Genomic DNA, 46,632 nt, shown 5'->3' with positions numbered 1-46,632 from the left:
CTGAACGACATCAGAAAGCGGGTGCGTTTGAGAAAATTTGTTCACAACGCTCTGAACTGACAAAACATCACGAAGGGGATGGCTTAGGATTTCTTTTATTTCCAACAGGGTGGCAGGGTTCTTTTCTAGGGAGGCGCTGATTTATTCGATTTTTCGTCCCTGCAACGCTCTGGAGGCTTGATTTATCTGGGGCAACAGCTGGGTTTTAGAATAAATCAGCGTCTCCCTAGGTCTTCCCTGATGGCAGAGTCCATCCCTCGAAATACGCTAATACCTTGCCCTCATAAAGAGCCGGTAAGCAAGTACGTTGACCGTTTCACAAAATCCTTCTTCCGTGGTCGGCCACTGAATACCGAACACCACTCCAGCATTTCCATTGCCTCGTTGTATTTCAATACACCTTGAAGAATCAGATTCTTTCTAACATCTTCACTTAGGGAGACGCTGATTTATTCTAAAACCCAGCTGTTGCCCCAGATAAATCAAGGCCTCCAGAGCGTTGCGGGGACGAAAAATCGAATAAATCAGCGCCTCCCTAAGTAGCTTTTCTTACAGGCCGAATTTTTAATCTCGCTAACTCCGGAGCGTAAATTTTTACCGAGAAGCTTCCAAAAGCCTGGATACATGCTGTATTCCAAAACATCGCGAGCATTGAACGCATGTTTTTTGTAACCCTCGCGAGAAAAACCAAGCACAGCATTGGGTCCAACCGTAACCCCTCCGTCAATCATACGAGTTAGGGAGGCGCTGATTTATTCGATTTTTCGTCCCTGCAACGCTCTGGAGGCCTTGATTTATCTGGGGGCAACAGCTGGGTTTTAGAATAAATCAGCGTCTCCTTAGATGAATGCGAGAAATGGAAGCCCAGCTTCTGGCACTGGGTAGATCAGGTGATTTATACTGTTGTTTTTTTCTGACGGTAAGCGAAAATATTCACCACGAAAAGGTATAATCTGAAAATCGACATCCAGTCCGGCCATTCCAGCTAAGTAGCCGCTGATTTATTCTAAAATCCAGCTGTTGCCCCAGATAAATCAAGGCCTCCAGAGCGTTGCCGGGACGAAAAATCGAATAAATCAGCGGCTCCCTAAGGAGACGCTGAACAATTAACCCGTTCGCACCGTCCCCATTTCCAAGCCGGTTTTTTTCAACCTGCCGGCCTTATTTTACGTTTCTCGAGCAGATTTCTGCCCTCATTTTGCTGAAAGGCGGGCCAGTCCCGCCTTTCAGACGGATTTATCCTGCCGTCTGTTGTAAATACCGCTTGGCCAGCATCAGATTGGCCAACCCAAACAAACTGAACAACTGCGCTGTATTCTTTTCCAGCCCACGGTAGCGAACCTTGCGATGATTGAAGCGCACCTTGATTACCTGGAAGGGGTGCTCGACCTTGGCACGCAGTTGCGCCTTGGCATATTCAATTTTGCGCTTGACCCGATACAGCACGCTGCCTTCGCCGTGCTGCTTGTAACTGCTTGGCCGTTCTGCAATCGACCAGATAACGTCCCGTTCAGCATGCTCCGGTCGCTTGGCCGCACCGGTGTATCCAGCGTCACCCGAAACATAGGTTTCGTCACCGTGAAGCAACTGGCCAACCTGGGTGACATCCGCCACGTTAGCGGCCGTCCCTACTACGCTGTGCACCAGCCCCGACGTGGCGTCTACACCAATGTGGGCCTTCATCCCAAAGTGCCATTGATTGCCTTTCCTGGCCTGATGCATCTCAGGATCACGCTTGCCTTCTCGGTTCTTGACCGAGGGCGGCGCGGCGATCAGAGTAGCGTCGACGATAGTGCCTTCCTTGAGCAGCAGCCCCCGGCTGGCCAGATGCTGGTTAATCGTTTCAAACAGCAGCCGGGTTAGCTGATGGACTTCCAGCAAGCGGCGAAAACGCAGCAAGGTGGTGGCATCCGGTGCAGACTCGCGACCCAGGTCGATACCCATAAAACCGCGGATGGCCTGGCTGTCGTAGACGGCATCTTCGCAACCTTCATCGGAGAAACCGAAACACTGCTGCACGACGTACATGCGCAACATGCGCGACACCCCTATCGCAGGGCGTCCGCGCTTGCCTGCGGTGTTGCTATAAAACGGCGCCACTTGCGCCTCCAGCAGGGCCCAGGGCACCAACTGTTCAAGGTCAGCCAGGAAGCGATCTCGGCGAGTCTGCTTTTTCTTGCCGGTATATTCGAGTTCGGAGAAGGTCTTCTGCACGCGCGTAACGCTCACGGAGAGGGAGGCTGTTGAAGGAACATAGTGTGCCAAGGGTGGGGACAGTTGGCTATTTTTGCAGCGCCTCCCTAAGGAGACGCTGATTTATTCTAAAACCCAGCTGTTGCCCCCAGATAAATCAAGGCCTCCAGAGCGTTGCAGGGACGAAAAATCGAATAAATCAGCGCCTCCCTAAGTATCCTCTGAAAAAGCCCATTTTTTTGGAGAGGAACCGGGCTGGAGCGCCTGTATTTACTGGCTTCGACTTTTGAAGAAAAGGCTTTTTCAGACCTTCCCTAAACGATCAGACTGTAAACCTGCGCAAACCACTAATTTATTAGCCTTCCAGGATAGCGCTTCTGATGACACCGATACATGGCTCTCATGCTCCTGAATTGCGACTATAGTTTGACCTAAGGAGGCGCTGATTTATTCGATTTTTCGTCCCGGCAACGCTCTGGAGGCCTTGATTTATCTGGGGGCAACAGCTGGGTTTTAGAATAAATCAGCGTCTCCTTAGCTTCAAGTCGTTCAACGTTGAGCCCATTCTGTCTGGCTCGCGCTTCAAGGTTGCTGAGCGAGGCAAGCTGTCGAGGATTAGATGCCACAAGCATTTTCCCGCAAATCTCAAACGGGATCTTGTGTTCTGTACAGAAGGCTTTTGTCAGCTCTGCCCCACGCTTGCACAGTACGGCCTTCAAACTGCCAGGATCGTAGTAGACCCCAGCATGGATGACCCCGCTGTTATGGCCAGTTTGGTGCTTAGGGAGGCGCTGATTTATTCGATTTTTCGTCCCTGCAACGCTCTGGAGGCCTTGATTTATCTGGGGGCAACAGCTGGGTTTTAGAATAAATCAGCGTCTCCTTAGCTATCGCTGCCTCTTTTTCCACGAGTACCAACGAAGCGCCTGGATGCGCCCTAAGCAGTTGCATTGCTGTGGCCAGCCCTACTATCCCACCCCCAATCACACAGAAATCGTAGATCATAGAAATCCTTTTAAATGTCAGGTTGTCTGACAACGTGATGAGCGATATTTATACTCTTGGATGCCCACTAATCCGCCAGATCGATATTGAGCCGTAGCGCGGCAGCCTTGAGATGCATGCGGGCACAGTGAGCGGCTTCAGAGGGATTTCGTTTTGCTATTGCGTCGTAGATTTCACGGTGTTCACGGATGGCACCACTTGGACCTATTTCAAGTTTTGAGGAGTTTTCCCAAGCCATGAAACGAGCCTGGATTAACTGGCTGCCTAAAAAGTCATGGAAGGCAGACAGATATTCGTTTTTGCACGCAGCTACGATGGCGCAATGAAATTCACAATCTGCCTTTGAGGAGATTTCGAAATTTCCCGCGTTACTCTCCATCAACAACATGGCGTCAGACAGCCGCTTCAAATCGGCATCTGTGTGCCGCTGCGCAGCAACAGACGCCACTTGTATTTCAATCCATGAGCGCAATTCAAACAATTTAGCTAAGCCAGCCGAATGGTCCTCGTTGCCTGGCAGCCGGAAAACCGTGCCACCAGGAGTCTGAGAAACAAAGGAACCACTGCCACGACGAATAACTAGAACACCGTCAGCTTTCAGCTGCGAAATGGCTTCCCTTACCACAGACCGGCTGACACTGAACTGATCAGCCAACTCATGCTCTGTAGGCATCTTCGAATCCGCGGGGAGCCGTCCGCTCATAATTTCTCTACGAATTGCAGAGACGACACCTTCAACGAGGGAGTGAGGTCGTGGAAAGCTTTGCATAACATATTAGTCCTATTGTCTGACAATCAGACTAATAAAAAAGGGATCCAATTACGATTTTTGCCGACGAATGGTTGTTCGGCCTCTTATCTTGACGCGCCCGGCTGTTCAGAGATAAATGCGCTCTACCTCATCCAGGCTGATTTCGTCCCGACGCCGGTCATACAGCTGGGTAGTCCGCGTCGAGGCATGGTTAGCCATCGCTGCCGCATTTTCCAGGGTACCGCCGTTTTTTAAATAGGCCGTAATTCCGGTTGCCCGAAACGTGTGGTTGCCGATCTGCGTCTTGATCCCTGCTGCCAGGGCCCTGCGGCGCACCATGGCATGCGCATTGGCCTGCGGCAGCGCCGTGGTGCTCAACTGACTGGTGCCGCGCCCAACTGTACGAAACAATGGGCCCTTCAGATCAGTATCTATCCCTGTTTCTGACAGGTACGCGTGTAGGTACGCTTCCAATGAGTGATGGCAAGGCATGGCATGCTGCTTGCCGCCTTTCTCTTTCAGGAGTACCCACAGCCGTCGATTTTGTGTGTATACATCCTCTACCCTCATCGCCAGTGCCGCGCCGATCCGAGCAAACGAAAACACCATCAAGGCGATCAGCGCTCGATCACGAAGACCTGCAGGTGTGCTGACATCAATGCTGTCTAGAAGCTGCCGTGCTTCGGATGGATCAAGCACCGGCGTCTTGCCGGTGCGGGCCGTATGACTGGGCCCTCGCACCGAGGCAGCCGGATTATGTGGAACAACCTGGCCCACCACCAACCAGTCGAACAAGTGTCTGATGGCTGCCAGGCGCTGCTTCACCGAAGGCGCAGCCAAGCGCTGCATCTGCAACTCGATCCAAGTAGAGACATGCAGCGGGGCCACCGTCGCCAGATCGGGCACCCCGACATCGGCGCACCAGGTCAAGAACTCGTTTGTTGCGCGCGCATAAGCGCGTCGTGTATTCGGGTTACGAATGTTGGCCGTGAAAAACTCCAAAAAACGCATACCCGCTCGCTCGCCGGCCTGACTGACCAACGCTGGAATGGTGGTGCCTAACACAAGAGTGGCAGGGATCATGGCGACATGTCCTATTTGGATAGCTGCGCTTTGAACCGCTTAACTGAGTTGGCTGTTCCATTGCTCCCCGGACCCCAAAATCGATGCCTACTTCAGACCCTCCCTATACATTTACTTTCTATCCGGAATAACTTTTTTCCAGTGCATCAGCAGGTCCTCCCGTAGCATGCCAAGTGCCAGTCTCTGGGTCTTCAGGTCAGGTGAAAAAAACGCTGTATCGAACACAATTCCCATCCGCTTTTGACTTTTTTCCGCTTGCGCCTGTATTTTTTTCGCGTGACCAGGGCTTATATCTGAATAGCTAAATACAGGTAGCAGATAATTCGTAAAACTGTCAGGCAGTTTCTGACCGTTTTTGAGCAAAGCACCTACGTAACACTCGGCCAGCTGTTGTCCTCCACGCATGCTGCCCGCTTGATACAACTCCCTCTCGGTAATATGTGAGGCAATCTTGGGGTAGATCTGAGCAGCGGCTTTAGCTACTTCACTAATAGCCTGGTCATCGCCGCCAAAGAACGCTTTCAACAACACATTTTCGCCAACTTCGTCTTCGATTCGCCTGGCCGCATCCGGCCAGGAGTCCCCGGTGGACAGCTTGAAACCATGATAGGGATCCTTTGCCAAGGGAATGGGCAAGAGACGCTTAGGGTCTGGCAGTTTCTCTGTCAAACGAGTCGTCAACCCTTCATTCAGGGCTTTCCAGTGCGGATGTTTTATATGGCGTTCGACAAACTCAGGATGCGTGTAACAGTGTATGAACTCATGTCCGGCGACCTGTGCCGGATGGCTCTCGAAATGAATGTTAGGGTTCAGTTTTACCCGTTGGGTTTTGTGGTTCCACTGCCCTGCCACGCCTGAGGGAACATCGTGTGTGACGTCAGCGCGAGCTTTGAAACACGCACTGTCTTTTGGAATATGTGCACCGAAACGCTCAAGAACCGTCTGATTGCCTTGTTCGAGATGTGTGACGCTCGAGCGATGCTGCAGATTGATTGCTGCCCATACACTGCCTCCCGGATCCTTCGCGAAATCACTTGGGTATCTTGCAAAACGGACTCCTGTCGACAGCGCCAGAGTTCCTACCATCAGTTTAACGAAGAGTCTCACAGGATCTACACCCATTTCTGGACGAACATCAGCAGGTGGAGGCTGATTCACGTCAGCAGGTGCAGTCGTTCCTGCTTCTTCACTGGGCATGCCACCCGCTATCGCTCGCAAACGTAATGATGACGGTGCATCCATAGGGGCTTTGGGCTTCTGGCCTCGCGCAGCATCAAGCCGCATAGGCTCCGGCCCTGCAGGCGCTTCGACATGCGGGGCATTATCTACACGAGCACTGTTCCCCACTTTATCCAACATACTCTTTCCTCAGTTAAAACGAAAATGTGTCGCTGTGTCTCGAAGCTCCTGCGCCGTTTCAGCAAAGTTGGCCAGCAGGCTCTCAAAACGGGCTTTGTCCAGAAGGTGAAAATCGTGTTCATAAGAGAAAACCAGGGCACTTTCATCAGGGTTGATGGTAAGCGCGCCACGGCGCAGACGCAGGCCCGGAAACGTATGGGTAAGCAGCTTGCGCAATAAAATGTCGTCTTTAGGGTCTGTACGCAGTTCTATGATGTTAGCTAGTAAGGTAAGGCTGTCGCCGCTGACATGCAGCGTTATATCCATGCCTTCCTGCCACTGGATAGCCTCTGTGACAGGTTTGGCAATTTTTGTCGGGCCCAATATATTAGTTAGCTTTTGCAGCGTCGGCGATAAGCTCATGATTACATCCGTAGATAGCAATATCTGTACTAAGTGGCCGTAACAGCGGACACGTTCCCTGGGTACATAGGAATTTCAAATGCCTATGCATCAAGCTGACGCTATGAAAGGAGCTTCATGCCTTCATAGCGATGCGTAGGAAGACGCTGAGGCGTTACTTATGCAGTGAAAACTGAACCGCCCCGGGTTTCTCGGAGACTGGGGTTGTAAGCCGGAATCCCAGAAATTTCCGTCATGGGCGGGAAGCCACTACTGGTGCGGATTGACGCCAAACAGTTGTATTCCGGCAGCGACGCCGCCAAGCCGAAAACGGCTTGATTGAGCGGCCAAGTATGTACGGAAAACCGTGTCGGATAGCAAAAGCAGCCGGGAACCACTCAGGTGACGTTTTTCGACGGAATTTTCGGCGGTTCCTACTTAGCCCCCTTCACCCCAATTCCTTTTTCTGCTAGATATGATGATAGCAAAATGATACTTTTTTGGGTATTCATAAGTGTGCGTAGTACTACGCCAAGGAGAAGGCTGGTGACGATTATTCAGGAAATCCACGCGTGGTCTAAGAGACTTTCTGCCTGGCAGCAAGATGCGGTAGCTCGACTCTACCAAAACCGTACACTGAGTATTTCTGATCTGGACGACCTTTATGCTTTGGCTAAGGCTGAGGCGGGGATTCCAGATACTGATGGTAGGAAACCTAAGGAGACGCTGATTTATTCTAAAACCCAGCTGTTGCCCCCAGATAAATCAAGGCCTCCAGAGCGTTGCAGGGACGAAAAATCGAATAAATCAGCGCCTCCCTAAGAAGCTAGGGAGACGCTGAACAATTAACCCGTTCGCACCGTCCCCATTTCCAAGCCGGTTTTTTTCAACCTGCCGGCCTTATTTTACGTTTCTCGAGCAGATTTCTGCCCTCATTTTGCTGAAAGGCGGGCCAGTCCCGCCTTTCAGACGGATTTATCCTGCCGTCTGTTGTAAATACCGCTTGGCCAGCATCAGATTGGCCAACCCAAACAAACTGAACAACTGCGCTGTATTCTTTTCCAGCCCACGGTAGCGAACCTTGCGATGATTGAAGCGCACCTTGATTACCTGGAAGGGGTGCTCGACCTTGGCACGCAGTTGCGCCTTGGCATATTCAATTTTGCGCTTGACCCGATACAGCACGCTGCCTTCGCCGTGCTGCTTGTAACTGCTTGGCCGTTCTGCAATCGACCAGATAACGTCCCGTTCAGCATGCTCCGGTCGCTTGGCCGCACCGGTGTATCCAGCGTCACCCGAAACATAGGTTTCGTCACCGTGAAGCAACTGGCCAACCTGGGTGACATCCGCCACGTTAGCGGCCGTCCCTACTACGCTGTGCACCAGCCCCGACGTGGCGTCTACACCAATGTGGGCCTTCATCCCAAAGTGCCATTGATTGCCTTTCCTGGCCTGATGCATCTCAGGATCACGCTTGCCTTCTCGGTTCTTGACCGAGGGCGGCGCGGCGATCAGAGTAGCGTCGACGATAGTGCCTTCCTTGAGCAGCAGCCCCCGGCTGGCCAGATGCTGGTTAATCGTTTCAAACAGCAGCCGGGTTAGCTGATGGACTTCCAGCAAGCGGCGAAAACGCAGCAAGGTGGTGGCATCCGGTGCAGACTCGCGACCCAGGTCGATACCCATAAAACCGCGGATGGCCTGGCTGTCGTAGACGGCATCTTCGCAACCTTCATCGGAGAAACCGAAACACTGCTGCACGACGTACATGCGCAACATGCGCGACACCCCTATCGCAGGGCGTCCGCGCTTGCCTGCGGTGTTGCTATAAAACGGCGCCACTTGCGCCTCCAGCAGGGCCCAGGGCACCAACTGTTCAAGGTCAGCCAGGAAGCGATCTCGGCGAGTCTGCTTTTTCTTGCCGGTATATTCGAGTTCGGAGAAGGTCTTCTGCACGCGCGTAACGCTCACGGAGAGGGAGGCTGTTGAAGGAACTTAGTGTGCCAAGGGTGGGGACAGTTGGCTATTTTTGCAGCGCCTCCCTAGACATCGCAGATCCGGGGTAGCCGCCCCGTGTAAATCAATTATATACGTACGTACGTACATATGTATATTAATTTTGCGCCTTTAGCTTTTCACCAAAAAAAATGTCGATCAGAAGCCTGGTCCCTAAGGAGGCGCTGATTTATTCGATTTTTCGTCCCTGCAACGCTCTGGAGGCCTTGATTTATCAGGGGGCAACAGCTGGGTTTTAGAATAAATCAGCGTCTCCCTAAGGCTACAAAAGCGCAATTCAGGCTCAACTCAAGCATTCCGCGCTCAAGTTCTCTGCCACTGAATTGCAACACCATTCCGTAGAGAATGACCCCAAAGATAACAACGGTGGCCACGGCCATGCTGAGGCGGCGAATAGAGCGGATCAGGTTCAGCACAAATGGGTTCATGGCGATTTCGCTCGTTTAAAAGTGAATTTGGCGGAAATTTGCGATCTGTCCTTTTTCAAGCATGCGTACCGCACCGCTTGTTTGTGGACGTAGGTATTTCAAGTCTTTGATATCGATCTTCAGCTTACGAGCAGCCTCGTCCCAATCAGCAGTCGCGAGGTTGAGCAGTAACAGAGTGCCGGCGTTCTTGATGAAGTCGGAGCTGAAATGCGCTGGGGACTGACCGGCCAGAAGTATTGCCAGGCCAAACTTACGCATTTCTGTAACGACCACGTTGATCGGGTTTGAGGCGTCTTCGTCATTAAATTTCTTTGACTCATCTAGGACGATCAACCTGCGCAGTTTTCCGTGGGATTCACCACGCTGCATCATCTCCCGGATTATTGCGCGCATCCGGAACCTGACAAACATCTTCAACTCATCCTCAGACTGGGCAAGGGGTTTGATGTTGTGCCGGCGAATCCGCGCGTTGCCGAAAGGGGGCGGATTGGGATTGAAAATTCCGGTCGCGATCAGGTTTTCCAGTCGAGTAATGACGCTTAGCATCACATCCTTGCTGTGGTACTTCATCGCGTCATCGAATTCTCGCCCTGTTTGCAGGTTGTTCAAGAACGTTTGGTGTGCCTCCGTAGCCTTGATTTTCGACGTGTCGAGACGCTTCTCCAGGGCTTCAATATCCCCATCGCCATTACGACCTTGCGACTTGGCCAAATCCGCCCGACGCTTGTTCATTGCAGCCATTGTTCTGCAGTAGTCCTCAAAGCAGCTCAAGGCCTGTTTGCCGTCGTCCTGGTCGTCTATCCCCATCCAGAGGGCACGCAACTTGCGTTTGGCCAGCCGCACAACATCGGAGAGGGTAGGATAGACGGCTTTCAGATCTGCCCAGCGCTTGTGTTTGATGATGTCTTTGATTTCGTCATCGGAGGCTTCTCGACGCTGCCAAGTATGTGGCTTATCCACATAGATGCCGCGGGCTGCGTAAGCGTCGGTGAGCAGGTGGCGCAAAACCCCTTCTTGGTTGCCACCAAGCTTTCGCGATGTGCTGTTCATAGCTTCAATCACATCATTCACAGCCCTGCGCACGCCCCCGTAGTGAGGGTCTGTGTTCAACACCAGTGGGTTAAACCCATAGCGTGTCGCTTCGCTGAAAAGGACAGTTTCTGCACCTGGTATCTCGATGTCACCGTGATAGTCGAAGATGTCGATTTCCACCTGCTCATCCATGTTGGTGACGAACTCCCGGATCCAGTGCGTCTTGCCTGCTCCGGAGGTTCCTGCAACACCGACGTGATGGTTCGACACTGCATCAGGACGCCAATAAATAGGAAGTTCCACCTGGTCCTTCGTGTATTTCCAAAAGTCGTTGCCCAGCTTGATTGCTGTCATCGTGCCCCCTTATTAATCATATGCATCTTCTGGGATTTCAAAATCCTCCCCGTCGTCGCCGAGCATTTCCTCGGGTTCAAGATCGGGTTTCGGTTGGTGAAAATATCCAGTAAGGCCTTGAGCTTCCGCTGCATGAAGCGCTTTTCTAGCCGCTTGGAATAACGCGATGCCACGCTGCTCAGCAGGCACGTCGAAACGCTGAATGCTGTCCAGGTGCCGCGCAGTTGCCACAACCTGATCGAGGATCGGGTCATCGAGGGCTGGGTAGTAGGGTTTCTCGACCCGGCGAAGCTGGGCCGCGATGTAGTCGACAGAGTGGGTATCCTGCTTACTGATGCGCTCAGCACTTTGTGGCAATCGGCTAAATTCCGGCCGCTCGACCTGCAGGAACCGGTTGATGCGGGCGGAAAGTTTGCTGGTTTTCTTGTGATCGTCGGGGATGTAGAAGCTTGATGCTGGGATTACAGCTTCCTTAAAAATTAGCATTCCCTCACCGGCCTGCAGTTTTTTCAGCTCGCCAAGCTCGATCTTGTTTCGTCGCTCGATGTTCGCTGCACCCTGCGCTTGGTAGGCACCACCGGTGTTCTGGTCGTAACCTGAGAGCACGCTGTAGTAAGCCTCCCCACCAGCTTTGCGAATGTAATCGTACGTGTCCTCTGGGTCTTCCAAGGCCAGCACCCATTTCACTTTGGTGTTGGCAAGCATGGATGGTGCCTCGTCGGCAGCCTCGCCTCGTTTAAGGCCCTGAATATCCTGCACGGCGGCCACCATCATGAAGCCAAGGCTTCGCGCTTGAGCGAACATTACAGCGATGCCTGCGGCGAAGTAGTAGGCCAACTCATCACTGATGATCAGGTATGGATTAGGGGCATTTGTTGCCTTGGTGTCCAGGACGTCTGCCCGAGTACCTTCTAAGCGGTAGCCAAGGTTCTGGGCCATCATCAGCCGGATTGAAGAAATGTAAAGCTTGCCCAGCGATGCTGCCTCGGACGCAGATTTTTCAAGAGTCGGGATCATTACAGCGATCAGCCGGTCGTTGAGGAGGACATCGAGCATGTCAATTTCGGGGAATTTGTCTGCAAAAATATGACCGTACGTGTCCATCATCATCGACAGAGTGCGAGCAAACTGGCCGGTCAAATAACCATGCTGGTTGAACACCTCTGCATCCCACTTCGACGGATCACCAGCGAGTTGTGGGTTAAAACCTGGTAGGCCGGTTTCAAAGTAGGCTTTGATCGGCAGGTAGGCCAGCTCGGGGATCAGGCCTTGCTGACCCTCGATATAAAATTGGACAAGGTTTTGAAGTGCCAGATAATGGCGGATCACCCCTATGGAGATTTCAAGTTCACCTTTGGCGCGCTTGTAGCAGAGCGTACGCAGCAGCGCATCGATCATGTTGAGCGCTTTTTGCTGCCATTGAGCACCGTCACCGCTGGCTACAGGCAGCAAGGAAGCCATCAGCTGCAGGAGGAAGTCAGCAGCAGCGTCCCCGAAAGGGTTCATGGAGTTCGATTGAGGCTGATTCATTGCATGGAGACCAGACTCCCTGGCAACCATGTGTTCGAAGGGATCCATACCCCCTGTTAGGTAGTTGAGGATGAGAAAATCGTCCTCGCGGCCATGCCTGCGAGCTAGCGACCAGAGACAGAAGGCCAGATTAGAGTCAGCCTTCCCGTCCCCGTACGAGGCTCCAGTCCCCCAGCAGATGGCGTTGTAGTACATGCCCATCAGGGTTTCACTTTTGCCCGAGCCCGTGGTGCCTGGCAAAAACAGATGAGTACGACAATCAGAGTTGTTGAGCCAAAGCTCCCGGCCTTCGTCTGGGCTCGCTGCAATTCCGTCCATATTCGGCGTACGGAGAAAGCCGAGGTACATGATGCCCCCAGCAGCCAAGAGCCTGCGAAAAAGCCTCGACTTTGTGAACAAGCCCCAAAGGTAGTTTTCCTCTACCAACTCCTCGTAATAATCCGTTCGATCCAATCCGCCAATGTCTTTTGGCATGCGGAGAGGCATGCGAAATTTCTGGTCCTTGAAAGCCATGATTAGCATGGACAAGAAGAGGATCCAGACCGGCCACAAGACTGGCTGATAGAACAGCAGGCCAGCTATGGCTAAAAGTGCAAGCTTGAAGTTGTTCGGGCGAAACAGTGCGACATTGAACCTGGTCCAAGAGCTGCGCACGTCCCTTGATATGCGACCAGGCTTGATCTCGTGCTGTGAGTCGAGAGACATTTAGTGATCTCCTAAGCGGGCAACGCCATACCGATGGTTCTTTCGAACTGAGCGGTAAGAGCTTGTTTGTAGAGGGTTGCCTCACGTACGCGGGTGAGTATTTTGCGTGCCTTTTCAGCAGCGCGGACCTGCGATTCTGGTACGTCCATATCCAAGCCGTGCTTCACGTAGTCGGTCAAAAACCTGCTCAATGGATATGCGGTAGCTAGTGCATCGTTCCATGCATCAAGCCCATGCGAAGCGATCAGCTGATCAGGGTCGCTGCCCTCGGGTAGAAAAAGGAACTGGGCAGTTTTACCGTCGCGGATTTCCTCTAAAACAACGGCAGAGGCTCGTAACGCAGCAGATCGGCCGGGCTTATCCCCATCGAAGGCAAATGTCACGGTGTCGGCATGGCTGAATAGCCGTCTTGCCTGAGTGTTTGTAAGGGCGGTCCCCATGGGGGCGACCACTCTGCAGTCACCGGCCTGGTGAGCCGTGAGCACATCGAAATAACCTTCAACGACGATAGCGTGCCGATCGCTACGAATTGCCGCCTTGGCGACGTTGATCGCATACAACTCGTTGCCTTTATGAAAAAGCTCAGTTTCAGGCGAATTCAGATACTTGGGTGTTCGGTCGGGCTTTTCGATCATAGAACGTCCTGCAAACCCGATCAAAGCACCGCTTTCGTTGTAGATCGGTATCATTATCCGGTTGCGAAAGCGGTCAAATAGACGACCGTCCTCCGCACGAATGGCCAGCCCGCACTCAATGAGTGTTTCTGGATCGTGACGCTTAGCCAACAGTTCAACGACGCCGGTCGCGACGGTACCCAACTGGTAGGAAGAAATTGTTTCTTGCGAAAGCCTGCGGGTGGTTGTGAGGTACTGGAGACCTGTGGGACTGCGTTCGATCCCACCCGCGTATAAGTGTCACCGCCACTGTAAAAATGACCCCCTAACGCCAACCTAGAATTGACCCCCCTGGGTAAAACTGGCGGCTTTGAGCTGCCAATATGTTGACCCAGGAGCAGTCTGTGGAAATTAAAGTGTTGGCCCGTCAGGGCCATGGCATCAAATTCATCGCCCGTGAGCTGGGTATTTCGCGTAACACCGTGCGCAAGTACCTGCGAAAGGCCCGGTCGCTACCCAATGACAAGGTGAGACCCGCACGTCCGTGCAAAATCGACCCCTTCAAGGACTACCTGCACGAGCGTATTGAGGCGGCGCGCCCGCACTGGATTCCGGCGACCGTCCTGCTGCGTGAGATCACGGCATTGGGGTACAGCGGCGGCGTCAGTCGTCTGAAGGCTTATATTCGCCCCTTCAAACGTAAGGCAGAAGAGCCGGTGGTACGTTTCGAGACTCTGCCCGGTAAGCAGATGCAGGTGGACTTCACCACCATTCGACGAGGCCGTCAGCCGCTTAAGGCGTTCGTGGCGACACTTGGTTTTAGTCGAGCAAGCTTTGTCCGTTTCTCCGAGCGAGAGGACAGCGAAGCCTGGCTGACAGGGCTTCGGGAGGCGTTCGCTTACTTTGGCGGCGTGCCCGAGCAGGCATTGTTTGATAACGCCGGAACCATCATCACCGAGCGAGATGCTTTTGGGGAGGGCCAGCATCGTTGGCATCCCCGATTGGCTGCGCTGGCCGATGAGTTTGGTTTTATTCCCAAGGTCTGCCGCCCTTACCGTGCCCAGACCAAGGGTAAGGTTGAGCGCTTCAACGGGTATCTGAAGGGCAGTTTCATTACCCCGTTGGCCGCTACGCTCAAGAGTGCGGGTCTGACGCTGGATGTGGTGACGGCCAACGCACATATCGGCCAATGGCTCGACGAAGTCGCTCATCAGCGGATTCACGGCACGACGGGTGTTCAACCGGCGGTACGTCTGGCCCAAGAGCAGCAGGTACTATTACCACTGCCAACACAGAGCCTGCGCCCACAACCCGCCCCAGGCCTACGCCTGGGGCGGGTCCTGCCGTACGAGAGCTTGCAGCATCCGCTGTCGGTTTATGAGCAACTGCTGGAGGTGAGAGCATGAACCTTCAACATGCTCGCCTGACAGAACTATGCAAGGGGCTAAAGCTTGAGCGCGTCGGGGTGGACTGGCCGCACCTGGCCCAACAAGCAGCAAGCGGCGAAGACAGCTTTGCCGACTTCCTCGAAAAGCTGCTGGTTGCCGAGACCGATGCCCGAAGTGAACGCTCTCGACAGGCCCTGCTGAAAACTGCCGCGCTGCCCGCCGTGAAAACGCTGGAGCAATACGACTTCGCGTTTGCCACCGGCGTCCCTCGGGCACAGCTCCAGGAGCTGGCAGCACTGAGTTTTGTTGGACGTGCCGAGAACATCGTGTTCCTGGGGCCTAGTGGTGTAGGCAAGAGCCACCTGGCCATCGCGCTGGCCTACCGGGCGGTGATGGCCGGTATCAAAACCCGCTTCGTCACTGCGGCTGACTTGATGCTGCAACTGACCGCTGCGCACCGCCAGGAACGGCTCAAGGAATACTTCAGTCGTGTGGTGATGGCCCCCGGGTTGTTGGTCATCGATGAAATCGGTTACCTGCCGTTTGGTCGTGATGAAGCCAACCTGTTCTTCAATGTTGTCGCCAAGCGCTACGAGCAAGGCAGCCTGATCCTCACGAGTAACTTGCCGTTTACCCAGTGGGCCGGAACCTTTGCGGATGATCAAACACTGACAGCGGCCATGCTGGACAGGCTGTTACATCATGCCCATATCGTGCAGATGACAGGTGAAAGCTATCGACTCAAGGACAAGCGCAAAGCAGGAACCAACTCTTCTCGGGCCGAACCGGCTCGAAAATATGAACCCGAGGGTGGTCAAAACTAAGTTGGCGATTTAGCACGGAAGGGGGTCACTTTTTAGTTGGCGTTGACATATAAGCGCGACGCGTCTTGCAGGGCTTTGCTTAAAGACGCTAAGCGACTTCGGCGCTTTTGCGATTCGGCTGAGTCGTCAACCTGTGATTCAGGAACCGAAATTCCTGAATCCGACGCCACAGCTGCAACTGCTTCTGGAAAGGGCAGTTTGTGAAACTCCATCATCCACTTGATCGCATCGCCTTGTGCGGGGCACCCATAACACTTGTATGTGTTCCGCTCAGGTGATACCTCAAAAGAGGGTGTTTTCTCTGCGTGAAAAGGGCAGCACGCCTTAAATGCCTTGCCTGCCTTTTTGAGGGTGATGTCTCTTCCTATGATCCCCACCAGGTCTGCGTCCTCACGCACACGGGCAAGGAATTCATCGGTGTACCGGATGTACTTACCCATGAATATCCTCACTGCGCCTTTGTTTGATCCAGCCACTGCGAAATGGCGCGGGCGGTATTCGGAAGGGTCAGCGGGGTTTGTTCGCCGCTGGTGTTCACCACTGTGGGAGTGCCCAAGAAATTCAGCTTGCGGAATATCTGGTCATTGGCCGATACGGCCGCTTCGCCTTCGGGGCAAGTTGGTGCGTCGAGGCGATCACCCTTGACGATTTTTTTCCAGTAGTTGGCACGGTCTTCAGGTTTAGCGCAAAGCATTTGGGAAATCGCAGTGCTGGACTCAGGCCCGCCGATCACTGATACCGGAAAAAGCTGGATGGTGTAGTCAGCAGCGAGCTTTTCAAGTTCAGGTTCAAAATTTCGGCAATGTGGGCAAGACGGGTCAGAGAACACATAGACAGTCCCTTTACCCCCCTGAGAGAGCTGTACAGCGTACTTACCAGCCCTGGTGCCTGCATTGATGGCTTGCTTGACGATTGATGGGTCAGCAGCTGGTGGAAGCCCGGGGATGTTACCTAGGGAGACGCTGATTTATTCTAAAACCCAGCTGTTGCCCCCAGATAAATCAAGGCCTCCAGAGCGTTGCAGGGACGAAAAATCGAATAAATCAGCGCCTCCCTAGCTGCAGATTCTGAGGCTGTTGCGGCGGTGCAAAGCCAGGCTGAATTGCAACTGGGTTGAAAGCAGGCTGCTCATTCACCTGGCCCGATGGTCCAGGTGCAGCTTGCGAGGTAATGCCGGTCATTCGGGCCGCGTACATGTTCAAACCAAGGGCAAAGATCAGGCCGAACGCTGGTAGTAAGCCCCACTTAACGGCACCTTTCACACGGCTGAATATCACACGGCGCCGTGAGAAGCGGTCCAGCGCATGTTGCATTGCTTCAAAAGCATTACCAGCCAGAGCTTCGGATCCGAACTCTTCAAGCAAGCACTCATGATTTTCCCCCTGTGCAGAGTTGGACCAGAGCAGACGTTTTCCATCTTGGCGAACCTGGAGACTGTCGTTCAACGAAAGTGCCGTAACAGCACGCCGCTCGCCGGTAGATCCAAAGTGGACATGGAGAGACGAATCGTACTGGCGAATTCTGTCGCGATTTTTCATAGTGTTTCTCCTTGTCGGGTGACCAAACCTAGTTTGGCGAGATATTTTTCGACGCCATCAATCGCGTCTTCAACGAATGGCTCAGTAAGGCGATAACCCACGTTTTCCGCGAACTCTTCCCACTGCATCTGAGTGAAAACTGCACCTTGTTCGAGATATGGGGCTTTGCGCAGACCGATGTTCAAGGCATAGAAAAGGTTACGATCCATCCCTTTCAACCAGCGAAACTGGGAAGAAGGCAACTTGCCGCTTTTGGATGCAGCCTTGTGCATGGCGAACAGCATCGTTCGGGGGTAGGGGTGTTTGAGGAGCCAAGCCTGAGCGTCAGGATGGGCTGAGTATTTTTTGAATGCTGCGTCAGTTAAACCGAGTTCCGGGTACCCTTTTTTCCCTTCAAACGTACCTGTGTGACAAGAGCGGTTGAGGTCGTCCAGGAGCTGCTGGGCTACGCGGATGTCTTTTCCGTCCGAGAGGAGGCGAGCGCCGAACACTGCGAACATTGCACGCTCGGTCGGACTCAATTCGTTGAGTGTCGCGACAGGCTTGCCTAGGAACTCGATCAGGAGTTGTCCGCAGCGTTCACGATCTAACTTGTGATTTACAATCAGTCCTTGCTCAAGCGTCCATTCCTCGGGATGCACAGCGCTGCGATGCTCGACCGGATCATCGTTTAGCAGCAGAGTTTGAGGGTTGCCGTAGTACAGGGAAGGAATGATGGCGGGGGAGTGCTTGGACATGATCCAAGGCAGGGTTTCAACCGTGACCTTCCTGCGCGTTTTGTTCATCGGGTGCCGGTGAGCTGCAAGAAAGCCCCTCGCGATGAACATAAGCGGTATGGGAATGTAAAAATAACCAGCTTTATTGAGAATGCTCAAAAGCTCGGGGAAAGTAACCCTTGATGGATACATTGCCATACCCGCAGCTTGAGCGCGCCACTCGCGAATCACCTCAGGCATAAATGGCCAATCGAATACAGCAAGCTGGTACCAAACCCACTTGAGCGACCAGTAGCTAATGGTGCCGTGCCAGCGATGCCAAAACATCCATCCGAAAAATGCGATCAAGCCAATCAGGACTAGCCATACCATTCCCATTCCGTCTGATTGATTTTGTCCGTGTCTAGCCATGAGCCCTCCTAGAACTTGAGCAAATTGTTGTAAACACGCTGGATGTACGGGTATTTGTACTTCGGAGTCCTGGAGTGGTAATGCCCAACCCCATCCCAAAAGCTGCCATTCGCCTGGTTGATCTCGTAGCGCAAAATGTATGCAGCGGCGCGAGCGGACCAGCAGAAGTTCGTCGTAATCATTTGGGGCGATACGCCAAATTCTCGCTCTAATTTCTGAGCCCACACGGTGTTGATCTGGAAAGGACCGTGGTCGACTGTGCCATTTTTGTTCGGGCTCAAAGTCCCTGTACTGCCGCCCTCGGTTATCCAAAGCGCGATCATTCCCCTGAGGGGCAAACTGTAATCTCGCGCCGCTTCGACCAAACAAACCGGTACAGGCGGCTCAGCCACTGGTAATGGAATCATCGTTTCGTCCTTTCTCGATCCCTAGCAATGGGTTATAATTTTCCGTATGGTAGCCATTCTACGGAATCAAGGCAAGTTGAATCAGCCTTATGCAGATCCGCAAAAACGCTGATTTCAGCCTCGTACAGGAAGGAGTTTTTAATGGAAAAGGTTTTGTGGATTGCCGAGAAGGAATCCCAGCTTTCTCAGGGTATTTATTCGGCCATTCCGGGCCGCACCGAAGATCAGGGGCCAGGCTGGGCACGCAGAGGTGAGCAGTGGTTTATCTGGCTCGATGGCCACGCCTTTCAACAAGCTCCACCCGACCACTACCTTCCTGACGACCTGCCTTTGACAGCCAGCAAGAAAAAGGTTTGGCGGATGGCTGATCTACCTATTATCCCTGGAGCTCGGGCATGGAAGCTTTTGCCAGATCCACGAAAGAAGGCTCGTATCGCAAAGCTTAAAGAATTGTTGCAGTGGTGTGACGTTGTTCACCACCTTGGCGATTCCGACGAGGAGGGTCAGTGCCTTGTTGATGAAGCCCTCGAGTACTTCCAATTCAAGAAGCCTGTAAGGCGGGTGCTGATCAACGACTACAACTCTACAAAAATTAAAGAGTCACTTGCCAACATTCGCGATAACACAGAACCCCAGTTCACCGGGTGGCGGCGCTGGGGCCTTGCTCGCAGTCGCTACGACTGGTTGCTGGGTATGAATGGCACGAGAGCGATGACCTTGCGCGGCCGTGAGGTAGGACAGCAGGGTTTGCTACCCGTTGGGAGTGTACAAACGCCTCTACTCTATATAGCCAGGGAGCGCGACAGGCTGATCGAGGAATTCAAGCCTCACGCCTATCAAGCAGTCACCGTACAACTAAAACCAACCGAAGGTCCGGACTTTCAGGCTCGGTGGAAACCGCGGGCCGATCAACCCGGCCTGGATGATAATGGGCGTGTGGTCGACACTCAAGTCGCCAAGGCCATTGCAGAAAAGGTCAAAGGCCGGACAGGTTCTGTTACAGAAAGCGCTGTAGTCGATAAGAGCAAGAAACCTCCATTACCTCTTTCCATGAACGAGCTGCAGATGGAAGGTTTCAGCCGGTATGACTATTCCGCTCAGGAAGTCATGGAAGCGGCTCAGAAGCTGTACGACACGTACAAAGTCATGACCTATCCAAGAACAGATGTCAGGCACCTTTCAGGAGCCCATCACGATGAAGCGCCTGCAGTGATAGCGGCAGTGCTGCAAATTCGTCCTGACCTGACACAGATTGCTGACCTACTAAACCACTCACACAAATCAGCTGCATTCGATGACGCGAAAGTTCGCACACCGACCGGGGAGCCAACTCCGCACCACGGCATAGTGCCTTCCATTCCCGAAAAAACGGTGAACCTGTCCGAGTGGACGGAACGAGAAAGAAACGTTTACGACCTGGTTGTTCGGGCATACCTGGCTCAGTTTGCCAGCGATTACAAATATCAGGCCGCAACGCTGCAAGTAGATATTGATGGTGAGGCTTTTACGGCCAGTGGTACCACGCCCGTACACATGGGTTGGAAAACGATCTATCAAGAACCACCGCCATTGGATGGTATAGAGCTGGAAGAGGACAACCTTCCTTCGCTGACTCTGCCAGCGCTGAGTGAGGGGGATAGCGTCTCGTGCCTGTCCTGCAGCATGGTCGACCAAATGACTACGCCACCACCGCGATTTGACGACAACATGCTGCTTGATGCGATGAAGAACCTGCACAGGTATGTAGTCGATCCGGAGCTTCGTAAACTCCTCAAAGAAGGTGAGGGCATCGGGACAACCTCCACCCGTGCTGGGATTATTGCGGATATGAAAAAGCGAGAGCTTTTCGTACCTGCACCGAAAGGCAAGAAAAAACTCATGACGAGTGCGCAGGCCAGAAACCTGATCGATGCTCTTCCTATGAAGGTGAAAGACCCCGCACAGGCCGGTTATTTCAAACAGTCACTGGATAAGGTCGCCAGTGGCACACTCACCCATTCCGAGTTCATGGAATATGCAGAACGATTCGTTAGGGAGGCGCTGCAAAAATAGCCAACTGTCCCCACCCTTGGCACACTAAGTTCCTTCAACAGCCTCCCTCTCCGTGAGCGTTACGCGCGTGCAGAAGACCTTCTCCGAACTCGAATATACCGGCAAGAAAAAGCAGACTCGCCGAGATCGCTTCCTGGCTGACCTTGAACAGTTGGTGCCCTGGGCCCTGCTGGAGGCGCAAGTGGCGCCGTTTTATAGCAACACCGCAGGCAAGCGCGGACGCCCTGCGATAGGGGTGTCGCGCATGTTGCGCATGTACGTCGTGCAGCAGTGTTTCGGTTTCTCCGATGAAGGTTGCGAAGATGCCGTCTACGACAGCCAGGCCATCCGCGGTTTTATGGGTATCGACCTGGGTCGCGAGTCTGCACCGGATGCCACCACCTTGCTGCGTTTTCGCCGCTTGCTGGAAGTCCATCAGCTAACCCGGCTGCTGTTTGAAACGATTAACCAGCATCTGGCCAGCCGGGGGCTGCTGCTCAAGGAAGGCACTATCGTCGACGCTACTCTGATCGCCGCGCCGCCCTCGGTCAAGAACCGAGAAGGCAAGCGTGATCCTGAGATGCATCAGGCCAGGAAAGGCAATCAATGGCACTTTGGGATGAAGGCCCACATTGGTGTAGACGCCACGTCGGGGCTGGTGCACAGCGTAGTAGGGACGGCCGCTAACGTGGCGGATGTCACCCAGGTTGGCCAGTTGCTTCACGGTGACGAAACCTATGTTTCGGGTGACGCTGGATACACCGGTGCGGCCAAGCGACCGGAGCATGCTGAACGGGACGTTATCTGGTCGATTGCAGAACGGCCAAGCAGTTACAAGCAGCACGGCGAAGGCAGCGTGCTGTATCGGGTCAAGCGCAAAATTGAATATGCGAACTGGGCAGCCTGCGGCTGCAAATTGTGGGATTTTGAAATCGGTTATCATAGCCGAAATCGAGTCGATCCCTCCTCAGCACAGGCTTACACATGGCGTCAGAGACCAAAAAACGTAAACGGGCGAGCCGGGCAAAAGCCAAGGCAAAGCAGACCCGTCTCCAACGCGCCGGGCATACCACCTTCGTTCCCGATACCGACTTTTTCTTCGATATCGATCCTTTGGGTGATGTCGATCTTTGTAGTTGCTGCCAGACAACGTATCTGAACGACATGTTTCCCGACGCTTCTTGCGTAAGCGTTTCGATGAGAGAAGGGCCAGGCGGATTCGCCATCACCGCCGTCATTCACCACGATGAGGAGCCGCCCTGCTGACGTGGCCTCTGCACCGCCTGCTTACAAACCTCGACCGCTCAAAAACCTCTTCACGGCCAACGGCTGCTGGGCAGATTTGCTGGAGGCCGGCGGTCTGCGCCAAATCGAAGTGGAGTCGATCAGCAAAATGCTCGCCTGCGGCACCTCGATACTGGGCGTCAAACACTACACCTGCGGCAACGACAGCTGCCCGCACGTCAAATACCTGTGCAACACCTGCCATTGCCGGGCCTGTCCTTCCTGCGGCAAAAAGGCCACCGACCAGTGGATCGCCGTGCAAAACAACCGTCTGCCCGACTGCCCCTGGCAGCATCTGGTGTTCACGCTGCCCGACACGCTGTGGTCCCTGTTCTTCTACAACCGCTGGCTGCTTGATGCGCTGTTTCGTCTGGCGGCCGATAACCTGATCTACACCGCCAAGCGGCGCGGTTTGCGCGTCGGGATTTTCGGGGCGCTGCACACCTATGGACGGCGGCTCAACTGGCATCCCCACGTCCACCTGTCGGTGACCGCGGGCGGCCTGGATGAGCAGGGCGTCTGGAAAAATCTGTCGTTCCACAAAGAGGCCCTGCGGCGGCGCTGGATGTGGCTGGTGCGCGATTACCTGCTGGGACAGCCGCTTTCGCAACTGACGATGCCGCCGCCGCTGGCCCACATCCACTGTGAAAACGACTGGCACCGTCTGATACTGACCGCTGGCGGCCAGCACTGGCACATCCACTTGTCGAAGAAGACGGAAAACGGCCGAAAGACCGTCAATTACCTGGGCCGCTACCTGAAAAAACCGCCGATCTCGGGCAGTCGTCTGGCGCATTACACCAACGGGGCCACGTTGAGCTTCACCTACCTGGATCACCGCACACAGACCTATCAGCAGGAAACGCTGAGCCAGGCCGACATGCTGCGCCGGGTGGTGCAGCACATCCCGGAAAAGCATTTCCGGATGATCCGGTATTTTGGTTTTCTGGCCAATCGGGTGTGTGGGAAATACCTGCCGAAGGTGTATGAAGCATTGAAGATGGCGACGCCAGGACCGACACCGAAGCTGTATTTTGTGCAGATGGCCAAAGCCTTTCTAAACGTCGATCCGTTCCGTTGCGTGCTGTGTGGCGCGCGGATGGTATACACGGCGGCAATCAGCGGGCTGACGGTACAGGGACTGGTCCTCAACGCTCAGGCGATCGCGCAGATGAGGTACGTGAAGCCCTGACAGGGGGAAGGTGCGTCCGCACCTAGGCTTCGCGGTGAAATAACCTGCATTAACGCTGATTTATAGGGATTTTCACTGCATAAGTAACGCATCAGCGTCTTCCTACACATCGCTATGAAGGCATGACGCCTCCTTCCAAGCGTCAGCTTGATGCATAGGCATTTTGAAATTCCTATGCATCAAGGCGCAACTGCGTGCCAAGGTCGAGCACCCCTTCCAGGTAATCAAGGTGCGCTTCAATCATCGCAAGGTTCGCTACCGTGGGCTGGAAAAGAATACAGCGCAGTTGTTCAGTTTGTTTGGGTTGGCCAATCTGATGCTGGCCAAGCGGTATTTACAACAGACGGCAGGATAAATCCGTCTGAAAGGCGGGACTGGCCCGCCTTTCAGCAAAATGAGGGCAGAAATCTGCTCGAGAAACGTAAAATAAGGCCGGCAGGTTGAAAAAAACCGGCTTGGAAATGGGGACGGTGCGAACGGGTTAATTGTTCAGCGTCTCCTTAGAGGGTGTAGACAAAATAAATTAAACTTTCACTCCCTTGTCTGAATAGCCCTCAAGCCATGCCTAAAACCGGACGTCCTCGCTCGATTGCCGCCGAGCACTATCCCGTGCTGGTGAAACTCGCTCATGCACAGCCCTATTCCAGCCAGGCCGAATTGGCGCTCGTATTCTTCGCCGAAACCGGTATCACTGCGCATCCCGACACCTTTGCAAAAGCGTTGAAAATGGCAGGGATTACGCGTGTAAAGCAGCGGGCCAAGGGAAGTTTTCAGTCACCTGAACCTAATAAAGCCTATGGCTACAATGAAACCCACCGCCGCCAACTGCCGGAGCAGCTATATCCGAGTTGCTTGACAGATACCGAGTGGGCACTGGTCGCCGACCTGTTTGAAAGCCAGGGCGGACGAGGAGTGCCACCGCTTCACTCTCGGCGCACGTTGCTGGAAGCCTGTTGCTATGTCGTACGCACGGGGTGCTCATGGCGAATGCTACCCCGCGATTTTCCTCATTGGGACAATGTCTACAAAACGTTCCGCCGGTGGAGCGCTCAAGGCAAGTTCGAGCAAATGCATGATCGCTTGCGAGCTCAATGGCGTGAGCGGGAAGAACGCGCTGACAGCCCGTCAGCAGCGATCCTGGATTCACAGTCGACCCGCAGTTCTCCTCAAGGCGGTGACAGCGGCTACGACGCAGGCAAAAAAGTGAAGGGGCGTAAACGAAGTCTGATTGTCGATACATTGGGCCTGCTGCTGGCTGTCAGTATCAGTGCTGCAAGCGTGCAGGATCGTGACGCGGCGGATGATGCGGTGGCGTACTCGAAGGAAAAATATCCGTCACTGAGCACGCTTTTTGTTGATAGTGCGTACGCAGGAAAATGGGCACAGCGCACCCATCAACTGCACGCTATCGATGTTCAAGTGATCCGTGGCCCGAATAACAGAAGAACAGGGCAATGGCACTCTGAACAAGGCGATCTATTTTCCGTGGAGCCTGTTCAGACTGGATTTGTGGTCATGCCCAAGCGATGGGTAGTGGAGCGAACTCATGCCTGGAATGAGAGAGCTCGGCGACTGATCATGCATCATGATCGCCTTTTTGCGGTAAGCGAGGCATGGGTTTGGTTGGCCGAGGCTCGAATACTCGCGCGCCGACTCACTACATGATTTTGTCTACACCCTCTTAGGGAGACGCTGATTTATTCTAAAACCCAGCTGTTGCCCCCAGATAAATCAAGGCCTCCAGAGCGTTGCAGGGACGAAAAATCGAATAAATCAGCGCCTCCTTAGGGAAGTTGTTGAGGTGGCTAAAGTCGCTGAAATGGCAGATCTTCCACCTTCACCAGGGGAGCAAATTCCTTGCCCGAATTGCTCTGGCGAGCTACAGAATAAAGGGAAACGAACTACTTGCAGCCAATGCAAATTTGTCCTCTGGCATGAAGCGTTCGGCAAGCTGCTTGGAGCAAAAGATATTGAAGCATTACTTAAGTATCCTCTGAAAAAGCCCATTTTTTTGGAGAGGAACCGGGCTGGAGCGCCTGTATTTACTGGCTTCGACTTTTGAAGAAAAGGCTTTTTCAGACCTTCCTTAAGAAGGGTGAGACACGATTACTTCAGAACTTAATTGGCCGTGAGAAAAAAACGAAATTTTCTGCACGCCTTTCATTAGATCGTACCACGGGCAAGACCAAGCCTCTCTTTGAAAATTCTGGTACTAGTACATCCAAGAGCGAGACATCCTCCAAGGAGCAAATCTTACTCGCCCCGCTTAGCTGCCCTCGATGCCCGGGCATTCTTGAAGCCACAGGGAAGACACTTGAATGTCCATCGTGCAAATTCAAAATGTTTTCTGAGTTGTTAGGCAGGGCTTTGAATGATGCTGAACTCAAAGCACTCCTCACAGATGGAATTACTGAAAAACTCAGCGGTTTTGTCAGTCCCAAAAACAAAAGTGCTTTTTCCGCAAAACTCAAGCTCAACCGTGAAGCTTGGAAGGTTGAGTTTGAGTTTGAAAAGAGGGGGAGCTGACCGTGCCTCAGATTGAGAATGCTATTGCGCACGACCTCAGCTTGGCACCTTTTCTGGATGAGTTCAGAGCATTTGTCCTTGGCCATATGAAACGAATGCCCAGTCTGGAATGGACACGGCTGCGGGTCTTGTCAGTTATGGGTGGAACGGCAGGATCTGGACTCACAGCAAGCCCTGAAGAGGTTTTGCGCACGTCATTCGGCAGTCCCGATCTCCGAATGTCGGACGTCATGAATGCTTTTGAAGACTACGCAGAGGTTATTGGAACTATCAATAATACTCCCGTTTACTATTTCTCTGGGCTTGGATATTACGCCTGGGGATTGAGCCCTGAGTCATCGCCGATACTTGATGCCTCGATCACGCACCCAAACTCACCGCCTGGTTGGTGAGAAAGAAAGGAGCAATACATGTTTATACGTTTGTTACCTCTGTTGCTTGCAATCCTTGTTGCTGGGTGCGATCAGTCGAAAAATCAGCATGAGCAGGAAGGCGTGCAACGGCTGCTGATTCAGGGAATGCACGCTGAATTTTTCAAAGTCGCTGATGGCCAAAACACCTGGTTTGAGGTTGCAATTTCGGTCGACAACAGCAAAACATTCAGGATGCCGGTTTTCTTCTCTAAAAATGGAAAGCTCGTAAAGGTTACTGACTCACAAGCCCAATCAATATTTGATAGCTGGCTTAAAGAGCGCGCCAAGAACATTGCGGCATTCGGTTCGCTTGATGAACAAAGCGGCATGAAAGATCCATTCCTCGCGCTTGATGTGAACCGTTGGGAGAAAAAATAATGTTCAACGAAGATCAGATGAAGTTTGTCCCTGCGTATTACGCCGCGAATGGTAAAGGTCAAAGAGTACCCTTCATTGTGTCGTTGATGATGGTCGATGATGAGAACAAAGCTTCATTACCACCCGCTGTCTCGGCGTCCATTGACAGAACGCTAAGGAGACGCTGATTTATTCTAAAACCCAGCTGTTGCCCCCAGATAAATCAAGGCCTCCAGAGCGTTGCAGGGACGAAAAATCGAATAAATCAGCGCCTCCCTAAGCATCACAGGAACGGAAGGGGTGGCCTTTGCGAACATTTACAACATCGAACCACTCGACCTTGTTGTTCCGGCTCACATCGACCGGGCTATGAAGATTCTCGGCGCTCTTGTGCTGTTCCGTTGCCAGAGTCCTGAAACTGCCGAAAATCTGATGGCGGTGATGAATGAAGCCTATACCCTAACCTTGGTCAAAGATAAGCAGGGCGATGCTGATGCTTAAGCAGCGGATTTGGCGTACCTGCGTGGCGATTGGCAGCTCGATCATTGGGCTTTCTTACGCAGTGCTTGCAGTTCACCACGGGTTCGACGTCCCGGGCGAGCTGGTTCATGCAGCACTGTTTCTTGCAGCAGGGATTGCTCTGCTTTACCAAACTTTCAAACGACAGCATGAGGGCTCTCTGATGCCAGGTCCATTGACCAGCCAGCAGGTTGCAGAATACGAATGCGCGATGGAAACCATCGGGAACGCACTCGCGGCACGATCACAAGCAATCCACGAGGAGAGGTCTAAGGCTGAGCCTGACCTTGTGGTTCTCTCAAAATTGCGTCAGGAGCAGGCTGAGCTCGTGCTGGAGCGTAGCAAAATATCCATAGATGACGTCGACACCATACGTCGTGTAATCGCGAACTACGGCGCCCAGGTACGGGCTAAGATTTAAGGGACTGACCATGGACGATCAGAGCAGGGGTTTAAGCGTTGAACTGGTGCAACACGTGGTTGATCGCTTTTTGGACAACTACAATGGAAATATTCAACTGAGAGCTATCGTCGTTGCGAAGCAGGAGGACATTTATGGACCAGAATTATCCCGAGAAAAAACCGGAGTCCGAATCGACGGTGCCTACCACCCAAAAAACGCCATCTTCACCATTGTCGCTTCCAATATGGGTGACGAAGGGGCCGTCCTCAGAACCTTGCGCCACGAGCTCCTCGGGCATTATGGGCTCAACACCTTCAATCCCGAAGAAAAGAGGGCGCTCCTGGATCGCGTTCTTGAAACGCGCAATGAACCAACGCTGAGCCATATTTGGGCAGAGGTTGATAATAACTACCACGATAGAAGCGAGCTGCACCGTGCAGAAGAAGTCTTCGCGTTCGTGGCGGAAGAAGAGCGGACGTTTTTAGGAAAGGCCTGGGACAGGACCCGTGCAGCGTTGCAGCAGGTACTCAAGGCCACGGGCCTTGTTGACGACAAGTCCCTTTCCATTCATGAGCTTCGTGTCGAGGCTCTCGCCGTGGCTAATGGCATCAGATCCGGCGAAAGGCATCAGCAGACTTTCCCTAAAGACGATCAATCACAGTTCAGGCTTGAGGCCGAAGAGCATCAGCTTATTTTTGAAGACATTGCCCAGCACGCTTTGATGCTCAGCAAACCGGTGCAGCAACCAGTTGCAATCATCCTCGGGGGGCAACCCGGGGCGGGGAAAGCGGCCCTCAGCAGTTATGCAACGACTGAACTGGGTGGCAATTCAATCAAGATTGACGCTGACGAGCTGCGCAAGTATCACCCCCACCTACTCAAGCTGATGCGTGAAAACGACCGTGACGCAGCGGATCTTACTCATCGTGATGCTGCAGGCTGGGCTGTGAAACTCACAAACCTGGCCATTAAAGAGCGCAGGAACCTGGTCATAGATGGAACGATGCGCGATCCAGACAGCCTGGCCAAGCTCTGCAGCAAGCTGCAATCAGCAGGGTACCGGATCGATGCTCGTGTGTTGGCCGTTAATGACCTGGTGAGCCGTCTAAGCATTCACCATCGGTACGAGTTGCAGCACGAGGCCAATGGCTTTGGGCGTTGGTCCAATCGAATCAACCACGACCTGGCCTTTGTAGGGCTGCCCCTCACTGTTGATCGTCTGGAAACCGCCAATTTGGTCGACCGAATGCACGTGACGAACCGAAGCGGCACAGACATCTACGACAACACACGTACAGCGAGTGGTTGGCAGCAAACCCCAGTCCAAGGCCGAGTACATGTGGACACTGAGCGGTCGAGAGCCTGGACGCAGGCCGAGCGATCCTCCTTCGAACTGACCCTTGATCTTGTGCAATCCAAAATGAATCGCCGGCAAGCCGGTGAGGGGGATCTCGCGGAGCTTGCGGCTATCCGGGCGGATTACAACCGCACGCTCGCACCCATCATTCGTACCAATCTCCCAAACCAAATCAAACCGCGGTAAATCCATCAGGAGCCAAGCCATGAAACCAGCCGAATTTGCTGCAAAATTAACGAAAGCTACTCCGTTTCAGCTTAAAGCTTTGGATGATGCTCACTGGAGGTATATCAGTCTCATTGGGCTTGTCTCGGATGCGGTTCCCGCAGACGTTGTGGAGGCAGACCAAAAGGCATATCCGGGTTTCATCAAGCTCAACGGCACAAAGATCGTCTTCAACGATGCTGATTGCGAAGTCTTTATGGCGTCGGTCACCGGGCTTCCCGTAGAAATGTGCGCAGCCTGGCGGGATAAAGATTTCTACACGCTGCACGGGGAAACAGCTGACGAGATGGCAGGTCGTCAGAAAAACAATCCTAAACTCTCAGGAGGATACTGAATGTCGATCCAAACTCTACCCAACCAATCAGTCACCTGGGCAGAACTCAGCGGTGTTGTTGAGGAGTTCACTGAATGGCAGCAACGCGCTGATCGAAAATTTGCTGATGAACACACGGAGCTTTTGGCTTACCTGATGGACCAGTTGCAAGCGGAAAGCGAATCACTGGTTGGCAATCCGCTCAACCATCCAGTACTCGGGTTGATCAGCCATATGAGCAGCAAAAATAATCGGATGCGTGAGCTCTTGTTTGCCTACCTTGCGATTGTGCTCTCTCAAGATCTAGAACCTGCTCGAAAGGTCATTGCTGGACAGCGACTGCAGCTACATCTTCACCCGGAATATGTGGCTGCGACCTGCTGCTACGGCGCCTCTTACAACTCCTAGAATCTCAATGAATTCGCGGACGGTCATCCTCAAATGCCGGTAAAAATTGTACTCTGTTACGCATTTCGTATAATGACTATGATACGAACTAGACGGAGTGCTATACGATGCGTAGGAAAAGGCCGTCCCACGATCAAGCCCAATTGGGCTTTGATTTCGCCTTTCAAGAAACCGTAGACGCCATAGAGACCCTCGAAGCCGGTCTCGACATCGATGACGACCAAGGAGCACAGCATGATCACAAATCAAACCCAACCGTTGGAAATCGCAAGCCGGGAACTGAGCTCGGAGACAATAAAGGCAATTCGTCAGTCTCCGTCGTTCGGCCCACAGTCTTGGAAAATTCTGGATCGTTGGGCCTTGAACAGCCCCGCGCAGTTGAGGCAACTGGAGAGCGAGGGGGAACTGACTCTGCTGGGGAAAGTGTTGGAGCAACAACGCTTGGAACTGGAAGCACTGCACAGCCTCCCAGCGGAGCACAAAACCGGCCTGACGGAGCACGAAGTGCTGGCCCTGCAGGAAGTGAACACAGAGCTTTAACACCAACCGATTACGCGATCACTGCGGCGGACTCGCTGGGTATTGGTGGGGCAAAAGCCAAGTTTCGGAACAACGTAGAGGCGATTCAGCTACTGCAGAGACTACGTGAGCAGAAGCGGGCAGCTGTACCAGCAGAACAGGCAATACTGGTCAAATATGTTGGATGGGGTGGGTTGCCTCAGGCGTTCGACCATCGTAATCCGGCTTGGCAGCAGGAGTACCAGGAACTGGGCGCGCTTCTCAGCCAAGATGAATTTGAGAAAGCCCGTCGCTCGACTCAAGATGCCCATTACACCTCTGCTGCTGTCATTGGAGGGATTTATGAGGGCATTCAGCGGCTTGGATTCCCTGGCGGTAAAATCTTCGAACCAGCTGCCGGCACTGGCAACTTCATTGGCTTGATGCCCGAAGCGCTTAGGAAGGAAAGCCAGTTTACTGCAGTGGAACTCGATCCTCTGACAGCCGAGATAGGCAAGCACCTTTACCCTACAGCTTCCTATCTCAACCGGGGCCTGCAGGATGTTGTAGTTCCCAGCGGTTATTTTGACGCGTGCGTGGCCAACCCTCCTTTCGGCTCGCAATCACTCTACGATCCCCATCACCGCGAGCTGAGCGGGTACTCCATCCACAACTACTTTCTCGCCAAATCCCTCGACAAGCTCAAGCCAGGTGGAGTGATGGGGGTAGTCGTCAGTCGCTACTTTTTGGATGCAGCGAACGGCAGAGCTCGTGAGCACATCGCTGAACAATCCCACTTCCTTGGCGCAATTCGGTTGCCAAACACTGCTTTCAAAGAGAATGCGCTGACGGAAGTCACGACCGACATTGTGTTTTTCCAGAAAGCAATGCCTGGTGAGGAAACTGACAAGCGATGGGTAAATGTCGGCGATATACGAGATCGTGAGACAGGTGCCCCCATCACCATCAACCAGTATTTCATTGAAAACCCGGGGCAGATGGTCGGTCGCATGGTCATTTCACGGAACATGCACCGAGACACAGCAGATTTGATCGGGGAGCCTGGTCGGGATCTGGCCGCTGAGATCTCCGCTCGGTTGGTAGCATTACCACGTGACGTTTACAAAGCTAATCCGTCTTCAGAAACGGTTGACGCTGCCGAGGCTAAGTCTGAACTGGTACTGCCTGAGAATCTGAAAGTCGGCTCCTACTTCATCACCGAGGCTGGCCTAATCGCTCGACGCCTTCCTGATCAGTTGGCCAAGACTGATTATCAACTGATCACACCCAAAAACGAGCGTGCAGGCGACCGAATCAAAGGCATGATCGAGGTCAGGAATGCCCTACGGACTTTGATGGCTGCAGAACAATCCGAGGGCATTGATAGCGACCTCGATCTGCACCGGACTCGACTCAACACGCTTTACGATCGGTTCATTCGAAAACATGGCCATATCAGCAGCCAGGCTAACCGTTTGGCCATGTGCGACGATCCTGAATATCCATTGTTGAATGCGCTGGAAAGCAACTACGACCGGGGCATATCAGCAGATATGGCTCGCAAGCATGAGGTGGCCGCTCGTCCTCCAAAAGCCGATAAGGCATCAATTTTCAGCCGTCGCGTGATGACGCCTCGTCAGGAAGTTCGGCACGTCGATTCAGCGACAGATGCCTTAGTCGTGTCCATGAACCAAGTCGGCCGTGTTGACCTGGAACGCATGGTTCGCCTTTGCGGACGTTCCGAAGAAGACATCATTGCTGATCTTCGGGGTTTGATTTATTTCAATCCTGGGAAGGACCGTTGGGAGACAGCGGACCAGTATTTAACAGGGAATGTGAAGGCTAAGCTTCGTGGTGCTATCAAGGCAGCAGAGCAAGACCCGCGCTTTTCGCATAACGTAGACGCCTTGCGCCCGGTCCAACCTGCAGACATCGATCCTGTCGACATCTCTGTCCAGCTGGGCTCAACCTGGGTACCTGATACCGTCGTCGATAAATTCGTTGTTCACCTGCTTGGTGATGTGCAGAGACGCATTAGCTACCAGGCAGCGCTCGGAAAGTGGATTGCTGATATTGGTCAGGGTGACAACACGACGTGTCGCGTTACCTGGGGTACGGAAGCATATCCGGCAAACAAACTGATTGAAGCGGTACTGACCAACCGATCAATTCAAGTCAAAACCGAGGTTGGCCAAGATGATCGCGGCCAACCCATCATGCAGGTAGACGAAACTCAAACCGCCGCAGCGAACCAGAAAGCGGATGAATTACGCCAAGCGTTTGTTGACTGGATCTGGGAGGACAAAGAGCAGCGGGTGGAGCTGGCCAGGCTTTACAACGACAGGTTCAATACCAATATTCCATCGCGGTACAACGGCTCTCACCTCCAGTTACCTGGTGCATCACTCGACATAACGCTGCGTCCTCATCAGAAAGATGGGATCTGGCGGGGCATTCAAGACGGAACGGCTTTGTTCGATCACGTCGTCGGTGCCGGCAAGACACTGGTGTGCGTTGGGACCGTCATGGAAAGCAAGCGTATGGGCCTTCTGAACAAGCCGATGCTTGTTGTGCCCAACCATCTGTTACTGCAATGGAAAGACGCTATCTACTCACTCTACCCAGACGCCAACGTCCTGGTTGCTGAGAAGTCAGACTTCAAAAAGGAAAACCGCGAGCGCTTGTTTGCCCGTATCGCAACGGGTGATTGGGATGCTGTCGTGGTAGCTCATAGTTCGTTCAAAAAGATCGGGATGCCTCAGGACACCCTTGAAAAATTGCTCCAGGAACAAATTAGCGACCTGAGTAATGCAATCATAGATCTCAAGAACGACCGCGGGGACCGCATCACCATCAAGGAAATGGAAAAGGCCAAAGAGCGGATGAAGGAACGGCTGGAGAAAAAAGCCGATACAGGAGCTAAAGACCAGGCAGTGACCTTTGCAGATCTGGGCGTCGACGCACTGGTTGTTGATGAGGCTCAGGAATTCAAGAACCTGTTTATTACCACGTCGCTGAGCCGGATTTCCGGTCTGGGGAACCTCACTGGTTCCGAAAAGGCCTTCGACCTGTTTGTTAAATGTCGGTACCTGCAGCAGAAGTACGACGGTCGTGGTGTATTCCTTGCTACTGGCACGCCGTTGAGCAATACCATTGCTGAGCTTTATACCGTTCAGCGGTACATGCAGTATGACGAACTGAAAGAGCGCGGAATCGTACACTTCGATGCCTGGGCTTCTACCTTCGGCCAAGTGGTCACCGGCTGGGAGCTGGATGCAACCGGTGTGAATTACCGGCTCAATTCAAGATTTTCAAGATTCCAAAATGTCCCTGAGCTGAACGCGATGTACCGAACATTTGCGGACGTCATCACCAGGGCAGATCTGCAACAACAGGCCGCAGAACGAGGAACTCGTTTTCCTGTGCCTCGGGTTAAAGGCGGTCGACCTCAAAACATCATTGTTGAACGCTCCAATGAACAAGCCCAATACATGGGGGTTCAATCCGAGGTACTGGATGATCACGGCAAGCCAATTCATCGTGCTGACGGCGGTGTTATCCGGAGCTGGAACAAAGGTTCGATCATCTACCGTATGGAACACCTCCCACGGGATCCGCGCATCGACAACCCGCTGAAGATCACCAACGACGCCAGGAAGGCGGGGCTAGATTTCCGATTGATCGATCCTGACTCTGAGGATTTCATTGGCAGCAAGGTGAATGCCTGCGTGGAAAACGTACACCGCATCTGGGAGGCGTGGGATGCTCGCCAAGGCACTCAGTTGGTATTCTGCGACCTTTCCACCCCCAAAGGAAAAAAGCGACAGGAAACCGCTCCAGAGGCCTCCCTTGACGAAGACAACGATGGGGAGGTCATCTCCATGGACGAAATCTTGGCTGGCAACGCATCGTTCAGCGTGTACGAGGAGATCCGTACGAAGCTCATCAACAAGGGCGTGCCGGCGGATCAGGTAAGATTCATCCATGAAGCCAATACGGATCTGCAAAAGTCGAAGCTTTTTGACGAAATGAATCGCGGTGATGTTCGGGTGCTGCTTGGCTCCACCACGAAAATGGGTGCAGGTACAAACGTACAACGCAGGCTGGTCGCCCTACACCACGTCGACGCCCCTTGGCGTCCAAGCGATCTTGAGCAACGTGACGGCCGAATCGAGCGTCAGGGCAACATGTTCTATGAGCAGGATCCAGAAGGTTTTGAGATCGAAATCCTGCGCTATGCCACCAAACAGACCTATGACAGCCGGATGTGGCAGACCATCGAGTACAAGGCTGCCGGCATCGAGCAGTTCCGGAAAGGGGATGGCCTTCAGCGTGTCATTGACGACGTGGCCAGCGAAGCTGCAAACGCTGCAGAGATGAAGGCCGCTGCGACCGGTAACCCGCTTATTTTTCTCCAGGTCCAACTTGCTGCTGACTTGAAGAAAGTGGAGGCGCTGTTCTCCAACTACAAGCGAAATCAACATGCCTTGGATAGGCGGATTACCTGGCTTGAAGAAGCAGACAAAAGAGCCGACAGATCGGTCGCTCGTTGGAATGGCGAGATAGCCAAACGTGATGCCGGCACAGGTTCCAGCTTCTTGTTCAAAACGGCAGCAAAGAGCTATGGTGAGGACAACAAAGACCAGCTCCTGGGCGCAATCATGGGCAGCATGAAAGTGGCCGTCGACCGCAAGGCAGAGGACACTTTCCAACGTGCGGCAATCATCCGTGTAGGCACCTACAGGGGGTTCGAGATCGATGTCTCCTGCAACCGGAACAAGATTCAGTTCACGGTTACAGGCAACGATTCGTACGAACCAGATAACCTGGTATATCGAACCGACGACAAGTTCAGCCTGCCAGGCTTCATCAGCCGCATTGATAATTTCTTGGACCGGTTAGAAGCTTGGCGCGCTGACGCTGAAAATTCGCGGATTGCGGAAAGGGAAGAGCTGGCCAAGGCCAAAATAGAGAAAGGGAAACCGTTCCAGCAGCAAAGTCGTCTGGAAAACCTGAGGGATGACTCACGTGATGTGATGACAGAGCTCAAGCTGATGCAGGCCGACGACAACTACGTCTCGACGTGGACGCCAAAGTCGATAGTGCTGCAGGGCAACGCTGCACCGGAAGTTAAGAAAATGCGGGCATAAAAGTGAATGCCCCGCTCAAGGAATGAGCGGGGCCGGCTTTTCCTACGATGCGTCAGCATGAGAAAGGCCCGACAATCGTCTTTTTACATAACCATCGACGTATTCGCACCGACGTTCCTGAATCTCGCCTAACTTGATAATCATCCCCTCAGCCTTGGTGCCGTGGACCCGCTGGAAGGTTGTAATTGCATCAGCGATCTCTGAATTCCTACTGAAATTAAGTGCGCCCATGATGGCCTCGGGTTTATCAACACCCCAGCACATGGCCACTTGAACCAGGTCAGATCCGGTGATCTTAAATCCTAGAGCCTCATAGAAAGGTACCTTACCCACGTCGCAGGACAAACCTATATGGATGTAACGCGCTTGGATCTTGGCCAGCATTTCTCGGAGGATCCCTTGCCGCCGATGTGACGCACTGACCACCGCGTAATTTATGCCACAATCTTCAGCGTAATTTATGTCAAAATCTTTTGCTTTGATGCAGCGCAGCACGATGACGAATCCGACCAAATCTCCGTTTCGCCAGGACTGCTTCAGCAAACCCTCCATAGCATCCTGTCAGCGCGTCTGAAAGATATTCCCGGACCTCAGCCACCACCTGTGCGATGCATAGGCTGCTTGTGGGGCCATGGGGCTTAACATATTTGTTGATCAGTTCGCTGTAGTTCGCACGAGCCAGCTTGATCGCCTGCTCGATGTCACCTTTGGTCAACTGGTCGGTGATCGTAAAGGGCATATTCATTCCCCCTAATTCTCCACTTGAATGCTTGGGGAATCCTTTGCGGCCTTTAGTTCAACAAAATACTGGATCAACTCTGGATCGGCCTCTGCCCATTTCAAGGCATCAGTCATTTCTCTGAAAGCACGCTGGCGGGTATCTCCCTTGCTGACACGCACCTCACGTTTTTCAATTCTCAGCACCCAAGTATTAGGGGTTTCACTGATCAGTTTTGCAGCCGAAATATCGCCGCTCTTTGACGCTAGAAGCATTCCAGTCGCTGGGCTGGCCATGTCGTAACTCCTTAGATGTGGTGAACGCCAAAGCGGCATCCCTTTATGTCCTCAGCCCCAGTTTTTTAGGTTGGGGCTTGAGTGCAGCTAACCGACTTACCGCGATTAATTCGGATGGTCGCTTGATGCTCTTTTCAGGCAATGCTCTTCCCAGCCTTTGGCGACCACGCCGTCGTCATCACCACAAACTGAGGCTTCGATTTCTGCGTTAGCACGCTCGGCGCCCTCACGTTTGGCAGTAGGGCCCAAAAAGGCAACAGTGAGCATGCAGGCCGTTGATATTGCAACAAGACAGTACAGGAAGGTTTTCATGTGACTTACCTCTCACTGGTGGCAGCGGATTTTTCTGTTACCAGAAAGAAGTCATGGGCACGGACTCGCGACGATCAAGTGCAGCTTCGTGCTTGTCATGGAAAGATCGGTACGCATCGATGTTCGTTTCGCAAAATCGCTCCAGTGCTTCAGGATCTAAGCGCGGGCTGTAGACGTGCGGCGGCTCCTGATCAGCATCTAAGAACTGTAGAGTGCCGTCCTCAAACTCGTGTAGCCAGGCCACTGTCACCAGAGTTTCAACCTCTGTGGTGAATGGCCAATCCCGGGCACCGTTAGGGTCAAATGTGAGGGCTTCAAAAAACTTGATTGCCTTCATTGCACGTTCATTGCGCGGGCCTGAGGATGGTGCTGATACCAAGACGGTTTTGCCGTCGGGATAAACTTCGAACTGGGCGTAGCAGTTCTCACAGTCTTCGGGCCTTAACGGCAGGTCGTGTTCACGAACAACACTGATCTGCGTGGCCACCGTTCCTGCGCAGTTTGGGCAAGCCACGTCCATGGTCGGCCCACAGGGCCAAAAGTTTTTTATTAGCGGATCTGCGGTGGTCTGAGGTCGGTTCATGAATTTACTCCGCTGTCCGCTCGTCACCTGGGAACTGAGCGGACAACCAACGAGCCAAATTCATAGCTTCGGTTTGCCACCGTTGACTCAGCTCCTCCAGGAGCGGAAGGTTGTTGTCATCGTTGCATGCCAGAGCTTCATTGCGTGCAATCCGGTACTGCTCAATGTCGAGCATGAGATTAGGTGAGAGAGCCAAGATCAGTCTCTTGGCTTCTGACTGCTGGCAAGCCAAGTCCTCGAGCTGTTTCATGATTGCCACCTCCATGGTTATTACTTCCAGATGTCATTCCAAAATGCAGAGTCCGTAGAGCTGGAGCTTCTGGTGTTTTGTACTGATGGTCCGCTGATATTCGTGTCACCGCTGCTGATCACAGTGCCCATTCCCGTGTTGTTAACACCGGTTTGGTTGATCGTGTCAGTCACAGCACCGTTCACCTGAGTCATGACACCATTGATTTCACCGTTTACCTGGGACACCACTCCGCGCACTTGGGAGCTCGCGATTGAGCACACCTTGTCTTTGATCATCTGCCAGATTGCCGAGAGATCAGGGAAGCTGGTCGTGCCGAATATACCGGTGATACCACCAATGCATTTTCCCAAGATATCGGATGAGGTTTTCTCAGCTGTTTCGTTAGAGTCCGCTGCTGACTGGTCACGAGACAGACCTGCTTCGCCACCGCGCATTGCCGCTTCCCCGCTGCGGCAAGTGGCTGCTTGTACGCCGATGGAGGAACACATAAGAAGCACAACCAGTAGCGTGCGAGTGAGTGAGTGGTTTCATTACAGGTCCTCTCGTAACCAGGAAGCGGGCGAGCATTAAGCTCGTACTCGTTTTATAGTGGGTGACACCGGGGCTGTTGCGTTGCTTACGGGCCCAGCGGCCGGCATTTCATCTGTTGGGGTGGCGGCTGGGCTCTCGCGCTCCTTGCGAGGCTCCAGAAAGCCAAGCTTTTGGTGGAGCGACTCGTCGACGTGTTTTGTCTCCCTTGCCTTCACAATGGTACCTCCGACGTTAAACAGGACCTCATCAAAGTGAACCTCTTTACCGTCGCCACGGCGATTTACGGCATTGCCGTGGCCGATTTGGTTCCATTTTGAATCATCATCAGCGCCTGATTTGCTTGGCTCTGAAAGCGTGATGAAGTTTGGCTTGATTTCGCCGGTTGATGGGTCTGGTTTGCGTTCATTCATGAACGCAAGCACCTGGTGCTTGACCCCATCGACCTTCACAAAACCCTGCAGGTAATCTCCTTTACCCTGGTAAAGCAGAACAGTTGTGTCGAATGAGTCATCTGCGAGCTTGGTCACACCACGAAGGATGAGTTTGGGTTCTTTCTCAGCATTGGAATCGGACTGTGCCATATCGGCCTCCTCTGGATTGAGTTCAATCACACCATCTGCGCTTGTGAACAAGCTCGCCGCGCCCGCGCAACTCGTTATTGTCACCACTGACAAAGCCATTGGATTCATCATTTTGCGAAGCTGTTAAAGCCTGCTTCGCAAGCCACTCAACCTCATCGACAGGCGCAGGCATTTGACGGCCGGCCTTGTCGAACCAGATGATTTGATCGAGTCTCGGCTCAGGCCCAAGGACTTGAAGATCAGCCTCCATTTCCTCCAAAGACTTACCCCAAGATTCGATAGCGACGCGCTGGACTTCCCACCAGGCATGAGCTTCGACAGGTACAAGATTTTCAGCGTATTTCAGTTCACGCTCAGAGAAGGGCACACCTGAGCGATCACCAAGGTCACCACACTCAATAGAATTGGCAGGAAGTGACGACTCTGCATTGGAAGGCTGCGAGAACCGGCTGAGGTCAATTTCTGCCGGTTCACCGTTGTGAATGAAGGTCAATCGATCCAGGGTGGAGGGGTCTTTGTCAGAGCTAAGGGCTTCGGAACGGCGCTTGATCTCCCGGTCATTGTCTTCACGTACATCGTCACCACGATTTTCAAACTGTGATGCAACGTATTCGTCGTAAATTTCGCCATCCGTAAGCTGCAGCGTTCGGAGAGGCTCAGTAAGCATTCTCCGGCCAACGAATTCATCGAAGTGACCTTGATCGAACTCGCCATTAAGCGATTCGTCCCACCATGTAGGCACGCCCTGAATAGCGTGCCGTTGCGGGAGATTGAATCGCTCAAGGTCAATAGTGGCGGGCTCACCGTTGTGGGTGAAAGTCATGCGCGTATCAGCGTCAGGTTGATCGCTGCTTGTGCTTTCCTTTTCGACGGCAACAATTGGCGTGTCCGCGGGCTCGGCCGATTGAGAAAATCCACCTTTATCGGTCTGACGATCATCGCTACTTTCAACGGCTCTGCGGTGTTCTTCGAGTGACGCAAGGTACTGGCGATCGTACGCATCTATAGCGTCGATAACGGCGTCAAGATCGCCTTTTGCCATGGCATCCTGAATGTGCGCTTCGGAGTCGATCACAGCCAATGGGATCGGACCATATTTGCTCTCAGCGTCAGCGAGCATTTCCTTTGCAATTGCGTACCCTTCAGAATCGGCAAGCTGCTTTTGGAAATGGCTGTTGTATCGCCCGAATTCGGCTTCAAACGAAGCCGAGAAGGCCGCTCTATAGGTTTGCTGAGCCATCAGCCTTTCGACTGTGGCAAAGCCTTCAGCAGTGGTCTCGACGCCATTGAGCAGAAGAACAGCATGGTCCTCACCACGCATCGCAAGCATTTTCGGATGTGTTTCAAATGCTTCGGCAGGCACGCCCATATCATTCAGCCATTTGCCATCATGAGCCTTGATTGCGGATTCGCCTGGCTCAAGTGGGGCAGGTGGGGTCACATCAGCGGGTGCCTTTGCAGTTACTTCAATGCTCCACTCATTGCGGTGGGTCTTACGTTCCTCGTATCGAAGGATTTGCCCAGCACTGTCTCGGACAGGCACATCAATGGTTACGTCCTTGCGACCGAGGTTCGTCAGCTCGACTTGATCGCCGCGACCTACGCCGAGTTCTTCGATTACTCGCTCCAGATCCACACCCCAAGTGGTCCTGGATTCACCGTCAGAGTTTTTGAGTGTGACGTAGAAACTGCGACTATTTGAGATATCGAACTGGTAAGGGGCAGAGCCAAACTCCAATAGCTCACCTTTGTAGTGGTTCACTGGCTCAGCAGCAGTCGCAGCCGGGATCGTGGCATCGGCTGCGGCATTTGGATTTGCCGTAGCAGATGATCGGGGTTGAGACGGCTGATTCTGAGTGGCGGCTGAATTAGGTGCCGGTGCAATATCCTGTCCCGGAGCTGAGTCCCCAACAGGCGGCAACCCCATCATCTCCCGACGTAAAGCTTCTTGTGCTGGATTCTTGAGCACCACCTGCACATCGTGCTTGATCATCACCTCAAGAGCCCGACGCTTGAACTCGTCCGATCCGGTCAACTCGATAGATCCGCCAAATTTTTGCTTCGCCATGTGTAGCGCCGCAAGAATGGCCAGCTCGTCATCTTGGGCCTTCGCCTCCATGAGGATCTGTTGCCCGTGATCCACGAAAATCGGCTGCTCCTTCAAAAGGTAAAGGACGCTTCCGTCTGCACGCTCACGGTACGTGATGTCCTTGAGCAGCTCACTGAGAATCACACTCGGATCGGTTTTTGCCGGTTCGTCTCCTGGCTCGCCTGCGTTGCTGAAGCCATTAATCGTTTCAGCTACCTCTGAACGCGAAATTATTTGGTCATAGACCTCTTGATGCAGTTCCTTTAGCAATTTTGCATATGTATCGTATGCAAAAACATTACGATGTAATGCAGCGACTGCATTTTCTGCGGAATTGGGTTCTACTGAACGCCAGGACGTGATGTCAGCAACGACCCAGTGGCGCAGTAGGGTATCTGGGATTGTGGAGCTTTCACCGTCAGCTTGGCTGCTCTGAAGCCAAGCCTGATACGCCTCGGCACGATGCCGAATGGCGCCATCCGGAGAGGATTCCATCGCCTTTTGTGGCGAGCTGTGTTTTTCGTACACAGCTTGGCGAAACTCTTGCAATAACGCTTCTGATTCAACGCTCATGGGCGATCCTGCCTCTGTGGAGGTGGGTAGGGAGTCCTTTGCCCGTTACGCCGCAAAGCTGACCGTGAAGTTACGAGCTTCATATCAGCTGCTTTCGGGCTGGACCGTGGCTGCTTAAATTTCGTATTGTGTATATTATTCAAAATAGCACGGTTTTGGAAGAACCGTGTATAGAGGCCGAGGCAGGCGCTTTACAGCTTCATTTGAGGGGAGCAAATGTCTATCGACACTGATGAGATTCATCCAATCTGTGGCACAGATTTAGAAAGGTGGCGGATCGAGAATGGTCTGACCAAGGTTGCGGCAGCGGATGCCTTTGGACTCCAGAAGGCCAAATGGGAGGAGCTGACCAATCCAGAACTGTCTGCAGAGCAAATTAGTGATCCTGTGATTGCAATGCTGCTTCATCTTTACCGGCAACACCCTGCATCGTCGCCTGTTCAGCCACCGCTGGACATCAGGGAGTTTTATGAGTTTTTAGGGTTGCAGGACAGTCCCCAAGATCGAGACGCATTTGCGACTCTGATTGGGAGATCCCCACCCTCGGTTTATCGTCTAATGTTGCATGATGGCAAGCCAGGTAGGCCGGTAATGCGATGGATCGAAGCGCTCAAGAGACTTGCGCTTACTCCTAAGCAATGCAAACGCTTGATGCAGGATGTAGCAAGCAACGTAGGAGATCGCCAGAAGGTTGAAAAGGTCTTGATTCAGGGTTGGTCAAAACAAGGTGGCATAGGTGAGCACGACTGATAAGCCAGACTCACATATTATTGAGTTATCGAGCGTATATTTTTATTCCGGTCCAGCCCCAAGGGCAATTGCCCTCAAGGATTGCGGCGTGCCGACTGACGCCCCGATTTCGGGCGCATTTCCAGCACTGTACGGCTATCAAAGCAAGCAAGATGGCTTTATGGCAGCACGTGCCTACGCGGACAAAAACAGACTCCAGTTTACCGTTGTGGATTTTTTGGTTGAACTGGATCAAAAACAGAACCCCAACATGATGCGTCCTGACGATATTCCAAACCACGATTTTATATCGTTTGCGAGAATGTCCAGGAGCATGATGGATGACTTACAGGCGGTGCTGCACGAACGCCTGGCCCAAGAAGGGATTACACCAAGTAAGCTGGAACTGGCTAAACCTCATTTGCTTTTGCAGCAAAGACCGGATCTGGTGTCTTCGCTCATTGAGGCCCCGGGCTGGGATCACATGAAAGTGATCGCTTATCCAGCAAAATTAACAATCAGCGAAAAGCCACTGACAGTAGGAATCGTCCCCCATGCTCATTGGGATTCGATCAAGGAGGCTTCATGCCGGCTGAACCCTGGTATCCGGATTACCTTGGAACCACCGATTCCAAGCCACGTAGATTCAGCCACCTCTGCAGTAGCCTCACCATCCATGAAGGATAGGGGACCGAGGAGCCGGTGATTCGAACTGCCAGGCAACTACGATAAAAAAAACCGCCTAATTAGGCGGTTTTTTTTAATCTCGAAAACGCTTTCGGAACCACCAGGGCCTAGCATAAATGACCCCTCCACGTAAAAAACCCAAAAACTTGTTCCAGCAAACGCTCAAGGTCCAGCCAAGCTTGGCCAAAATCCCAAACGTGATGATTACACCCGCGGCCACATAGAAAGTCAGCCAGCTCGGAAAGTACATCCAACCGAACAAAGGCAAGTATGCCGAAACCGGGATGCCCAAAGCAGTCAAGGGTTCAGATGCGGCTCTCCAAATCGAAGGCATATCTCTAGTTCTCCTGCGCGCTCAGCGAGCGCCTTCTGAATTCCTTCATACCCGCAACACCGACAAAGTCGTCCTTCAGAATCCTGCCCTCCTGAAGCAGCTTCCAAGCCTTGTCATCAAGAGTTGCCTCGGCCTCCTCAAGCTTGGTCCGTATCAACATTGCCCACTCGTTATAGGGAAGGGTTTGCATTTCCGACCTGAACTCACGATCAAAGACCAGGTACTCTCGAATTGCAGCACGTTTACCATCAGTCGTTTTAAGAAGCCTTTGTACGATGATAACCCTCAACGCACCAGCGAGCCGCGATGCAATCCCAGATTGTTGCTCAGGTGGGTAGGTTTGAATGGCCCGGTTAATAGTCTCTGCTACCGACTCCGTGTGCATTGTGGCGTAACACGTGTGCCCGGATAAGCTGGCTTCAGTCATCGCCTCGATAGAAACACGGTCACGAGCCTCACCAATCCCAATGATACTCGGCTTGCGTCGTACGGCGTTGCGCATTGCTTTTGGAAAGTCTTTTATGTCCCGTCCAATTTGGGACTGCGCGGGTTGAGGCCCTTTCCAGTGTGGCCCACCGAGGACGTATTCAATAGGATCATCGAATGTGATGACCTTTCGATCAGGCATCACAACACCGATGTGGCCATAGATACCAGCTTGCAAGGTCGACTTTCCTGAGCCGGTCGGACCACAGATGACAACCAACCCGGATTCCGGAAAAAGCTCTTCAAACAGGTCAGGCTCGATCCCCATTTTATGGATATCGGGGAGGTCGACAGGAATCACACGCATGGTGATCGAGTACGCTTCATCCAGGTTGGCAATGCGTGCTTGAACAAAGTTGGTACGGAAGCGAAGTGTCATACCGCGCTCAAGGCCGATATCGCTGCCGGAGATCTCAAGAGCACGGTCAACGCCTTCGTCGCCTTGCTTTATCATGCTCTCAATCTCAGGAGACCACAGGGCAGCGATCAAGACTGAGAGCTGTCCCTGCTTCACAGTAGAGACTGATGCTCGAAGCTGCCTTCCATGCAGTTCCACCCAGATATAGTCGCCGCCTTGCACCAATACGTCTGAGACGCCCTTGTCCGCGCAGTATTTTAGGAATCTGCGAAAGCTGTGTGGACCAAGATCACCCTCGAAATTGAAGGGCTCGAAAACCGGTTGAATCATTGCGCCGGCACCGTTCCGGTGGGTGCCACTGCAGGGTTCGGTTTTGCTGCATCCTTTTTGACGCTTGGACGCCACTTACCAGGATCCGTAACGAACTTAGCCTTGTCTGTAACCCTGCGAAGCTTGTCGCCCAACATCATTTGCTTACTATCACCGGTCACGGTCTGCTGGGATTCAGCCACACGAGTAGTCGTGATCATGTCGGCCTGGAGTAAGGTTGAATAAAGGTGCATGCCGGTGTAATCGCGAGTGAGGCGATGAAAATTCGCTTCAAGAATAGCGTCAGCTTGCTTGTAACCATCAGCCCAACCTTCACGGACTGCCTTTTTCCAGATCTGGTCTTCTGCATCATCCTGCGGCCGCGCTTCAAAAGCTGGGAGCTCCACTGACTGGCGAACAGGTAATCCAACGTAAAGGTAGTCCCGCCAGGTGGGAGGGACGCTGACGAAGCGTTCCTCACGCTCAATCTTGTAAACGCGATTTGCGGTACGAATTTGATCCGGGGTGAATGCTGCGAGGTCACGAGCTTCAACGATAACCGGAGGCAGGGTCCCGTTTTTTGCAATCATCGGGGCAAATTTGTACATAGCGTCTAAAGCAGGCTCCCGACTTTTAAGCCCGTCAATCAGCTCGTGACCACGAGCAGCCATTCCCCCGCGAAAGCCAACTGTATGACCAACGCCCGATAGCAGCTGAGAGCGGATATCGGTTACTTTTGTAGTCGCTTGGGATTGTGGATTGAGCAGAGCGTCTAGGTCTGGAGGCGACGTTTCTACCATGGACTTTGTATCGCTACTCGAAGGCTCGATCATTGGCTCCTCTGCAGCATGCGTGGCGAAGGAAACCACCAAAGGGAGAGCCGCGAACATAAACCGTTTCATACAAGTCCCCCCTATTAGCCTTGGGGCCGGTTGTACTGCAGAACCAGCTTACCTGGTGCCTCAGTAATGACGGCACGGTACCCGATTTGCGCGCGCAGCATGGAAAGCACTGTCTGATACTGCACACCCTTGACGTCGATGTTCACTGGCAGCGGCATGCGCGAGCCCATAAACTCAAAACGCTCGCCGCGGTCTTGTGCGAGCTTAGTGAGCAACTGAACAGCGTCACCCTGCCAGCTAATGGTTACAAACTGTTTGTCGTTCAAATCGGTGTTGGGATTCCGCATCACCACACGGCTGTTCAAAGCACCAGCCTGGTACAGGTCGACCTGCGCAGCTTGGATTTTTTGAGAAGCTTCGAGGATTTGCTGATCGATTAAAGCCTGGGCGCTGACGTCAGGCTGCTTGGAAGCACAACCTGTCAGAGCGAGTGCAGCAAGCAAGGCGACAAACGGGTATCGGTTCAGGTCCATAGGATTATCTCCGTTGATTTCGTATGAATACTACAATACGGAATACAGCATAACAACGTTTGTTATGCACGTGGCCCGCGTTTTAAAGGCTTGGCCTTTGCCTCGGCCTGCTGGTCAGCCAAGGCTTTGAGCCGAGCATTCAAGGTTGGATCGGCAAGATCACCGGAGTAACCACGCTCAATGAGTGCCTTAAGAGCTGCGTCAATGAATTCGGGGGTACCTTTTATCTCAATAGGCCGCTCCCACCGTGCGCGTGTGTCATCAAGTGCATGGGCGAGAAGTTCGTCGTCGAGGAGGCCTCCAGGGAAAGTAACCTTCCCTCCGTGATCCACAAAACCCGGATCTCCTTCAGCCCTACGAAAAACTACGGATCCATCACGGCGGACAGTGCCAGCGGAAAACAGATTTGAACTTGAAGAAGGATCAATGTCACCTGCAAAAATGATTGCATTACCTTCCTTATTCGCTTTGCGCCTATCGCCATAGGTAAACCCACGTAACTGACTAATCGCACCAGGATCGCCGTTAGAAGCCTCCCGTTCTACCCACTCACGGAATGTAAGCCTCTTATTCGCAGGATCACTCTTTAATTCGCGACGTAACAACTGAATTTTAGTCTTGAGTTCCTCACGCGACCTTAATGTTTCAAAAGCCAAAATACTGTAGAATGCTTTACGATCAAGTGGATGTTTGATTCGTGATTTTATGTCTGCCCGTTGCTGGCGGGCTTGATCGCGGATCATCATAAATTGTTGCTTGACCCACTCTTTATCAATTCGGCGTGTAACAAACGCGACACGATAGGCATCATAACGTGCCCGAGTCGCTTTACGAAGCTGCGCACGCTCTTCACGGCGATTTTGACGTTCGATAGGATCGCGCTTAGGGCTAGCAAATTTATTGTAATTAGAGGCGGTCAAAAAGTCTTTAGGCAACTCTCGTTCTTGATACTCACCAAGCCGTTTAACCAGACGCGCTAGTGACAACTGTTCGTGCATGTCGCTTGCTTT

48 protein-coding genes and 6 pseudogenes (1 of these 54 cut by a window edge) are annotated in these 46,632 nt (G+C 53.0%); 21 read left to right on the top strand and 33 right to left on the bottom strand.

Going from position 1 to position 46,632, the window contains the following annotated elements:
• Positions 1-536: 536 nt before the first annotated feature.
• The 9 genes and pseudogenes from BLT55_RS35055 to BLT55_RS29185 all read right to left on the bottom strand — a co-directional run.
• Positions 537-998 (bottom strand): annotated as a pseudogene (locus tag BLT55_RS35055) (hypothetical protein); the annotation flags it as partial.
• A 238-nt stretch (positions 999-1,236) separates the two neighbouring features.
• Positions 1,237-2,214, bottom strand: a complete 978-nt coding sequence (locus tag BLT55_RS29215) for an IS5 family transposase (protein ID WP_007247761.1) — start codon at positions 2,212-2,214, stop codon at positions 1,237-1,239.
• A gap of 294 nt (positions 2,215-2,508) precedes the next feature.
• Positions 2,509-2,631, bottom strand: a pseudogene (locus BLT55_RS35050) (L-2-hydroxyglutarate oxidase); the annotation flags it as partial.
• A 101-nt stretch (positions 2,632-2,732) separates the two neighbouring features.
• Positions 2,733-2,975 (bottom strand): annotated as a pseudogene (locus tag BLT55_RS34470) (FAD-dependent oxidoreductase); the annotation flags it as partial.
• Between the two features lie 112 nt (positions 2,976-3,087).
• Positions 3,088-3,198: pseudogene (locus tag BLT55_RS34465) on the bottom strand (FAD-dependent oxidoreductase); the annotation flags it as partial.
• Between the two features lie 67 nt (positions 3,199-3,265).
• Positions 3,266-3,967, bottom strand: coding sequence for a FadR/GntR family transcriptional regulator (locus BLT55_RS29200; RefSeq protein ID WP_055000872.1), 702 nt, complete (start codon positions 3,965-3,967; stop codon positions 3,266-3,268).
• A gap of 108 nt (positions 3,968-4,075) precedes the next feature.
• Complete coding sequence (locus BLT55_RS29195; protein ID WP_055000871.1) at positions 4,076-5,032, bottom strand: tyrosine-type recombinase/integrase; 957 nt, start codon at positions 5,030-5,032, stop codon at positions 4,076-4,078.
• A gap of 111 nt (positions 5,033-5,143) precedes the next feature.
• On the bottom strand, positions 5,144-6,391 hold the full coding sequence (locus BLT55_RS29190) for a type III effector (protein ID WP_223862723.1): 1,248 nt from the start codon (positions 6,389-6,391) through the stop codon (positions 5,144-5,146).
• A gap of 9 nt (positions 6,392-6,400) precedes the next feature.
• Positions 6,401-6,793 (bottom strand): CesT family type III secretion system chaperone, encoded by a 393-nt coding sequence (locus BLT55_RS29185; protein ID WP_074801724.1) that lies wholly within the window; start codon positions 6,791-6,793, stop codon positions 6,401-6,403.
• Positions 6,794-7,318: 525 nt separating this feature from the next.
• Between BLT55_RS29185 and BLT55_RS34240 the strand changes: the two genes are divergently transcribed.
• Positions 7,319-7,594, top strand: coding sequence for a hypothetical protein (locus tag BLT55_RS34240; protein ID WP_074801826.1), 276 nt, complete (start codon positions 7,319-7,321; stop codon positions 7,592-7,594).
• Positions 7,595-7,747: 153 nt separating this feature from the next.
• Here BLT55_RS34240 and BLT55_RS29175 read toward each other — a convergent pair whose 3' ends face one another.
• From BLT55_RS29175 to BLT55_RS29155, 5 genes are all read right to left on the bottom strand, one after another.
• Positions 7,748-8,725 (bottom strand): IS5 family transposase, encoded by a 978-nt coding sequence (locus BLT55_RS29175; protein WP_007247761.1) that lies wholly within the window; start codon positions 8,723-8,725, stop codon positions 7,748-7,750.
• Positions 8,726-9,030: 305 nt separating this feature from the next.
• The gene (locus BLT55_RS33650; RefSeq protein WP_147464618.1) at positions 9,031-9,213 is read right to left on the bottom strand and encodes a hypothetical protein; all 183 of its coding nucleotides are present in this window, start codon (positions 9,211-9,213) and stop codon (positions 9,031-9,033) included.
• Between the two features lie 15 nt (positions 9,214-9,228).
• Positions 9,229-10,599 carry an ATP-binding protein gene (locus BLT55_RS29165; RefSeq protein ID WP_054998547.1) on the bottom strand — a complete coding sequence of 457 codons (1,371 nt, stop codon included), beginning with the start codon at positions 10,597-10,599 and terminating at the stop codon, positions 9,229-9,231.
• A gap of 12 nt (positions 10,600-10,611) precedes the next feature.
• Entirely contained in the window at positions 10,612-12,834 is a 2,223-nt protein-coding gene (locus BLT55_RS29160; protein ID WP_054998546.1) for a TraM recognition domain-containing protein, read from the bottom strand.
• A gap of 11 nt (positions 12,835-12,845) precedes the next feature.
• Positions 12,846-13,730: a DNA primase gene (locus BLT55_RS29155; RefSeq protein WP_223862850.1), complete on the bottom strand. Its 885-nt coding sequence runs from the start codon at positions 13,728-13,730 to the stop codon at positions 12,846-12,848.
• Positions 13,731-13,831: 101 nt separating this feature from the next.
• On the opposite strand from BLT55_RS29155, the gene istA reads away from it, so the two are divergent.
• Together istA and istB are read left to right on the top strand one after the other, a co-directional pair.
• Complete coding sequence (istA, locus tag BLT55_RS29150; protein WP_055000988.1) at positions 13,832-14,854, top strand: IS21-like element ISPsy4 family transposase; 1,023 nt, start codon at positions 13,832-13,834, stop codon at positions 14,852-14,854.
• On the top strand, positions 14,851-15,660 hold the full coding sequence (istB, locus tag BLT55_RS29145) for an IS21-like element ISPsy4 family helper ATPase IstB (RefSeq protein WP_055000987.1): 810 nt from the start codon (positions 14,851-14,853) through the stop codon (positions 15,658-15,660). Before istA ends, istB begins: the two co-directional genes overlap by 4 nt.
• Before the next feature lie 32 nt (positions 15,661-15,692).
• Here the strand turns inward: istB and BLT55_RS29140 are convergent, their stop codons facing one another.
• The 5 genes from BLT55_RS29140 to BLT55_RS29120 all read right to left on the bottom strand — a co-directional run bounded on the left by BLT55_RS29140 (position 15,693) and on the right by BLT55_RS29120 (position 18,732).
• On the bottom strand, positions 15,693-16,100 hold the full coding sequence (locus tag BLT55_RS29140) for a CHC2 zinc finger domain-containing protein (RefSeq protein ID WP_055000986.1): 408 nt from the start codon (positions 16,098-16,100) through the stop codon (positions 15,693-15,695).
• Positions 16,101-16,108: 8 nt separating this feature from the next.
• Entirely contained in the window at positions 16,109-16,558 is a 450-nt protein-coding gene (locus BLT55_RS29135; RefSeq protein WP_223862847.1) for a DsbC family protein, read from the bottom strand.
• A 145-nt stretch (positions 16,559-16,703) separates the two neighbouring features.
• Positions 16,704-17,198, bottom strand: a complete 495-nt coding sequence (locus tag BLT55_RS29130) for a hypothetical protein (RefSeq protein WP_169790199.1) — start codon at positions 17,196-17,198, stop codon at positions 16,704-16,706.
• Entirely contained in the window at positions 17,195-18,325 is a 1,131-nt protein-coding gene (locus tag BLT55_RS29125) for a secretion/conjugation apparatus DotM-related subunit (RefSeq protein WP_055000985.1), read from the bottom strand. The genes BLT55_RS29130 and BLT55_RS29125 overlap by 4 nt, the downstream gene beginning before the upstream one ends.
• Positions 18,326-18,333: 8 nt before the next feature.
• Entirely contained in the window at positions 18,334-18,732 is a 399-nt protein-coding gene (locus BLT55_RS29120) for a lytic transglycosylase domain-containing protein (protein ID WP_055000984.1), read from the bottom strand.
• Between the two features lie 141 nt (positions 18,733-18,873).
• On the opposite strand from BLT55_RS29120, the gene BLT55_RS29115 reads away from it, so the two are divergent.
• The 16 genes and pseudogenes from BLT55_RS29115 to BLT55_RS29045 all read left to right on the top strand — a co-directional run bounded on the left by BLT55_RS29115 (position 18,874) and on the right by BLT55_RS29045 (position 35,408).
• The gene (locus BLT55_RS29115) at positions 18,874-20,784 is read left to right on the top strand and encodes a DNA topoisomerase (protein ID WP_074801822.1); all 1,911 of its coding nucleotides are present in this window, start codon (positions 18,874-18,876) and stop codon (positions 20,782-20,784) included.
• 67 nt (positions 20,785-20,851) lie between these two features.
• Positions 20,852-21,655: pseudogene (locus tag BLT55_RS29110) on the top strand (IS5 family transposase); the annotation flags it as partial.
• A 354-nt stretch (positions 21,656-22,009) separates the two neighbouring features.
• Positions 22,010-23,239, top strand: coding sequence for an IS91 family transposase (locus BLT55_RS29100; protein WP_074801690.1), 1,230 nt, complete (start codon positions 22,010-22,012; stop codon positions 23,237-23,239).
• 181 nt (positions 23,240-23,420) lie between these two features.
• Positions 23,421-23,594: pseudogene (locus tag BLT55_RS29090) on the top strand (transposase); the annotation flags it as partial.
• 206 nt (positions 23,595-23,800) lie between these two features.
• Positions 23,801-24,904, top strand: a complete 1,104-nt coding sequence (locus tag BLT55_RS29085) for an IS5-like element ISPsy19 family transposase (RefSeq protein ID WP_004663854.1) — start codon at positions 23,801-23,803, stop codon at positions 24,902-24,904.
• 136 nt (positions 24,905-25,040) lie between these two features.
• Positions 25,041-25,301, top strand: coding sequence for a hypothetical protein (locus tag BLT55_RS33090; protein WP_139206508.1), 261 nt, complete (start codon positions 25,041-25,043; stop codon positions 25,299-25,301).
• Entirely contained in the window at positions 25,298-25,765 is a 468-nt protein-coding gene (locus BLT55_RS29080) for a topoisomerase C-terminal repeat-containing protein (RefSeq protein ID WP_055002178.1), read from the top strand. The genes BLT55_RS33090 and BLT55_RS29080 overlap by 4 nt, the downstream gene beginning before the upstream one ends.
• A gap of 2 nt (positions 25,766-25,767) precedes the next feature.
• Positions 25,768-26,157 (top strand): hypothetical protein, encoded by a 390-nt coding sequence (locus tag BLT55_RS33085; RefSeq protein ID WP_139206506.1) that lies wholly within the window; start codon positions 25,768-25,770, stop codon positions 26,155-26,157.
• An 18-nt stretch (positions 26,158-26,175) separates the two neighbouring features.
• Entirely contained in the window at positions 26,176-26,556 is a 381-nt protein-coding gene (locus BLT55_RS29075; RefSeq protein ID WP_055002177.1) for a hypothetical protein, read from the top strand.
• A 279-nt stretch (positions 26,557-26,835) separates the two neighbouring features.
• On the top strand, positions 26,836-27,036 hold the full coding sequence (locus BLT55_RS29070; RefSeq protein ID WP_169790208.1) for a hypothetical protein: 201 nt from the start codon (positions 26,836-26,838) through the stop codon (positions 27,034-27,036).
• Positions 27,023-27,475 carry a hypothetical protein gene (locus BLT55_RS33800; RefSeq protein WP_208601296.1) on the top strand — a complete coding sequence of 151 codons (453 nt, stop codon included), beginning with the start codon at positions 27,023-27,025 and terminating at the stop codon, positions 27,473-27,475. Before BLT55_RS29070 ends, BLT55_RS33800 begins: the two co-directional genes overlap by 14 nt.
• A 10-nt stretch (positions 27,476-27,485) precedes the next feature.
• Positions 27,486-29,000: a zeta toxin family protein gene (locus tag BLT55_RS29060; protein WP_055002176.1), complete on the top strand. Its 1,515-nt coding sequence runs from the start codon at positions 27,486-27,488 to the stop codon at positions 28,998-29,000.
• A 19-nt stretch (positions 29,001-29,019) separates the two neighbouring features.
• Positions 29,020-29,373, top strand: coding sequence for a hypothetical protein (locus BLT55_RS29055; protein ID WP_055002175.1), 354 nt, complete (start codon positions 29,020-29,022; stop codon positions 29,371-29,373).
• A complete protein-coding gene (locus BLT55_RS29050; RefSeq protein ID WP_055002174.1) occupies positions 29,374-29,760 on the top strand; it encodes a hypothetical protein in 387 nt (128 codons plus the stop codon). It abuts the gene before it with no gap.
• 234 nt (positions 29,761-29,994) lie between these two features.
• Entirely contained in the window at positions 29,995-30,300 is a 306-nt protein-coding gene (locus tag BLT55_RS33795) for a hypothetical protein (RefSeq protein ID WP_208601295.1), read from the top strand.
• 173 nt (positions 30,301-30,473) lie between these two features.
• Positions 30,474-35,408 carry an Eco57I restriction-modification methylase domain-containing protein gene (locus BLT55_RS29045; protein WP_223862789.1) on the top strand — a complete coding sequence of 1,645 codons (4,935 nt, stop codon included), beginning with the start codon at positions 30,474-30,476 and terminating at the stop codon, positions 35,406-35,408.
• A gap of 42 nt (positions 35,409-35,450) precedes the next feature.
• On the opposite strand, the gene BLT55_RS29040 is transcribed toward BLT55_RS29045, so the two are convergent.
• The 9 genes from BLT55_RS29040 to BLT55_RS29005 form a co-directional block, all read right to left on the bottom strand.
• Positions 35,451-35,792 (bottom strand): hypothetical protein, encoded by a 342-nt coding sequence (locus BLT55_RS29040; RefSeq protein ID WP_074801820.1) that lies wholly within the window; start codon positions 35,790-35,792, stop codon positions 35,451-35,453.
• 79 nt (positions 35,793-35,871) lie between these two features.
• Positions 35,872-36,147 (bottom strand): hypothetical protein, encoded by a 276-nt coding sequence (locus BLT55_RS29035; protein WP_139206504.1) that lies wholly within the window; start codon positions 36,145-36,147, stop codon positions 35,872-35,874.
• Between the two features lie 11 nt (positions 36,148-36,158).
• Positions 36,159-36,422, bottom strand: coding sequence for a hypothetical protein (locus BLT55_RS29030; RefSeq protein ID WP_055002171.1), 264 nt, complete (start codon positions 36,420-36,422; stop codon positions 36,159-36,161).
• 105 nt (positions 36,423-36,527) lie between these two features.
• Positions 36,528-36,734 (bottom strand): hypothetical protein, encoded by a 207-nt coding sequence (locus BLT55_RS33075; RefSeq protein WP_139206503.1) that lies wholly within the window; start codon positions 36,732-36,734, stop codon positions 36,528-36,530.
• Positions 36,735-36,771: 37 nt separating this feature from the next.
• On the bottom strand, positions 36,772-37,317 hold the full coding sequence (locus BLT55_RS33070; RefSeq protein ID WP_139206500.1) for a hypothetical protein: 546 nt from the start codon (positions 37,315-37,317) through the stop codon (positions 36,772-36,774).
• A 4-nt stretch (positions 37,318-37,321) separates the two neighbouring features.
• A complete protein-coding gene (locus BLT55_RS29020) occupies positions 37,322-37,567 on the bottom strand; it encodes a hypothetical protein (RefSeq protein ID WP_139206498.1) in 246 nt (81 codons plus the stop codon).
• Positions 37,568-37,587: 20 nt separating this feature from the next.
• Positions 37,588-38,004, bottom strand: a complete 417-nt coding sequence (locus BLT55_RS29015) for a hypothetical protein (RefSeq protein ID WP_223862788.1) — start codon at positions 38,002-38,004, stop codon at positions 37,588-37,590.
• Between the two features lie 132 nt (positions 38,005-38,136).
• Entirely contained in the window at positions 38,137-38,712 is a 576-nt protein-coding gene (locus tag BLT55_RS29010; RefSeq protein WP_139206496.1) for a hypothetical protein, read from the bottom strand.
• Positions 38,705-41,344: an LPD7 domain-containing protein gene (locus BLT55_RS29005; RefSeq protein ID WP_055002167.1), complete on the bottom strand. Its 2,640-nt coding sequence runs from the start codon at positions 41,342-41,344 to the stop codon at positions 38,705-38,707. Before BLT55_RS29005 ends, BLT55_RS29010 begins: the two co-directional genes overlap by 8 nt.
• Positions 41,345-41,560: 216 nt before the next feature.
• Here BLT55_RS29005 and BLT55_RS29000 point away from each other — a divergent pair, with 216 nt between their 5' ends.
• Positions 41,561-42,094: a hypothetical protein gene (locus tag BLT55_RS29000; RefSeq protein ID WP_055002166.1), complete on the top strand. Its 534-nt coding sequence runs from the start codon at positions 41,561-41,563 to the stop codon at positions 42,092-42,094.
• Positions 42,081-42,779: a hypothetical protein gene (locus BLT55_RS28995; protein ID WP_174518651.1), complete on the top strand. Its 699-nt coding sequence runs from the start codon at positions 42,081-42,083 to the stop codon at positions 42,777-42,779. Before BLT55_RS29000 ends, BLT55_RS28995 begins: the two co-directional genes overlap by 14 nt.
• 54 nt (positions 42,780-42,833) lie before the next feature.
• Here BLT55_RS28995 and icmT read toward each other — a convergent pair whose 3' ends face one another.
• The 5 genes from icmT to BLT55_RS28970 form a co-directional block, all read right to left on the bottom strand.
• A complete protein-coding gene (icmT, locus tag BLT55_RS33790; RefSeq protein WP_055002165.1) occupies positions 42,834-43,094 on the bottom strand; it encodes an IcmT/TraK family protein in 261 nt (86 codons plus the stop codon).
• A 4-nt stretch (positions 43,095-43,098) separates the two neighbouring features.
• Positions 43,099-44,268: a plasmid transfer ATPase TraJ gene (gene traJ / locus BLT55_RS28985; RefSeq protein ID WP_055002164.1), complete on the bottom strand. Its 1,170-nt coding sequence runs from the start codon at positions 44,266-44,268 to the stop codon at positions 43,099-43,101.
• Positions 44,265-45,149, bottom strand: coding sequence for a type IV secretory system conjugative DNA transfer family protein (locus BLT55_RS28980; protein ID WP_055002163.1), 885 nt, complete (start codon positions 45,147-45,149; stop codon positions 44,265-44,267). The genes traJ and BLT55_RS28980 overlap by 4 nt, the downstream gene beginning before the upstream one ends.
• A gap of 14 nt (positions 45,150-45,163) precedes the next feature.
• Entirely contained in the window at positions 45,164-45,622 is a 459-nt protein-coding gene (locus BLT55_RS28975; RefSeq protein WP_055002162.1) for a DotD/TraH family lipoprotein, read from the bottom strand.
• 62 nt (positions 45,623-45,684) lie between these two features.
• Positions 45,685-46,632 carry the 3' portion of an LPD7 domain-containing protein gene (locus BLT55_RS28970; protein WP_208601294.1) on the bottom strand. 129 nt of this gene lie beyond the right edge of the window, so 948 of the gene's 1,077 nt are visible here — the last part of the coding sequence; its start codon lies off the right edge, out of view; it ends in the stop codon at positions 45,685-45,687.

It is taken from the genome of Pseudomonas cannabina (genome assembly GCF_900100365.1).
GTDB lineage: Bacteria > Pseudomonadota > Gammaproteobacteria > Pseudomonadales > Pseudomonadaceae > Aquipseudomonas > Aquipseudomonas cannabina.
Note: the sequence above shows the minus strand (reverse complement) of the source record. Positions and strands in the feature narration are given on the sequence as shown.

Coding starts and splice junctions, on each gene's coding strand:
- BLT55_RS29200 (WP_055000872.1), bottom strand. CDS start 3,967: ATGCAAAGCTTTCCACGACCTCACTCCCTCGTTGAAGGTGTCGTCTCT.
- BLT55_RS29195 (WP_055000871.1), bottom strand. CDS start 5,032: ATGATCCCTGCCACTCTTGTGTTAGGCACCACCATTCCAGCGTTGGTC.
- BLT55_RS29190 (WP_223862723.1), bottom strand. CDS start 6,391: ATGTTGGATAAAGTGGGGAACAGTGCTCGTGTAGATAATGCCCCGCAT.
- BLT55_RS29185 (WP_074801724.1), bottom strand. CDS start 6,793: ATGAGCTTATCGCCGACGCTGCAAAAGCTAACTAATATATTGGGCCCG.
- BLT55_RS33650 (WP_147464618.1), bottom strand. CDS start 9,213: ATGAACCCATTTGTGCTGAACCTGATCCGCTCTATTCGCCGCCTCAGC.
- BLT55_RS29165 (WP_054998547.1), bottom strand. CDS start 10,599: ATGACAGCAATCAAGCTGGGCAACGACTTTTGGAAATACACGAAGGAC.
- BLT55_RS29160 (WP_054998546.1), bottom strand. CDS start 12,834: ATGTCTCTCGACTCACAGCACGAGATCAAGCCTGGTCGCATATCAAGG.
- istA (WP_055000988.1), top strand. CDS start 13,832: ATGTTGACCCAGGAGCAGTCTGTGGAAATTAAAGTGTTGGCCCGTCAG.
- istB (WP_055000987.1), top strand. CDS start 14,851: ATGAACCTTCAACATGCTCGCCTGACAGAACTATGCAAGGGGCTAAAG.
- BLT55_RS29140 (WP_055000986.1), bottom strand. CDS start 16,100: ATGGGTAAGTACATCCGGTACACCGATGAATTCCTTGCCCGTGTGCGT.
- BLT55_RS29130 (WP_169790199.1), bottom strand. CDS start 17,198: ATGAAAAATCGCGACAGAATTCGCCAGTACGATTCGTCTCTCCATGTC.
- BLT55_RS29125 (WP_055000985.1), bottom strand. CDS start 18,325: ATGGCTAGACACGGACAAAATCAATCAGACGGAATGGGAATGGTATGG.
- BLT55_RS29120 (WP_055000984.1), bottom strand. CDS start 18,732: ATGATTCCATTACCAGTGGCTGAGCCGCCTGTACCGGTTTGTTTGGTC.
- BLT55_RS29115 (WP_074801822.1), top strand. CDS start 18,874: ATGGAAAAGGTTTTGTGGATTGCCGAGAAGGAATCCCAGCTTTCTCAG.
- BLT55_RS29100 (WP_074801690.1), top strand. CDS start 22,010: ATGAGGAGCCGCCCTGCTGACGTGGCCTCTGCACCGCCTGCTTACAAA.
- BLT55_RS29085 (WP_004663854.1), top strand. CDS start 23,801: ATGCCTAAAACCGGACGTCCTCGCTCGATTGCCGCCGAGCACTATCCC.
- BLT55_RS29075 (WP_055002177.1), top strand. CDS start 26,176: ATGTTTATACGTTTGTTACCTCTGTTGCTTGCAATCCTTGTTGCTGGG.
- BLT55_RS33800 (WP_208601296.1), top strand. CDS start 27,023: ATGCTGATGCTTAAGCAGCGGATTTGGCGTACCTGCGTGGCGATTGGC.
- BLT55_RS29060 (WP_055002176.1), top strand. CDS start 27,486: ATGGACGATCAGAGCAGGGGTTTAAGCGTTGAACTGGTGCAACACGTG.
- BLT55_RS29055 (WP_055002175.1), top strand. CDS start 29,020: ATGAAACCAGCCGAATTTGCTGCAAAATTAACGAAAGCTACTCCGTTT.
- BLT55_RS29050 (WP_055002174.1), top strand. CDS start 29,374: ATGTCGATCCAAACTCTACCCAACCAATCAGTCACCTGGGCAGAACTC.
- BLT55_RS33795 (WP_208601295.1), top strand. CDS start 29,995: ATGATCACAAATCAAACCCAACCGTTGGAAATCGCAAGCCGGGAACTG.
- BLT55_RS29040 (WP_074801820.1), bottom strand. CDS start 35,792: ATGCTGGCCAAGATCCAAGCGCGTTACATCCATATAGGTTTGTCCTGC.
- BLT55_RS29035 (WP_139206504.1), bottom strand. CDS start 36,147: ATGCCCTTTACGATCACCGACCAGTTGACCAAAGGTGACATCGAGCAG.
- BLT55_RS29030 (WP_055002171.1), bottom strand. CDS start 36,422: ATGGCCAGCCCAGCGACTGGAATGCTTCTAGCGTCAAAGAGCGGCGAT.
- BLT55_RS33075 (WP_139206503.1), bottom strand. CDS start 36,734: ATGAAAACCTTCCTGTACTGTCTTGTTGCAATATCAACGGCCTGCATG.
- BLT55_RS33070 (WP_139206500.1), bottom strand. CDS start 37,317: ATGAACCGACCTCAGACCACCGCAGATCCGCTAATAAAAAACTTTTGG.
- BLT55_RS29020 (WP_139206498.1), bottom strand. CDS start 37,567: ATGAAACAGCTCGAGGACTTGGCTTGCCAGCAGTCAGAAGCCAAGAGA.
- BLT55_RS29015 (WP_223862788.1), bottom strand. CDS start 38,004: ATGCGCGGTGGCGAAGCAGGTCTGTCTCGTGACCAGTCAGCAGCGGAC.
- BLT55_RS29005 (WP_055002167.1), bottom strand. CDS start 41,344: ATGAGCGTTGAATCAGAAGCGTTATTGCAAGAGTTTCGCCAAGCTGTG.
- BLT55_RS29000 (WP_055002166.1), top strand. CDS start 41,561: ATGTCTATCGACACTGATGAGATTCATCCAATCTGTGGCACAGATTTA.
- icmT (WP_055002165.1), bottom strand. CDS start 43,094: ATGCCTTCGATTTGGAGAGCCGCATCTGAACCCTTGACTGCTTTGGGC.
- traJ (WP_055002164.1), bottom strand. CDS start 44,268: ATGATTCAACCGGTTTTCGAGCCCTTCAATTTCGAGGGTGATCTTGGT.
- BLT55_RS28980 (WP_055002163.1), bottom strand. CDS start 45,149: ATGAAACGGTTTATGTTCGCGGCTCTCCCTTTGGTGGTTTCCTTCGCC.
- BLT55_RS28975 (WP_055002162.1), bottom strand. CDS start 45,622: ATGGACCTGAACCGATACCCGTTTGTCGCCTTGCTTGCTGCACTCGCT.